At 35.1% G+C, this 57671-nt stretch carries 52 protein-coding genes and 1 tRNA gene (2 of these 53 running past the window's edge); 30 read left to right on the top strand and 23 right to left on the bottom strand.

From position 1 onward, the window contains the following. Positions 1 to 831, top strand: the 3' end of a protein-coding gene (locus DFQ05_RS05880) for a peptidylprolyl isomerase (RefSeq protein WP_132704477.1). The gene continues 1314 nt to the left of window position 1, outside the view; 831 of the gene's 2145 nt are visible here — the last part of the coding sequence; its start codon lies beyond the left edge, outside the window; it ends in the stop codon at positions 829 to 831. Positions 832 to 886: 55 nt separating this feature from the next. Here DFQ05_RS05880 and DFQ05_RS05875 read toward each other — a convergent pair whose 3' ends face one another. Beyond that, the gene (locus DFQ05_RS05875; RefSeq protein ID WP_132704476.1) at positions 887 to 1795 is read right to left on the bottom strand and encodes a GYDIA family GHMP kinase; all 909 of its coding nucleotides are present in this window, start codon (positions 1793 to 1795) and stop codon (positions 887 to 889) included. After that, a complete protein-coding gene (locus DFQ05_RS05870; protein WP_132704475.1) occupies positions 1795 to 3096 on the bottom strand; it encodes a hydroxymethylglutaryl-CoA reductase, degradative in 1302 nt (433 codons plus the stop codon). Before DFQ05_RS05870 ends, DFQ05_RS05875 begins: the two co-directional genes overlap by 1 nt. Positions 3097 to 3242: 146 nt before the next feature. Between DFQ05_RS05870 and DFQ05_RS05865 the strand changes: the two genes are divergently transcribed. The 3 genes from DFQ05_RS05865 (at position 3243) to DFQ05_RS05855 (ending at position 7736) form a co-directional block, all read left to right on the top strand. Beyond that, positions 3243 to 5474 (top strand): S9 family peptidase, encoded by a 2232-nt coding sequence (locus DFQ05_RS05865; protein ID WP_132704474.1) that lies wholly within the window; start codon positions 3243 to 3245, stop codon positions 5472 to 5474. 31 nt (positions 5475 to 5505) lie between these two features. Next, positions 5506 to 7098 carry a peptide MFS transporter gene (locus DFQ05_RS05860; protein ID WP_132704473.1) on the top strand — a complete coding sequence of 531 codons (1593 nt, stop codon included), beginning with the start codon at positions 5506 to 5508 and terminating at the stop codon, positions 7096 to 7098. 86 nt (positions 7099 to 7184) lie between these two features. Then, positions 7185 to 7736: a thioredoxin family protein gene (locus DFQ05_RS05855; RefSeq protein ID WP_199221979.1), complete on the top strand. Its 552-nt coding sequence runs from the start codon at positions 7185 to 7187 to the stop codon at positions 7734 to 7736. Positions 7737 to 7792: 56 nt separating this feature from the next. Here the strand turns inward: DFQ05_RS05855 and DFQ05_RS05850 are convergent, their stop codons facing one another. The 5 genes from DFQ05_RS05850 to surE all read right to left on the bottom strand — a co-directional run bounded on the left by DFQ05_RS05850 (position 7793) and on the right by surE (position 12626). Beyond that, positions 7793 to 9829 (bottom strand): ComEC/Rec2 family competence protein, encoded by a 2037-nt coding sequence (locus tag DFQ05_RS05850; protein ID WP_132704471.1) that lies wholly within the window; start codon positions 9827 to 9829, stop codon positions 7793 to 7795. Between the two features lie 87 nt (positions 9830 to 9916). Next, positions 9917 to 10432 (bottom strand): C40 family peptidase, encoded by a 516-nt coding sequence (locus tag DFQ05_RS05845; RefSeq protein WP_132704470.1) that lies wholly within the window; start codon positions 10430 to 10432, stop codon positions 9917 to 9919. Positions 10433 to 10460: 28 nt separating this feature from the next. Next, on the bottom strand, positions 10461 to 11573 hold the full coding sequence (gene lpxB / locus DFQ05_RS05840) for a lipid-A-disaccharide synthase (protein ID WP_132704469.1): 1113 nt from the start codon (positions 11571 to 11573) through the stop codon (positions 10461 to 10463). Then, positions 11570 to 11860 carry a hypothetical protein gene (locus DFQ05_RS05835; RefSeq protein WP_132704468.1) on the bottom strand — a complete coding sequence of 97 codons (291 nt, stop codon included), beginning with the start codon at positions 11858 to 11860 and terminating at the stop codon, positions 11570 to 11572. Before DFQ05_RS05835 ends, lpxB begins: the two co-directional genes overlap by 4 nt. Further along, complete coding sequence (gene surE / locus DFQ05_RS05830; RefSeq protein ID WP_132704467.1) at positions 11850 to 12626, bottom strand: 5'/3'-nucleotidase SurE; 777 nt, start codon at positions 12624 to 12626, stop codon at positions 11850 to 11852. Before surE ends, DFQ05_RS05835 begins: the two co-directional genes overlap by 11 nt. A gap of 251 nt (positions 12627 to 12877) precedes the next feature. Here surE and DFQ05_RS05825 point away from each other — a divergent pair, with 251 nt between their 5' ends. Together DFQ05_RS05825 and DFQ05_RS05820 are read left to right on the top strand one after the other, a co-directional pair. Continuing rightward, positions 12878 to 15010, top strand: coding sequence for a carboxy terminal-processing peptidase (locus DFQ05_RS05825; protein ID WP_132704466.1), 2133 nt, complete (start codon positions 12878 to 12880; stop codon positions 15008 to 15010). Between the two features lie 63 nt (positions 15011 to 15073). Further along, positions 15074 to 16168, top strand: coding sequence for an ABC transporter permease (locus DFQ05_RS05820; RefSeq protein ID WP_132704465.1), 1095 nt, complete (start codon positions 15074 to 15076; stop codon positions 16166 to 16168). Here the strand turns inward: DFQ05_RS05820 and yihA are convergent. After that, the gene (yihA, locus tag DFQ05_RS05815) at positions 16165 to 16782 is read right to left on the bottom strand and encodes a ribosome biogenesis GTP-binding protein YihA/YsxC (protein WP_132704464.1); all 618 of its coding nucleotides are present in this window, start codon (positions 16780 to 16782) and stop codon (positions 16165 to 16167) included. The genes DFQ05_RS05820 and yihA overlap by 4 nt on opposite strands. Before the next feature lie 35 nt (positions 16783 to 16817). Continuing rightward, the gene (locus tag DFQ05_RS05810) at positions 16818 to 17582 is read right to left on the bottom strand and encodes an alpha/beta fold hydrolase (RefSeq protein WP_132704463.1); all 765 of its coding nucleotides are present in this window, start codon (positions 17580 to 17582) and stop codon (positions 16818 to 16820) included. A gap of 230 nt (positions 17583 to 17812) precedes the next feature. Between DFQ05_RS05810 and mraZ the strand changes: the two genes are divergently transcribed. The 17 genes from mraZ to wecB all read left to right on the top strand — a co-directional run bounded on the left by mraZ (position 17813) and on the right by wecB (position 36319). Beyond that, positions 17813 to 18283, top strand: coding sequence for a division/cell wall cluster transcriptional repressor MraZ (gene mraZ / locus DFQ05_RS05805; protein WP_132704462.1), 471 nt, complete (start codon positions 17813 to 17815; stop codon positions 18281 to 18283). Then, positions 18270 to 19166 carry a 16S rRNA (cytosine(1402)-N(4))-methyltransferase RsmH gene (rsmH, locus tag DFQ05_RS05800; RefSeq protein ID WP_132704461.1) on the top strand — a complete coding sequence of 299 codons (897 nt, stop codon included), beginning with the start codon at positions 18270 to 18272 and terminating at the stop codon, positions 19164 to 19166. Before mraZ ends, rsmH begins: the two co-directional genes overlap by 14 nt. Further along, the gene (locus DFQ05_RS05795; RefSeq protein WP_132704460.1) at positions 19163 to 19480 is read left to right on the top strand and encodes an FtsL-like putative cell division protein; all 318 of its coding nucleotides are present in this window, start codon (positions 19163 to 19165) and stop codon (positions 19478 to 19480) included. Before rsmH ends, DFQ05_RS05795 begins: the two co-directional genes overlap by 4 nt. A gap of 57 nt (positions 19481 to 19537) precedes the next feature. Next, the gene (locus DFQ05_RS05790; protein WP_132705090.1) at positions 19538 to 21496 is read left to right on the top strand and encodes a penicillin-binding protein; all 1959 of its coding nucleotides are present in this window, start codon (positions 19538 to 19540) and stop codon (positions 21494 to 21496) included. Beyond that, positions 21493 to 22956, top strand: coding sequence for a UDP-N-acetylmuramoyl-L-alanyl-D-glutamate--2,6-diaminopimelate ligase (locus DFQ05_RS05785; protein ID WP_132704459.1), 1464 nt, complete (start codon positions 21493 to 21495; stop codon positions 22954 to 22956). Before DFQ05_RS05790 ends, DFQ05_RS05785 begins: the two co-directional genes overlap by 4 nt. A 4-nt stretch (positions 22957 to 22960) precedes the next feature. Beyond that, the gene (gene mraY, locus DFQ05_RS05780; protein ID WP_132704458.1) at positions 22961 to 24202 is read left to right on the top strand and encodes a phospho-N-acetylmuramoyl-pentapeptide-transferase; all 1242 of its coding nucleotides are present in this window, start codon (positions 22961 to 22963) and stop codon (positions 24200 to 24202) included. Next, positions 24203 to 25534, top strand: coding sequence for a UDP-N-acetylmuramoyl-L-alanine--D-glutamate ligase (gene murD, locus DFQ05_RS05775; protein ID WP_132704457.1), 1332 nt, complete (start codon positions 24203 to 24205; stop codon positions 25532 to 25534). An 83-nt stretch (positions 25535 to 25617) separates the two neighbouring features. Continuing rightward, the gene (locus tag DFQ05_RS05770; RefSeq protein WP_132704456.1) at positions 25618 to 26817 is read left to right on the top strand and encodes an FtsW/RodA/SpoVE family cell cycle protein; all 1200 of its coding nucleotides are present in this window, start codon (positions 25618 to 25620) and stop codon (positions 26815 to 26817) included. Between the two features lie 36 nt (positions 26818 to 26853). Continuing rightward, positions 26854 to 27993: an undecaprenyldiphospho-muramoylpentapeptide beta-N-acetylglucosaminyltransferase gene (murG, locus tag DFQ05_RS05765; RefSeq protein WP_132704455.1), complete on the top strand. Its 1140-nt coding sequence runs from the start codon at positions 26854 to 26856 to the stop codon at positions 27991 to 27993. 26 nt (positions 27994 to 28019) lie between these two features. Then, positions 28020 to 29402, top strand: coding sequence for a UDP-N-acetylmuramate--L-alanine ligase (gene murC / locus DFQ05_RS05760; protein WP_277871518.1), 1383 nt, complete (start codon positions 28020 to 28022; stop codon positions 29400 to 29402). Then, on the top strand, positions 29392 to 30111 hold the full coding sequence (locus DFQ05_RS05755) for a cell division protein FtsQ/DivIB (RefSeq protein ID WP_132704453.1): 720 nt from the start codon (positions 29392 to 29394) through the stop codon (positions 30109 to 30111). Before murC ends, DFQ05_RS05755 begins: the two co-directional genes overlap by 11 nt. Before the next feature lie 3 nt (positions 30112 to 30114). Further along, positions 30115 to 31437: a cell division protein FtsA gene (gene ftsA / locus DFQ05_RS05750; protein ID WP_132704452.1), complete on the top strand. Its 1323-nt coding sequence runs from the start codon at positions 30115 to 30117 to the stop codon at positions 31435 to 31437. A gap of 57 nt (positions 31438 to 31494) precedes the next feature. Next, entirely contained in the window at positions 31495 to 33423 is a 1929-nt protein-coding gene (ftsZ, locus tag DFQ05_RS05745) for a cell division protein FtsZ (RefSeq protein WP_132704451.1), read from the top strand. 116 nt (positions 33424 to 33539) lie between these two features. Further along, complete coding sequence (locus tag DFQ05_RS05740; RefSeq protein WP_132704450.1) at positions 33540 to 33989, top strand: GatB/YqeY domain-containing protein; 450 nt, start codon at positions 33540 to 33542, stop codon at positions 33987 to 33989. 50 nt (positions 33990 to 34039) lie between these two features. After that, positions 34040 to 34113 (top strand) — tRNA-Arg (locus tag DFQ05_RS05735). A gap of 194 nt (positions 34114 to 34307) precedes the next feature. Next, on the top strand, positions 34308 to 35153 hold the full coding sequence (locus DFQ05_RS05730) for a zinc-dependent peptidase (RefSeq protein WP_132704449.1): 846 nt from the start codon (positions 34308 to 34310) through the stop codon (positions 35151 to 35153). A 65-nt stretch (positions 35154 to 35218) separates the two neighbouring features. Then, positions 35219 to 36319, top strand: coding sequence for a non-hydrolyzing UDP-N-acetylglucosamine 2-epimerase (gene wecB / locus DFQ05_RS05725; protein ID WP_132704448.1), 1101 nt, complete (start codon positions 35219 to 35221; stop codon positions 36317 to 36319). On the opposite strand, the gene rpe is transcribed toward wecB, so the two are convergent. The 7 genes from rpe to rpsO all read right to left on the bottom strand — a co-directional run bounded on the left by rpe (position 36309) and on the right by rpsO (position 43293). Next, the gene (gene rpe, locus DFQ05_RS05720) at positions 36309 to 36971 is read right to left on the bottom strand and encodes a ribulose-phosphate 3-epimerase (protein WP_132704447.1); all 663 of its coding nucleotides are present in this window, start codon (positions 36969 to 36971) and stop codon (positions 36309 to 36311) included. The two genes, wecB and rpe, sit on opposite strands and share 11 nt — an antisense overlap. 459 nt (positions 36972 to 37430) lie before the next feature. Continuing rightward, positions 37431 to 38294, bottom strand: a complete 864-nt coding sequence (locus tag DFQ05_RS05715) for a sigma-70 family RNA polymerase sigma factor (RefSeq protein WP_008270568.1) — start codon at positions 38292 to 38294, stop codon at positions 37431 to 37433. A 96-nt stretch (positions 38295 to 38390) separates the two neighbouring features. Beyond that, positions 38391 to 38765 (bottom strand): hypothetical protein, encoded by a 375-nt coding sequence (locus tag DFQ05_RS05710; protein WP_132704446.1) that lies wholly within the window; start codon positions 38763 to 38765, stop codon positions 38391 to 38393. Between the two features lie 107 nt (positions 38766 to 38872). Further along, a complete protein-coding gene (locus DFQ05_RS05705) occupies positions 38873 to 39946 on the bottom strand; it encodes a hypothetical protein (protein WP_132704445.1) in 1074 nt (357 codons plus the stop codon). 58 nt (positions 39947 to 40004) lie between these two features. Continuing rightward, positions 40005 to 40418, bottom strand: a complete 414-nt coding sequence (locus tag DFQ05_RS05700; RefSeq protein ID WP_132704444.1) for a hypothetical protein — start codon at positions 40416 to 40418, stop codon at positions 40005 to 40007. Positions 40419 to 40528: 110 nt separating this feature from the next. Then, a complete protein-coding gene (locus DFQ05_RS05695; RefSeq protein WP_132704443.1) occupies positions 40529 to 42790 on the bottom strand; it encodes a polyribonucleotide nucleotidyltransferase in 2262 nt (753 codons plus the stop codon). Between the two features lie 233 nt (positions 42791 to 43023). Next, entirely contained in the window at positions 43024 to 43293 is a 270-nt protein-coding gene (rpsO, locus tag DFQ05_RS05690) for a 30S ribosomal protein S15 (RefSeq protein WP_132704442.1), read from the bottom strand. A 260-nt stretch (positions 43294 to 43553) separates the two neighbouring features. Here rpsO and DFQ05_RS05685 point away from each other — a divergent pair, with 260 nt between their 5' ends. Next, on the top strand, positions 43554 to 44396 hold the full coding sequence (locus DFQ05_RS05685) for a hypothetical protein (RefSeq protein ID WP_132704441.1): 843 nt from the start codon (positions 43554 to 43556) through the stop codon (positions 44394 to 44396). A gap of 67 nt (positions 44397 to 44463) precedes the next feature. Here DFQ05_RS05685 and accD read toward each other — a convergent pair whose 3' ends face one another. The 3 genes from accD to tamL form a co-directional block, all read right to left on the bottom strand. After that, the gene (gene accD, locus DFQ05_RS05680) at positions 44464 to 45321 is read right to left on the bottom strand and encodes an acetyl-CoA carboxylase, carboxyltransferase subunit beta (protein WP_132704440.1); all 858 of its coding nucleotides are present in this window, start codon (positions 45319 to 45321) and stop codon (positions 44464 to 44466) included. A gap of 230 nt (positions 45322 to 45551) precedes the next feature. Continuing rightward, on the bottom strand, positions 45552 to 46619 hold the full coding sequence (gene fbaA, locus DFQ05_RS05675) for a class II fructose-bisphosphate aldolase (protein WP_132704439.1): 1068 nt from the start codon (positions 46617 to 46619) through the stop codon (positions 45552 to 45554). 117 nt (positions 46620 to 46736) lie between these two features. Beyond that, positions 46737 to 49289 (bottom strand): translocation and assembly module lipoprotein TamL, encoded by a 2553-nt coding sequence (tamL, locus tag DFQ05_RS05670; protein WP_241974220.1) that lies wholly within the window; start codon positions 49287 to 49289, stop codon positions 46737 to 46739. Between the two features lie 141 nt (positions 49290 to 49430). Here tamL and DFQ05_RS05665 point away from each other — a divergent pair, with 141 nt between their 5' ends. Next, entirely contained in the window at positions 49431 to 50159 is a 729-nt protein-coding gene (locus DFQ05_RS05665; RefSeq protein ID WP_132704437.1) for a TrmH family RNA methyltransferase, read from the top strand. Here DFQ05_RS05665 and porT read toward each other — a convergent pair. Next, positions 50152 to 50865 (bottom strand): type IX secretion/gliding motility protein PorT/SprT, encoded by a 714-nt coding sequence (gene porT / locus DFQ05_RS05660; RefSeq protein WP_132704436.1) that lies wholly within the window; start codon positions 50863 to 50865, stop codon positions 50152 to 50154. The genes DFQ05_RS05665 and porT overlap by 8 nt on opposite strands. A gap of 2 nt (positions 50866 to 50867) precedes the next feature. After that, a complete protein-coding gene (gene ubiE, locus DFQ05_RS05655; RefSeq protein WP_132704435.1) occupies positions 50868 to 51599 on the bottom strand; it encodes a bifunctional demethylmenaquinone methyltransferase/2-methoxy-6-polyprenyl-1,4-benzoquinol methylase UbiE in 732 nt (243 codons plus the stop codon). A 239-nt stretch (positions 51600 to 51838) separates the two neighbouring features. On the opposite strand from ubiE, the gene trkA reads away from it, so the two are divergent. From trkA to DFQ05_RS05630, 5 genes are all read left to right on the top strand, one after another. Next, positions 51839 to 53188 carry a Trk system potassium transporter TrkA gene (gene trkA, locus DFQ05_RS05650; protein ID WP_132704434.1) on the top strand — a complete coding sequence of 450 codons (1350 nt, stop codon included), beginning with the start codon at positions 51839 to 51841 and terminating at the stop codon, positions 53186 to 53188. A gap of 12 nt (positions 53189 to 53200) precedes the next feature. After that, the gene (locus DFQ05_RS05645) at positions 53201 to 54694 is read left to right on the top strand and encodes a TrkH family potassium uptake protein (RefSeq protein WP_132704433.1); all 1494 of its coding nucleotides are present in this window, start codon (positions 53201 to 53203) and stop codon (positions 54692 to 54694) included. 194 nt (positions 54695 to 54888) lie between these two features. Next, positions 54889 to 55140 (top strand): hypothetical protein, encoded by a 252-nt coding sequence (locus DFQ05_RS05640; RefSeq protein WP_132704432.1) that lies wholly within the window; start codon positions 54889 to 54891, stop codon positions 55138 to 55140. Between the two features lie 91 nt (positions 55141 to 55231). Further along, positions 55232 to 55492, top strand: a complete 261-nt coding sequence (locus tag DFQ05_RS05635) for a hypothetical protein (RefSeq protein ID WP_132704431.1) — start codon at positions 55232 to 55234, stop codon at positions 55490 to 55492. Between the two features lie 14 nt (positions 55493 to 55506). Further along, a complete protein-coding gene (locus tag DFQ05_RS05630; RefSeq protein WP_132704430.1) occupies positions 55507 to 55767 on the top strand; it encodes a hypothetical protein in 261 nt (86 codons plus the stop codon). On the opposite strand, the gene DFQ05_RS05625 is transcribed toward DFQ05_RS05630, so the two are convergent. Continuing rightward, a complete protein-coding gene (locus tag DFQ05_RS05625; protein ID WP_132704429.1) occupies positions 55759 to 56943 on the bottom strand; it encodes a pyridoxal phosphate-dependent aminotransferase in 1185 nt (394 codons plus the stop codon). The two genes, DFQ05_RS05630 and DFQ05_RS05625, sit on opposite strands and share 9 nt — an antisense overlap. A 26-nt stretch (positions 56944 to 56969) precedes the next feature. After that, positions 56970 to 57671, bottom strand: the 3' portion of a protein-coding gene (locus tag DFQ05_RS05620; RefSeq protein ID WP_132704428.1) for a fatty acid desaturase family protein. 402 nt of this gene lie beyond the right edge of the window; only the last 702 of its 1104 coding nucleotides appear in the window; the start codon falls outside the window, past its right edge — the gene reads right to left on this strand; it ends in the stop codon at positions 56970 to 56972.

Raw genomic sequence — 57671 nt, 5'->3', positions numbered from 1 at the left:
AATGAGAAAGGCGATTTAGATGTTGTTGAAACAAGCTTTGGATACCACATTATTGAAATTCTAGACCAATCGGGCTTTAACGAAACTCTAAAACTAGCAACTATTGCCCGTAAGATTGAAGCGTCAGAAAAAACAATCGATGATGTTTTTAATGCAAAACAAAAATTTGAAATAGCAGCTAAAGATGGTGATTTTAGAGCGCTAGCCGAAGAGCGTAATTTAGAGGTAAAGCCAGTTACGTTTAAAGAACTTGATGAAAACATCCCAGGTTTGGGTAGTCAACGACAAGTTGTGCGTTGGGCATTCGAAGACGAAACCGAAGTTGGCGATTACAAGAGTTTCCCAGTTGCTGGTGTTGGTTTTATTATAGCCAAATTGGTAGACATTAATAAAGAAGGCTTAATGAGTGTAGACGATGCTAAAGTTGCAGTAAGTGCTCAGGTACTTAAAGAAAAGAAAGCCGAGATGATTCGTCAAAAGATTTCTGCATCTACATTAGCTGATATTGCTAAAAATCAAGGACAAACTGTTAAAACCGCAAACGGTCTTAAAATGAAAACACCAACTATCGCTGGTGCAGGTTCTGAGCCTAAAGTTGTTGGAGCGGCATTTGGATTGAAGCAAGGTGAAGTATCTAAGCCAATCGAAGGCGAAAGAGGTGTATATGTCATTGAGGTTACTAGAATTAATGAGGCTACACGATTAGATAACTACGCTGCAGTATTGTCTAGATTAAACAATGCAAGAAAAAATGCGGTTCAGAGTAAAGTGTATTCTGCTTTAGAAGCCGCAGCAGAAATAGAGGATAATAGAGCTAAAACGGTTTACTAGTTTTAGACTTTATAAAATATAATTAATAAAAAAGCCTTGCAATTGCAAGGCTTTTTTATGCTTTAATCATATCTAAAAAACTAATTACTGTGTTATAGCCTTTGGAATTAAAATAATCCTTAGGATTTTCATTGGCTGTAACTAAAACAAAATCGCCACCCCAAGCGCCAAGACTTTTTACAGCACCATCAAAATCGTTAAATAGCCGTTGTTTTACGGGTTTTTGATTTATAATTTTTGCAACAATCTCTTCGTGAGTGGTAATTAAATCTTCAAAAGATTTTAGGTCACAGCAAGTAAGTAACGCTTCTGTTAAAGCATTAATGTCTTTTATTGGTTTTAGTAAGTCACCTTTAAAAGCTCGGTAGGTTTTAATACCATCTCTACTATTTTGCTTCTGATTGAGATATACAAAGTAAATGTTGTCTTTAAATGGAGGACTGAATTTGACCTCGGTAACATTAGGCTTGTTTTCTTCTAATTGATAGATAATAGCGCTATCGGATTGTGCGCAGGCAATATCATATCCACTTCCGCCAAAGGTTAGTTCTAACAAATCATAAGCATTGACATTTGCCCAACTCGCTAAATTATTTATTAAGGTTGAAGATGTACCCAAACCCCACGAACGATTAAAATCTTGTGTGGTTTTAATATTATAACCAAAATTAGAGTTTAGAAACTTAGGATTTAATTTTTTAATGCTTTTAAAAATCTGAATTAAGCGTTCGGAAACGTCATTATCTGGGTTAATGGTATTCGAGAAAACCTGAGAAATACTAAATTGCTCCTTAAACCAAATAGCATTTGTTTCATCATAACTTACCCAAGAAATTATAGGCTTTTTTGTTTTATCGACAATCAAACTTTGTCCAAAACGTGTTGGCAGTGCCATTGCTTTAGCTCCATTAAGAACTAAATATTCACCCGTGAGTAGAAGTTTACCGTTGCTTTTAAACTCCATTAATTTCTCAGTTTTTCAATAGCTTCAACAACAGCACTATGGGTTACAGTATTATTTTTAAAGTACTCAACGAGTTGTATACGCTCATTCTCGCTAGCTTCAAATTGGTTTAAGATATTCATTAAGTGCATTTTCATATGTCCTTTTTGAATACCTGTTGTAGTTAAGGATTTTAAAGCAGCAAAATTTTGAGCTAATCCGGCAACGGCAACGATTTCCATTAATTTTTTAGCCGAAGGTTTGCCAAGCAATTCTAAATTAAATTTCACTAACGGATGCAAACTTGTTAAACCGCCAATAGTACCTAAGGCAAGTGGAATCTCCAGCCAAAAACAAAATTCGTCGTTGTCTATACTACAATGCGTAAGACTGGTATAAGTACCGTCTTTAGATGCGTAGGCATGTACGCCAGCTTCTACAGCTCTGAAATCGTTACCTGTAGCAAGTACAACTGCGTCAATACCATTCATTATACCTTTATTATGGGTCACAGCGCGATGCGGTTCTACTTCGGCTATTGCTACAGCTTGTTTAAATTTTTCTGCAAACGCTTCAGGATTAGGAATATCTTTATCTTTTAATTCTGATATTTTACAACGTACCTCTGCTCTAACCAAGCAATTCGGAACATAATTAGACAAAATACTCATAACAACATTCAGCCCTCTGATGTGGTTGGCTTCTGCATGGGATTTAAATGTTTCTGCAAACTGTTCTAAACAGGAGTTGATAAAATTGGCGCCCATGGCATCCAAAGTCTCAAAAGTGGCATGCAACTGGTAATAGTTTTCTAAAACCGCTGTCTTGTCTCTCAATTCAATATCCAAAATACCTCCGCCGCGACGCTCCATGTTTTTGGTTATTGGAGCGGTTTCGGAAATTAGAGCGGGTTTTATTGCTTCAAAATAACGGATTAAATCATCTTTGTTTCCTGAAAACGTGAAATGAACTTGACCAATTTTTACGCTAGAAATGACATTGGCTTTAAAGCCACCACGATCCATCCAAAATTTGGCAGCTTTGCTAGCGGCAGCAACGACCGAGCTTTCTTCAATAGCCATTGGGATAGTGTAGAAAGCGTTGTTAATTATAAAATTTGGTGCTACACCAAGTGGTAAATAGAAATTACTTATAGAATTTTCGATAAATTCATCATGAAGTTTCTGAAGTTTTTCATCTGAATTAAAATATTGTGTGACGGTTTTTCTAGCCGATTCGCTATCACTAAAGTAATTTTCTAATAGCCAATCTATTTTTTGTGCTTTAGTTAATTTTGAAAATCCTGTAATGGGTTTAGCCATGTTTTTCTATTTAAAACACAAAGATACTACGATTGGTACAATATGTGATGAAGGTTTCTTGATATTGCCGATTTACTGTTAATAATTCGGGTTTTTTGCATATTTTTTAGTAAACTTGGCATTGCTTTATCAAATCATAATAATTAATGAAATTATCGCACGCTTTAGGCCTAATTGCCTTATTTGTTACAACTCTCGTAACAGCTCAGAACAAACAAATTAGCTTAGAAGAAATTTGGAATGGTTCTTTTAGAACCGAAGGCATGCAAGCCCTGCATTCTATGAACAACGGGCAACAATATTCCGTTTTAAATTTTGATAGAAGTGCCAGAACATCGTCTATAGATATTTACGATTATAAGACTTTAGAAAAAGTAAATACGCTTGTAAACTCTGCAAATTTAGTCGAGGTACAGGCGTTTTTTGATTATAGCTTCAGTAAAGACGAATCTAAAATTTTGTTGACGACACAGTCTCAACCCGTTTTTAGACGTTCGACGCTAGGCGAATATTACATTTATGATACAAAGACCAAAAGCATATCAAAACTTAGTGATAATTTGGTGCAAGAACCTACATTTTCTCCTGATGGGCAAAAGGTAGCTTACGGTTACGAAAATAACTTGTACGTTAAAGATTTAACTTCTGGAGAGACTAAGCAATTGACGTTTGATGGTAAGAAGAATAGTATCATTAACGGTATTACAGATTGGGTTTACGAAGAAGAGTTTAGTTTTGTGCGTGCCTTTGACTGGAATGCCGATAGCAATAAAATAGCCTTCATAAGATTTGATGAAACAGAAGTTCCAGAATTTTCGATGGATGTTTTTGGGAGTGGATTGTACCAAACACAGCAAGTGTTTAAATATCCTAAAGCTGGAGAGAAAAACTCCAAAGTATCCTTGCACCTTTATGATTTAAAATCTGATGCACTTTCAGAAATCAAAGTTGATAAGTCTTATAACGATTTTTACATTGCAAGATTGAATTGGACCAACGATGCTGATGTGTTAAGCGCACAGTATATGAATCGTCATCAAAACGAATTGGATTTGTGGATGATTGATACAGCTAAGAGTACTTCAAAATTAGTTTTGGCTGAAACCGATAAGGCCTATGTTGATGTGACTTTCAATCTTACGTTTTTAAAAGATAATAGCTTTATTTGGACTAGTGAAAAAGACGGATACAATCATATATATCACTACACTAAAGATGGTGAATTAATTAATCAAGTTACTGATGGTGATTGGGAAGTCACTAATTATTATGGGTTTGACGAAGATTCTAAGACTATTTTTTATCAATCGGTTGAAAACGGCTCAATTAATAGAGATGTCTATTCTGTAAAACTTAACGGAAAAAACAAAAAGCGTTTAACCAAACGAGATGGTACAAATAGTGCTTCTTTTAGCGCAGATTTCACCTATTTCATTAATACACATTCTAGTGCAACTTCGCCGCAAGAGTACACTTTAAACGATTCAAAATCAGGAAAACTGATTAAGAGCATTAAGGATAACGATAGATTAGCGCAAAAAGTTGCAGATTACGTAACTTCTAAGAAAGAATTTAGTACAATTTCTGTTAACGGAAACGAACTAAATATGTGGATGATAAAGCCTGCGGATTTCGACCCAAATAAGAAGTATCCACTCTTTATGTATCAGTATTCAGGCCCAGGTTCACAGCAAGTGGCAAATCGCTGGAATGGTGCTAATGACTATTGGTACCAACACTTAGCTCAAGAAGGTTATATTGTAGCTTGTGTCGATGGAAGAGGAACAGGATATAAGGGTGCGGATTTTAAAAAAGTAACACAAAATGAACTTGGTAAATACGAGGTTGAAGACCAAATTGAAGCTGCAAAAAAACTAGGCGCTTTGCCTTACATAGATGAAAGCAGAATTGGTATTTGGGGATGGAGTTATGGAGGTTTTATGAGTAGTAATGCCTTATTCAAGGGTAATGATGTATTTAAAATGGCTATAGCCGTAGCGCCAGTAACAAGTTGGCGTTTTTACGATACCATTTATACGGAGCGTTACATGACTACACCTCAGGAAAATCCTAGCGGATATGATGAAAACTCACCTATAAACCATGTTGATAAACTTAAAGGTGACTTTTTACTAATTCATGGTTCTGGAGATGATAATGTGCATTTACAGAATACCATGCGAATGGTTGAAGCCTTAGTGCAAGCCAATAAGCAGTTTGAATGGATGGTATATCCAGATAAAAATCATGGTATCTACGGCGGAAATACTAGATTACATTTATACACTAAAATGACGGACTTTATTCATAAAACACTTGGCGATAAACGCGTAAAGAGTGATAATAAAGAAGAAGTGAAGTCAAAGATTAAAGGATAAACTAACTAAATACTAACTAATATAATTATATATGGAATTTAAATTTGGAGGTTCGGAAACAAATCAAAAGACTGTTTTAGGTCACCCATCAGGATTATTTGTGCTCTTTTTTACTGAAATGTGGGAACGTTTTTCTTACTATGGGATGAGAGCGTTACTTGTACTTTTCTTAACTGCAGCTATTCTAGGTGAAGGAGGCTGGGGCTGGGAAAGATCAGAGGCATTAATTCTTTATGGATGGTATACAGGATTAGTTTATATAACCCCGATTATTGGAGGCTTTATAGCTGATAAAATAATGGGATATAGAAAAGCTGTGGTTCTAGGAGCTTTATTGATGACACTAGGGCATGCTTCGATGGCGCTTGAAGTTACTGCTGATATGTTTTTCTACTTAGGTCTTGGACTTTTAATTATTGGTAATGGTCTTTTTAAGCCGAATATTTCTTCAATTGTTGGGCAACTATATAAATCTCAAGGAAAAGAAAAGGATGCTGGTTATACGATTTTTTATATGGGAATTAACGCAGGAGCCTTCTTAGGTATTCTATTGTGTGGCTATATTGGTGAATCGGTTGGGTGGCATTATGGTTTTGGGCTTGCTGGTATTTTTATGTTTTTTGGGATGTTACAATTCTTCTTTGCGCAAAAAATATTTGGGAATATTGGTTTATCACCAAAAGATGCTGAAGATTTAGATGATGCTATCGAAGATTCTATTGAAGATACTAAAGATGCAATAGAGGCTGTAGCTGACCATGCTTCTAAATCAAAAATCACGGCAGATAGATTAAAAGTTATTGGTGTGTTTTCTTTCTTTACAATATTCTTTTGGTGGGCTTTTGAGCAGGCAGGAGGTTCAATGACAATTTTTGCTGCAGATTACACTGATCGTATTTTAACGGGTGATGGCGCTACTACATTTAAGATATTTAATACACTTCTTACGGTGGTGCCTATGTTAATTATTACTTGGGTTTTAATTCTATTATTTAAACAAACATTTGCAAAATATGCATTATCAAATGTTTTACTAGGTACGAGTTTTGTTATTATATGGGGAATCGTAATATGGATGTTGAATAGAGAGTTTAGTGCTGAAGTTGCTGAAGTTAAAGCATCATGGTTCGGAATTCTAAATTCCTTCTTTATTATTGCTTTTGCACCATTATTTTCTAAATTGTGGGAAAGTAAATACAACCCATCAGGTCCAGTGAAGTTTGCAATTGGACTAATGCTACTAGGTCTTGGATTTGGAATTTTAGCTTATGGTTCTATGGGTATTCCTCTAGGAGCTAAAACAGCTTCTGTTAGTATGATATTTTTAGTACTAGCTTACTTATTCCATACATTAGGAGAGTTATGTGTGTCTCCAGTTGGCTTGTCTTACGTTAGTAAATTGGCACCTTTAAAGTTAGTGGGTATGATGTTTGGTATTTGGTTTGTAGCAAACTTTATCGCTAACCTTACTGCTGGATGGACAGGAAGTTATATTGACCCAATTGTTGAGGAATATGGTATGGCGACCTTCTTCTTGATATTTACTGCTATTCCTGTCGGAGCCGGAATAATCATGTTAATACTAAATAAAACATTAATTAAGATGATGCATGGCATTCGCTAGAAAAAAGTTAAAATAAACACTACGCCCCGTAATGGGGCGTTTTTATTTTGTAAGTTTGGTCTAGTAATTGCTACTGAGTAGATATGATGAAAAAGATAATATTTGGAATGTTTGTTGTGTTCTTTACAATAAACATATCAGCACAAGAAATTAATTGGATAACTTTTGAAGAAGCCGTAGCACTTCAAAAAAAGAATCCTAAGAAAATTATGATGGACGTCTATACCAACTGGTGTGGTCCTTGTAAAATGTTAGATAGAAATACCTTTCAGAATAAAGATGTGGTAGAGTATGTCAACGCTAATTTTTACGCTGTAAAATTTAATGCGGAAGGTAACTCAACCATCACGTACAAGGATAATACCTTTTCTAATCCTGGTTATGACGCAAGCAAAGCTAATAGACGAAATAGTCCTCACGAATTTTCTCGATTTCTTCAAATTAGGGCATATCCGACCATTGCTTTTTTTGATGAAGAATTACGACTTATCGCCCCAATTACAGGTTATCAAAATCCTCAACAATTAGAGTTGTACTTAAAATTGTTTAAAAGCGATGAGTACAAATCTATGACATCTCAAGAGGCATTTAACGAGTACTACAAGAACTTTAAACCTAGCTTCGGACAAACAAAGTAATAAGTTTGGTGTGTGACCTTGAGCGTAGTCACAATGGCTTTTTTATCAAATTAATTTTATTTCAATATAAAAGCGCCCTTTTCATAAGTATTATGGAAAGAGATTTTTTTATGCCTACACGTTTGTTTCCATCGCTCAACATAAGATTTATAATTACTAGCATCGGCAATAATTTGCTTAGGTTGTAAAGAGTCAATAAGTCGATTGAGATTAATTTTTGGAGAGTCTTTTAACAGAACATAATCTGGTTTAAAGTTTTTTATATTGTAGACACCTAAACTATCGACGATTAGAATTTTCTCATTTTTAAAACTATAAACTAGTTCAAGACGGTCATAAATTGTGGAATTAACAAAATGACCAACTTTGTAATTTTTTAGAGTCTTTTCATGTAGGATAGCGTTAGAATCTAAATTGTGATAGACGACTAACTGGTGGTCTGCTTTTTTTCCTAAAATTGTAGCTCTGGTTTTATTGTATATCACCAACTCATTTGTACTGTTTTTATGTTTGGTATAAATCAAAACACAAGAAAATAGTAACACACTAAAAAGCGAGTAATGTATTGATTTCACTGACTTTTGTTTGAAGAGATAGAGTCCACTAATAATCATTAGATAGCTTGCTAAAACATGATAGATACTAAATGAGATGTCTCTTAATAGGAAATTTTCAAACTGGGCAATCCAAGCGATAAAGTTATTCAAGGATTCAATAATAAACCCGAAACCTTTAGCAAGGAAGCTAGGCAATATGTTTATTAAAGCTAGTAGAATAACCAAAATGCCTAAGCCTAGTATAACACCTAACACGGGAATGATGACCAAATTTGAAACAAAAAACAGTCCTGGAAATTGATGAAAATAGAACAAGCTAATTGGCGCAACACCTAATTGCGCTGCTATAGTCACTGTAAAAATTTGCCAAAAATAATCTACGACTTTATACTTAGGTGTCCATAATTTATAAAGCATAGGTTGAATGCTTACTATAGCTAATACTGCTAAGTAACTCATCTGAAAACCAACATCGAAAAGATAAATAGGCTTCAAGAGCAATAAAATAAAAGCCGATATGGTAATGGTGTTATAGATATTCGTTGGACGACGTAAAAACTGTGCAAACGTAATAATGCTAAACATGGTAACCGCTCTCGTAACAGAAGGTGATAATCCCGCGACAAAAGCAAACGACCAAAGTACGAGTAGAATTAAAATTGGTTTTAGAATATGCTTCCCATTTTTTAATCGGTGTAAAGGCCTCAATAAATAATTGAGAATGATAAAAATAATCCCAACATGAAGTCCAGAAACCGCAAGTATGTGTATAGTGCCCGCGTTAACGTAGTTATTGTAAATTTCGGGGCTTATATCTTGACGCTGCCCTAATAATAGTGCATTAATAATAGCTAAAGTGTCTGGTTTAAAACCTGCTTTTTCGAGCTTAAAGTTAACTTGAGTTCTAAAAGCGTCGGCATAACTCGCTATAGATTTTGAGTGGCTTACTAGTTTAATCAGTTCATTAGAATCTAAATAGATTTGGTGATGGATGTTGCGTTGCTTTAAATAATTCCTGTAATCAAACTGAAAAGGATTTTTTGGACCTGAGACTTGAGAAAGTTGACTGTTTGTAAAATAGAATTCTCCAATACCCAAATCATAAAGTGTAGAATCTTTTTGGAGATTCAGCAATACTTTTCCACTAGCTTTAATATCATTAAGGCTAATGATTTCTGCAACATATTTTAAGTTGTAATTATCAGGTTTTAGACGCTCTATTATTTTTAATTGGAAGTCTTGATAATTTGAATAATCAATTTTAGAATTAATGTAATGGGACGGTTGAATAGTTTCATCATAAAGCTGAGTTCTTAGAACACCTAACAGAACGAATATTGAAACAACTAGTCCGCCAAACAGATGAGTAAGTTTATTCTTCTTAAAAGCGTAGAGATATGTTGCTGTAAGTCCTAAGCCTAAAATTACAAGTGCATAAAGTGAGTTTTTTATAGAAATTTCAAAATAAAAACCAATACATATGCCAATAATAAGGCAAATGCTGAGCTTTATTATGTTGAAATTAAGCAACTTCATAACAGAAAGTTACTCAAAAAATTGAAATGTAATACACTTAATTTGGTAGCTAAGATTTTTTAAGGTTGGTAGCTGAGGCTCTCGAAGCTACAAATACCGTCTTGCTTGTACGTAAGCCAAGTACCAATACCGCTCCGAGACTTTAGATATCATTACGCCGCGGCTTGTAGATGCGTGAATAAAAGAAATATCACCATTTTTTACTTCGGTTACAATCCCGACGTGATTTACTTTTCGGCTATTTTTCTTAGTAGCAAAAAATACCAAATCACCTTCCTGCACCTTTTTTATATCAACCCAATCTCCAGCAGAAGAGAGCGCTTGGGTTGTACGTGGCATAACAACATCATGAGCGCCAAAAGATGCATAAATTAAGCCAGAACAATCCATCCCTTTTTTAGTTGTACCACCATATTTATAACGAGTTCCTTTAAACGTTTTGGCATAATTGATTATAGATTGTGCTTTGTCGGATATTTGGTTTTTCGATGTTGTTTTTGTGGTAATTACGGTTTTCCGTTTTGAACTTTTAGAGGCTTTTCGGGAAGAACCACAGCTGCTAAGTAATGCAAGTAAAATGAAGAGTAAGTAGGTTTTTCTCATAGTTGTCTTCTGTACAAACGGAAGTCTTTTAATTCTTAATAGCCTCGTAAATTAATTTTGCAGTATTCTCACTTGCGCCTCTACCACCTAACTTTTGTTCCAATTCGTAATAATCTAAAAAGAGTTGCTCGCGTTTTTCAGGATTCAAAATAGTATGCAATTCTTTCTTAAGTTGTTTTGTATTTAAATCGTGCTGAATTAACTCTGTAACAACTTCTTCATCCATAATCAGATTAACCAAAGAAATAAACTTAAGCGTGATAATGCGTTTTGCTATTTGGTAAGATATAGCATTTGCCTTATAACAAACAACTTGCGGTACTTTAAATAAGGCTGTTTCTAAGGTTGCTGTACCAGAGGTGACCAAAGCAGCAAAAGAGATACTCAGTAAATCATGTGTTTTATTATCTACAAAGGCAATAGGTCTGTTTTTTATTATAGACTGATAAAAACTATATTCTTGGCTCGGTGCGCCTGCAATAACAAATTGGTAATCCTCAAAATCTTCAATAACGCTTAGCATCACATCAAGCATTTTTTTAATTTCCTGTTTTCGGCTTCCTGGCAATAAAGCGATAATTGGTTTACTACTAAGTTGATGTTCTTTTCTAAAAAGAGTTTCATCAACAAGTTTTCTATCAGAAATAGCATCAATTAACGGATGCCCTACAAAATGAACGTCGTAACCATACGTTTTATAAAACGCTTTTTCAAAAGGTAAAATCGTATACATAGCGTCTACATCGCGTTTTATTTTCTTAACGCGACCAGCACGTGATGCCCAGACTTGAGGAGAAATGTAGTAGTGTGTTTTATAACCAAGAGCTTTTGCCCATTTGGCTATCCTAAGATTAAATCCAGAGTTATCAATAAAAATAATAACATCTGGTTTGTAAGATTCTATATCCTCTTTACAGAATTTTATAAAACCAAGAATGGTTTTAAGATTCATAATTACTTCGGCAAAACCCATAAAGGAGCGCTCTTTGTAGTGTGTTACTAAAGTGCCACCTACAGCCTGCATTAAATCACCACCCCAAAATCTAATGTCAGCATCTTGGTCCTCTTTTAAGAGGGCTTTCATCAAATTAGAGCCATGTAAATCTCCCGAGGCTTCCCCAGCAATTATATAGTACTTCATAGCTTATTTATTAAAAATAATATCCCAATTAAAATTGTGGCAAGGAGAACACCTTTAGCGTAATTATCTTTTTTTCTATTTAGAAAGAAATAAAAAACAGGGAGATTGATTAAAGCACCTATACTAGCGCGTTTGTCTAATAAAATGGTGCTAAATGACCTGTCGATTATTCGATTAATGGAGCTGCCTTTGTAGAGGCCGACACCTAAATCAAAAATAAAAATACCTATACCAACAGCAATTAGCCCCACAAAAAAACCAATGATAATTTCCTTTTTATGATTCAAAATTCCAAGTGTTTAATTTTTGAATGGCATGATGTGCTGTTAAATCAAATTGAACTGGCACTACAGAAATATAGTTATTAGCAAGCGCCCATTCGTCTGTATCTTCACCTTGGTCCATATTTACAAATTTTCCTGTTAACCAGTAGTAATCGCGACCCATTGGATTGGTTCTTTTATCAAACTCTTCTTCCCAATTTGCTCTTGCCTGACGGCATATTTTTACACCTTTAATTGCGTCTTTTTCAACATTGGGTATATTAACATTAAGTACAACGCCATCTTGTAATCCGTTTTCCAAAACATTAGAAGCAATTGTTTTTACAAATGGCTTACAATGTTTAAAATTGGCACTCCAATTATAGTCTAATAATGAAAACCCAATGGCAGGAATTCCCTCTATCCCAGCTTCTAGTGCTGCACTCATCGTTCCGGAGTATATAACATTTATAGATGAGTTAGAGCCATGATTAATGCCAGAAACGCACAAATCTGGTTTACGTTTTAAGACTTCTCTAACCGCTAATTTTACACAATCTGCGGGTGTGCCAGAACAACTATATTCTGTCTGCGGGCCATCATCAATGGTGACTTTTTCGACATGTAGCGTAGAATTAATTGTTATAGCATGGCCCATAGCGCTTTGCGGGCTGTCTGGAGCTACTACGACAACATCACCGATAGAATTCATAACATGAATTAAGGTGCGTAATCCAGGTGCGGTTATGCCATCGTCGTTAGTTACAAGAATAAGAGGTCTTTTAGCCATTTAAATGATTATTTAGCTATGCTAAAATACTAAAATACCTAGGAAAAGCGATATAATATTGGTTTAACAAAAAATTAGTAGCAGTTTGGTTTTATGGCACGATTTTTTCGTCTATTTTAGACAATTATTGATAATATTATTGCGCACAAATTGAAATTAGAATGAAACATCCATGACTAAATATTAGTCACTCATAAAGATGATTCTGTAGGATGTTCCGTGCGACCATTAAGAACAATAAAAATTAACACATGAAAGGGAGATACAAATTTTTACTACTAGCATTATTAATAGCCGTTGCATCTTGTAGTTTTACAAGTAAAGTTGATGGCGATGGCGATAAAGACAAGTTATTGGTTAGATTAATTACTTATCTATTAGACCAAGGTCACTATGCGCCACAAGATATAAATGACGATTTTTCTGCACGTGTTTACGAGGATTATATTAATCAACTAGATCCTTTTAAGCGCTATTTTTATGAGTCAGATATAAAAGAATTTGAAACTTACAAGAATCAAATTGATGACCAGCTTAAAGCTTACGATTTAAGTTTTTTTGATTTAACACATCAGCGTTTAATTCAAAGAATATCAGAATCTCAAGAGGTATATTCAAAAATATTAGATAAACCTTTTGATTATTCAAAAGAAGAAGAATTTAATTCGGATTACGAAGCGTTAGACTACGTTAAAAATAAAAGAGAGCTCAAAGAACGCTGGAGAAAGCAGTTAAAGTTTTCTACCATTGCAAATTATGATGAAGCTTTGGAAACTAATAGACTATTAGCAGAGGATGACGAAACGGTTGAATTAAAATCTGAAAAAGAAGTCGAAGCCGAAGCTCGTGAAACAACCAAAAAGTCGTTAGAAGAATTATTTACCTACATCCAAGAGCGCGACAGAGAAGATTGGTTTGGTGTGTATATAAACGCAATCGTAAGAGAGTTCGACCCGCATACATTTTATTTTACACCAGAAGACAAAGATCGCTTTGATGTAGATATGTCAGGTAAATTTGAGGGTATAGGCGCCAGATTACAACGTAAACTAGATGTTATTTCAATTAGTGAGCTTATAAGTGGTGGCCCAGCATGGCGTCAAAACGAATTAGAAGCTGGTGATCAAATATTAAAGGTTAGACAAGAGGATGAGGAAAAGGCTGTAAATATTGTAGGAATGCGAATTGAAGACGCAGTAAAATACATAAAAGGACCAAAAGGAACTTCTGTGATTTTAACTGTAAAAAAAGTTGATGGGACCGTAAGGGATATTACAATTGAGCGTGATGAGGTTGTGCTAGAAGAAACCTATGCTAAGTCTTCTACTGTAATAAAAGATGGAAAGAAATACGGTATAATTAATTTACCGAGTTTTTATGATAATTTCGACAGAAACAATAGAATTAGTAGTGCAATAGACGTTAAAAAAGAAATAGAAAGACTTAAGAAAGATGGCATCGAAGGGATTGTTTTAGACCTCCGCGATAATCGTGGTGGTTCACTTGGTGCTGTTGTAGATATGGCAGGATTATTTATTGAAGAAGGTCCGATAGTGCAGGTAAAGAGTACTACGGAAGACAAGCGTGTACTTAGCGATACGGATAAATCTATCGTTTGGGATGGGCCTTTAGTAATTATGGTTAATGAGTTGTCTGCTTCTGCTTCCGAAATATTAGCGGCCGCGATGCAAGATTACAAACGTGCTGTAGTTATTGGTAGTGAACAAACTTTTGGAAAAGGAACAGTGCAAAACGTGGTAGACCTAAATAGGATGGTGCGCAATAATTCTAATGGCGACTTAGGTGCTATTAAATTCACAACAGATAAGTATTACAGAGTTAATGGAGGTTCTACACAGTTAAAAGGGGTAAAGAGTGATATCATAGTTCCAGACCGTTACAAATATATAGGTATAGGAGAGCGCACTCAGGATAATCCGTTGTCTTGGGACAGAATAGATGCCGCAGATTACAAACTATGGGATAACTATTACGATTACGATGCCGCTATCGAGAAAAGTAAGCAACGTATTGCAAATAACGAGCAATTAAGACTTATTGATGAAAACGCAAGATGGATTAACGAAATAAGAGATAACGAAACTTTCTCTCTAAACTATGAGCAATACAAACAACGTTTAGAGTTAAATGAAGAACAGGCTAAGCGCTTTGAGAAAATATCAGACTACAAAACTAATCTGTCGTTTAGTTCTCTCCCTTACGAATTGAAGCTTATCGAAAAAGATTCTATATTAAAAGAAAAGCGTAAGCGTTGGCATGAGAGTTTAAGCAAAGATGTGTATGTAGAAGAGGCGCTTAATGTACTTAATGATTTAAAACTATCATATGCTATTAAAAATAATGTAGCGCAAATGAAAAACTAAATATTATCTTTATCATTTATACACTATTCTGTCACTTCGAGCGGCAGTCGAGAAGTAATTTAAATGTCTAAAAGCAACAACTCATTAACAGGTTTAGCGCTCCAAAAATTCAAACAGAATATTTGGGGCGTTTTCAGTTTTTGGGTTATCGTAGCAATAGGTTTAGTGTCTATCTTCGCTTATGTATTAGTGCCAGACGATTCTAAAAATGCAAACCAGATGCATTTGTCTATTCACTCTAAATCTCCGGGCTTTAAAGTGCTAATGCTGGAAATACCGAATGATATTAAAGACGAATCCACTTGGCTATCAAAACTATTTTTTGGAAAAAACAATGCAACCACAGAAATCCCAATTTCTAATTATAAGATTGAAGGCGAAAGTCTAGTCTATACAGAGTATGCAGATGACGGTTTGGTTGGTCAGCAGAAATCTATAAATATTTCAACTTTTCCAAATGCTGAAGCAGAGTCTTATATCAAAGAAAGAACTTTTGTATTTGGCACAGATAAGTACGGAAGAGATTACTTAAGCCGGATTTTAGTCGGTGCTCGAATATCATTTTTTATTGGTTTTGTAGCAGTTTTTATCTCCTTAATTGTTGGTTTGTTTATGGGTAGTCTAGCGGGTTATTATGGTGGAAAAGTAGACGCCTTTATTATGTGGATTATTAATATCACGTGGTCAATCCCAACGCTATTGTTAGTAATTGCTATAACGCTTGCTTTGGGTAAAGGATTTTGGCAAGTATTTATAGCTGTAGGTTTAACGATGTGGGTTGAGGTGGCAAGAGTAGTTAGAGGACAGATAATTGGTGCAAAACAATTGCAATATGTTACAGCGGCTAAAGCATTAGGTTTTACAGATTTTAGAATTATTACAAAACATATTTTGCCAAATATTATGGCACCTTTGATTGTAATTTCTGCAGCAAATTTTGCAGCAGCCATTTTAATAGAAAGTGGTTTGAGCTTTTTAGGTATTGGTGCACAACCACCAATGGCAAGTTGGGGTGCTATGATAAAAGACCACTACAACTACATTATATTAGGAAAACCTTATCTGGCTTTAATTCCAGGGATTTGTATCATGATTTTAGTAATGGCATTTATGCTTATTGGTAATGCCTTACGTGATGCTTTGGATGTGAAGAGTTAGAGCTGATTTCTTAATTTCTCAATCTCCTCATTCGTGTCACTGATAAAGCCAAGTACTTCATCTTGTCCAATTTTTTTACTAGAAGAAGTTACGAAGTAAGGTGGCAGTTCTTCCCAGAATTGCAAAAGCCGATTGCAATAGTCTTCTACATGTCTTTCAATAGCTTTTGGTTTCAGCTTGTCCGCTTTAGTAAAGATGATAGAAAAAGGTATTTCACGTTCGCCCAGATATTGCATAAAGTCTAAATCTATAGGCTGAGGTTTGTGTCTGATATCTATCAGTACAAAGGCAGAAACCAGTTGCTGGCGTTGTTCAAAATAATTGGTAATAAACTTTTGAAAGGTCTTTTTAGTAGATTTAGAAACTCGCGCATAGCCATAGCCTGGTAAATCTACAAGAAACCAATTATCATTAATAATAAAATGGTTAATGAGTTGTGTTTTTCCTGGGCGTCCAGAGGTTTTTGCTAAGCTTTTTCTGTCCGTAAGCATGTTAATAAGAGAAGACTTTCCCACATTACTACGCCCAATAAAAGCGTATTCTGGCAATGGCTGTTTAGGACATTTAGCCACGTCAGAATTGCTCATTACAAATTCAGCAGACTTTATTTTCATGGTTAGTTCCGTGAAAACGGAAATCTTTTTTAGTATTAAAACTCTCTAGATTGCAACCAGCTATAAAGAATTTTATTAAATTCATCCGGATGTTCCATCATGGCTGCATGCCCACATTTGTCAATCCAAAATAACTCTGAGTCTGGTAACAACTCGTGAAACTCATCCGCCACATCAGGAGGTGTAACAGTGTCATTTTTACCCCAAATAATACAAGTAGGTGTGTGCATTTTTGGTAAATCCTTTGCCATATTATGTCGGATGGCACTTTTAGCAATTGCTAAGGTTTTTATGAGTTTGTTTCTATCGTTTACTGTCTCGTAAACTTCATCTACAATTTCTTTAGTCGCAACTTTTGGGTCATAAAACACATCTTGCGCTTTTTTCTTGATAACCTCATAGTCGCTGCGTTTCGTATATCCGCTACCCATAGCACTCTCGTATAGGCCAGAACTACCTGTAATTATAAGGCCTTTTACTTTTTCAGGATATAGTTTGGTGTGGTAGAGACCGATATGTCCTCCTAAAGAATTGCCAAGAAGAAGTACTTTTTTAAAGCCTTTAAATTCTATAAAGTCATGTAAATATTTAGCAAAAGTCTTTACGTTGGTTTTTAATAAAGACATCGTGTAAATAGGTAGTTCTGGGATAAGAACTTTGTAGCCTTTAGCGCTAAAAAAATCAGTTACGCCGTCAAAATTACTCAAACCACCCATAAGCCCATGTAGAACAATTATAGGGGTGCCTTCTCCAACTTCGATATATCTAAAATCCTTTTCTTCCTTTAAAAGGTGTGCCATGCATTAGTTAGTATAGTTAAAAACAAATATAGTTAAATACTTGGGATAAAAGGAGCATTAAGCTGCTGGTTTTTTACCAATCCAGATAGACTTTAATCATCTCGTATTTTTTGTTTTTTATCGAAAAAAGGAAAACTTATCAACAAAAGTGGTAAAATGTGGTAAAATGTGGGTATTTTTTCAATATATTTGATTTTATAATTGTTTGAAACCTTTTTTGACCCAATCGTTTGAATGCATTAATAGGAACATACGAAGTAAAAGCCGATGCTAAAGGCAGGCTAATGTTGCCAGCTGTTTTAAAGAAACAGCTGGCGCCTGTTGTGCAATCTGGTTTTGTATTAAAGCGTGCTGTTTTTCAGCCTTGCTTAGAGTTATATCCTATGCCAGAATGGGAAAAATTAATGCAAAAAGTAAATAAGCTTAACCGTTTTAATAAAAAGAATGATGCTTTTATACGTCGCTTTACAGCAGGTGTAAAAGTGGTCGAAGTGGATACTACGGGTCGCTTACTAATTCCAAAAGATTTGTTGTCTTTTTCAGGAATTACCAAGCAAACCGTGTTAGCGTCAGCAGTAAATATTGTTGAAATCTGGGATAAAGAAAAGTACGAAAAAGCAATAGATGATGCGGCTCTCGATTTTGCAGATTTGGCAGAAGAGGTTATGGGACAAGACGATGTAGCAGATGGATTATCATAATGCGGTACTATTAAAAGAAACGGTCGATGGTTTAGATATAAAACCAAATGGTGTTTATGTCGATGTCACTTTTGGTGGCGGTGGGCATAGCCGAGAAATTTTAAAAAGGCTCGGTCCAGACGGAAAGCTTTTTGCATTTGATCAAGATACGGATGCTTTAGCTAATGTAATAGATGACGACAGGTTTACATTAATCAATGAAAACTTTAGGTACATCAAACGTTTTTTAAAATTCTATGGCGTAAAAGAGGTTGATGGCATTTTAGCTGATTTTGGCGTATCGTCGCATCAGTTTGATGTTCCAGAAAGAGGTTTTTCTACGCGTTTTGAAGCTGATTTAGATATGCGGATGAATCAAGACAGTGAGCTTTCCGCTTACCAAGTGGTTAATGATTACGACGAGGAAGATTTACGACGTGTTTTTGCTATGTATGGCGAATTAAGACAAGCACCAGCTATGGCTAGAGTGATGTGTGAAGAAAGAGAAATAAAAGAAATAAAAACCAGTGAAGAACTTAAAACGGTTTTAAACCGGTTTTTAAATCATAGGAAAGAAAATAAAGTGTTGGCTCAGATTTATCAAGCTATTAGAATAGAGGTAAATCAAGAAATAGAAGCACTAAAAGAATTATTAATCCAAACGCCAGAGATTTTGAAAAAAGGAGGGCGTTTAAGTTTTATCTCGTATCACTCTTTAGAGGATAGATTGGTAAAGCGATTTATTAGAAACGGCATGTTTGAAGGTGAACCGGAACGAGATATGTTTGGGAATTTCGAAGTTCCGTTAAAGAAGATAGGAGGTTTAATTGTGCCAACACAAGAAGAAATAAAAGCAAATAACAGAGCACGCAGTGCAAAACTAAGAGTCGCAGAGAAATTGTGAAAAAAAGTATCTACAGCATATTAAGAGGTACATTTCTAATCAGTGATGATTCGTTTAAAAATTGGCGGGTCATTCTTTTTATTTCAGGGCTAGCCATAATCATGATTGCAAGCGCGCATAGTGCCGATAAAAAGGTCTATGAAATTTCACGATTAACTAACGAAGCAAAAGAATTGCGTTCGGCATTTATGGATGGTCGCTCCAAATTAATGCGATTAAAAATGGAATCTACCATAGAAAAAAAGGTAGCGGAAAAAGGACTTGAAATTTCTGAAGTTCCTCCGAAAAAAATCAGAATTAAAAGACAAGAGTAAGCTTTGGCAACATCAGAAACTAACATATTAAACAGATTGTACTTCGTAGCAGGCTGTATGTTTGTCTTTGCTTTGGCCGTAGTCTTTAAGCTTTGCTCGATACAATTTATTCATGGGGACAAGTACCGTGCTATGGCGCAAAAGCGTACCATCAAAGCATTCGAAATTCCTGCTAATCGTGGTAATATCTACTCTGCCGATGGTAGCCTTTTAGCTATGTCTATTCCCAAATATGATATTGCCATAGACGCTGTGACGTCTTCAGAAAAAAACTTCAAAAAGTACATAAAACCACTTTGCGATTCTTTGGCGGCTTTTACTGGGAAATCTTCAAACAGTTTCGAACAGAAAATTAAAAAAGCGCGGAAAACAAAAAATCAGTATTTGTTGTTATTGCGAAATCTTTCCTATTCAGATTTTATTAGAGTAAGAAATTTTCCATTGTTCAAATTAGGAGCTGTTCGCGGTGGCTTTGTATATAATCAAACCACAAAACGAGAGCATCCAATGGGTGGTATTGCAGAACGCTCTATTGGTTACGAGCGTATTGACGAAAACAATTATGCAACACGAGTTGGAATTGATGGCGCTTTTGGGAAGGATTATTTAAGAGGCGAAAACGGAAAAAGGCTTAAACAAAAAATCGGAAATGGTGAGTGGAAGCCGTTACGAGATGCCAACGAAATTGAGGCAAAAGATGGTTATGATATTTATACGACCATCGATGTTAATATCCAAGATATAGCACATCATTCATTATTGGGGCAGCTAGAAAAATATGAAGCAGACCACGGTTGCGTGGTGGTTATGGATGTAAAAACAGGAGAGATTAAAGCCATATCTAACCTTGGTAGAGGTAAAAGTGGTAAATATTACGAGCGTCTTAACTACGCTGTAGGCGAGAGTCACGAGCCTGGGTCAACTTTTAAAGTGATGGCAATGATGGCAGCTTTAGAAGATAAGGTTATTGATACTTCTACTGTGGTCGACACCAAAAATGGTCGAAAAATGTTTTATGGGCGTCCTATAAACGACTCAGGAGAAGGACATGGTAAAATTTCTGCAGCACGGGCATTAGAAGTGTCTTCAAATATTGGATTGGCAACAATCGTAGACGACAATTATTCAAAAACCCCAGAGAAATTCTTAAAAAGACTACGAGATTGGAAGCTGGACCAGAAGTTAGGTGTCGCAATTATTGGCGAGGGTCAACCAGTTATACCAAAACCTGGAGACAAAATTTGGAGTAGAAACGCATTACCTTCTATGGCATATGGTTATAACATGCAATTAACGCCGCTTCAGACATTAGCTTTTTACAACGCCATTGCAAACAACGGTCAGCTTATAAAACCAAGATTTTTAAGAGCTGTAAAAGAATTTGATAGACCTATAGAGATTTTTGAAAAAGAAGTATTGGTAGATAAACTATGCTCTAACCAAACGCTCTCTAAAATAAAAGAAATCCTAAAAAACATTGTTGTTCGTGGTACAGGTAAGAAGTTGTATTCCGAAACCTTTTCTATGGCTGGTAAAACAGGCACAGCTCGAACAGATTATGCCAATTACGAAGAGTGGCGCAAAGACCCAAAGTATGTGTCCTCTTTTGCGGGTTATTTTCCTGCCGAAAATCCTAAATATTCATGTATTGTAGTAATTCACAAACCAAGTACAGAAGTCGGTTTTTATGGTGCAGATGTGTCGGGTCCAGTATTTAAGCGCATAGCTCAAAAAATTTATACAGACACACCTCTTGTAGAAGAAATACAGACTGTTGAGTTTAAAAACCCAAAGGTTGTTCAGGATTTCGAAAAATTTAACTCAGTATCAAATACCTATAAAACCATAATGCCAGATTTGGTAGGTATGCCGGCCATGGACGCCGTAGCCTTTTTAGAGAATATGGAGGTCGATGTTAAGGTGAAATTAAATGGAAGCGGTGTTGTTACAGCACAATCTATTTCAAAAAATATAAAACTTAAACCTAATCAAACTATCGTACTAGACGCATCGTGAAACTTTTAAAAGACATATTATACAAGGTTAAGATTAATGCTGTTGTGGGTAGTACTAGTATTACTATTAATAAAATTGAATTCGATTCGCGTAAAATTGAATCAAATGATGTTTTTGTGGCATTAGTAGGAACACTGTCAGACGGACATGACTATATATCCAAGTCAATTAAGGATGGTGCGGTTGCCGTGGTTTGTCAAAATTTACCCGAAGAATTAGTTGATAATGTTACCTATATAGAGGTAGAGAATTCTAATGAAGCTCTAGCTTTTATGGCGGCAAACTATTACGAAAATCCTTCGGAAAACTTGAAGTTAGTCGGTACAACAGGGACTAATGGTAAGACTACTGTTAGTTCCTTGCTTTACCAATTATTCAAAAAAGCAGGTTATAAGGTTGGGTTGTTATCTACTGTAAAGATAATGGTGGATAATGTGGAATATAAAGCAACACATACAACTCCAGATTCGCTTACTATAAACAAGTATTTACAGTTAATGAACGAGCAAGGTGTGGAGTTTTGCTTCATGGAAGTGAGTTCTCACGGTATACACCAGTGTAGGACGCAAGGGTTGCATTTTGCAGGCGGAATTTTCACCAACTTATCGCATGACCATTTAGACTATCACAACACATTTGCAGAGTATCGCGATGTAAAAAAAGCGTTTTTCGATGATTTACCAAAAACAGGCTTTTGTCTAGTAAATACAGACGATAAAAATGGCTTGGTAATGATGCAAAATACCAATGCAAAAAAATACACCTACGCTCTTAAAACTTATGCCGATTACAAAGCGCAAATTTTAGAAAATCAGTTCGGAGGTTTGCTTTTAAAGTTAAATGACAATGAGGTTTGGACAAGACTAATAGGCAATTTTAACGCTTATAATCTTTTAGCAATATACGCAGCCTCAGAATTATTAGGTCTAGAAAATGAAGAAAGCCTTAGGTATATAAGTGAATTAGAAAGTGTTAGCGGACGTTTTGAATATTTTGTGTCAGACGAAAAAATCACGGCTATTGTCGATTACGCACACACGCCAGATGCTTTAAAAAATGTTCTTGAAACCATCAATTCTATCAGAACAAAAAACGAACAATTAATAACTGTTGTTGGCTGTGGCGGTGATAGAGATGCAGCTAAAAGACCAAAAATGGGGCATATCGCTTCAGCATTGAGTACAAAAGTCATTTTTACTAGCGATAATCCTAGAACAGAAGACCCACAGACCATTATTAATGATATAGAAGATGGTGTAGAACCTCAGAATTTTAAGAAGGTACTCTCAATTTTAGATAGAAAACAAGCGATAAAAACAGCATGTCAATTAGCGCAGCCTAATGATATTATTCTTATCGCAGGTAAAGGTCATGAGACCTATCAAGAAATCAATGGAGAGCGTACGGATTTTGACGATTACCAGATTGTGAGTCAACTATTAAAACAATTGCAAAAGTAAACCTATGTTATACTACCTATTCGATTATTTAGAAAAGCAGTTTCAGTTTCCTGGAGCTTCACTCTTTGGGTTTCTAACGTTTAGGGCTGCTATTGCGATGATTCTTTCTCTGTTAATTTCAATTGTATACGGTAAACGTATTATTCGCTATTTACAGCGTCAGCAAGTGGGCGAAACTATAAGAGATTTAGGTCTCGAAGGTCAAGCTGAAAAAGCGGGTACACCAACTATGGGTGGCATCATAATTATTCTCGCCACTTTAATTCCCGTACTTCTGTTAGCTAAGTTGGCTAATATATATATTATATTATTGATAGTCACCACGGTTTGGATGGGTGCTATAGGATTCATAGATGACTATATCAAGAAATTCAAGAATGATAAAGATGGTTTAAAAGGGAAATTCAAAGTTTTAGGTCAAGTTGGTTTAGGCATTATCATAGGGGCGACACTTTACTTTCATCAAGATGTAACGATGAAAGAGAAGTTACCGATTGAACAACAAAAAGTCTTATTGGCAGAAAATCCTGATATCGAACCTTCTAAACTATTTGAAGCCGAAGAAAAATCAACCAAAACCACAATTCCTTTTGTAAAGAATAATGAATTCGATTATGCCGATTTAGTGACTTGGATAAGTCCAAGTCTTGAAAAATACGCATGGATTATCTTCATATTAGCAGCTATATTTATTATCACAGCAGTTTCTAACGGCGCAAATCTTACAGATGGTATTGATGGTTTAGCTGCCGGCACATCAGCCATAATTGTACTCACGTTAGGCATATTTGCATGGGTCTCAGGTAATATTATTTTCTCAGAATATCTCAACATTATGTACATACCACGTGTAGAGGAAATCACTATCTACATTGCGGCATTTGTAGGAGCGCTAATCGGGTTTTTATGGTATAACACGTATCCAGCTCAAGTATTTATGGGTGATACAGGAAGTTTAACTATAGGAGGAATTATTGCTGTGATTGCAATTGCTGTTCGTAAAGAATGGTTAATACCAATTCTTTGCGGCATCTTTTTAGCTGAGAATTTATCTGTGGTTATGCAGGTAAGCTATTTCAAATACACAAGAAAAAAATATGGCGAAGGAAGGCGAATTTTTAAGATGTCGCCTTTGCATCATCATTATCAAAAATCAGGATATCACGAAAGTAAAATTGTTACCAGATTCTGGATTATCGGAATACTGCTGGCGATACTTACCATAGTGACATTGAAAATTAGATAAATGAAAAGGCTTGTAATTCTTGGAGGAGGCGAAAGTGGTGTTGGTACAGCGCTATTAGGAAAAGCAAAAGGTTATGAGGTCTTTGTTTCGGATAAAGGTGAAATAAAAAAGAAGTACAAGGACGTTCTTTTACATAATGAGATTGAATGGGAAGAAAAACAACATTCCGAACATAAAATTCTGAATGCTGATATCGTAATGAAAAGCCCAGGGATTCCAGATAAAGTGAATTTGGTAAAACAGATTAGAGAAGCAGATATACCTATAGTTTCGGAGATTGAATTTGCTTCAAATTATACAAATGCAACTTTGGTAGCAATAACTGGAAGTAATGGTAAAACAACAACAGCGAGTTTGACGCATCATATACTAAAGCAAGAATTAAACATCGGTTTAGCAGGTAATATAGGTGATAGTTTTGCAAAGCAAATCTTGGAAGAGGATTATGAAAATTACGTGCTTGAGGTTAGTAGTTTTCAATTAGATGATATTAAAGATTTTAAACCCAAAATTGCTATTCTAACGAACATCACTCCGGATCATCTAGATCGCTACGATTACAAGTTCGAAAACTATATCGCTTCAAAATTCAGAATTATAGAAAACCAGACTGAAGACGATTTTTTCATTTACGATGCGGATGACCCAGTGATAGAAAGTTGGATGAAATCTAATCCTATAAAATCTCAAAAGTTACCATTTTCATTAACGAAAAATTTTGAAAATGGTGCATTTATAAAGGATAAAAATATAATAATAACTATTGATAATAATCAAATAACTATGCCAATTAAAAAACTAGCATTAGACGGAAAACACAACGTTAAAAATGCCATGGCTGCATCGACAGCCGCTCACTTGCTTAAGATTAGGAAGCAAACAATTAGAGAGAGTTTAGAAAACTTTCAGGGCGTTGAGCACAGACTAGAAAATGTGCTTAGAATTAATAAAGTTCAATACATCAACGACTCTAAAGCAACAAACGTCAACGCAACTTATTTTGCCTTAGAGAGTATGCAAGCCCCTACAATTTGGATTGTTGGTGGTGAGGATAAAGGAAACGACTACAAAGAATTATTTCCTTTTGTAAACGAAAAGGTAAAAGCAATCATTTGCCTAGGCGTAGATAATGCCAAACTCATGGAAACTTTTGGGAACATGGTGGACGTCATTATCGAAACTCAGTTTATGAGTGAAGCTGTAAAAATTGCTTACAAAATTGCAAGCGCGGGTGATAATGTGTTGCTGTCTCCGGCATGTGCAAGTTTTGATTTGTTTGAAAATTACGAAGACAGAGGTCGCCAATTTAAAGAAGCAGTAAGAAAATTATAATTATGGTGGTTGAGGTTCTCGAAACCACAAAAAAGAACTTTTATGGATGTCTTCGAGAGGCTCAGTCATCATAAACTATTAAAATGCAAGGTGTTTTTAGAAATATAAAAGGAGATAGGCTTATTTGGGCAATAGCAACTTTATTGGCTATTTTCTCATTTTTACCTGTTTACTCGGCAGCTAGTAATTTGGCATATACTGGCGGTTCAGGGAATACATTTTCTTATTTATTAAAACATTTCATGCATTTGTTTTTAGGCTTTACCATTATGTACGCTGTACATAAAATTCCTTACAGGTATTTTAGGGGGCTTTCAATGGTAATGATACCTGTGGTTATTGTTTTGCTAGTTGTCACTGTACTTCAAGGAACAACCATCGATGGCGCTAATGCAAGCAGATGGATAAAAATTCCATTTATTAATATGTCTTTTCAGACGTCTAATCTAGCGTCGGTTGTTTTAATGGTTTACGTTGCAAGATATCTGTCCAAAATAAAGGATAAAAGAATAACATTTAAAGAGACAATTCTGCCTTTATGGATACCCGTTTTTATAGTGCTGATGTTAATATTGCCTGCAAATTTCTCGACAACAGCAATTATATTCTCTATGGTTGTTTTATTGACATTCTTAGGTGGTTATCCTATTCGCTATTTGCTAGTAATTATTGGCTCTGGAATTATGGCTCTAGTATTTTTTGTGCTTGTTGCAAAATCGTTTCCAGATGTTATGCCTAATCGTGTTGATACATGGATTAGTCGTATTGAAAACTTTGCAAATGGTGAAGATACCGAAGAAGATTATCAAATCGAAAATGCGAAAATAGCTATCGCATCTGGCGGAATTAACGGTTTAGGTCCGGGAAAAAGCAAACAAAAAAATATTTTACCGCAGTCGTCTTCGGATTTTATTTTTGCGATTATAGTCGAAGAGTACGGCTTGTTTGGCGGGCTATTTTTATTGGTAATGTATTCTTGGTTATTATTTAGGATAGTTATTGTATCACAAAAATCAGATACCATCTTCGGGAAACTTCTTGTACTGGGCGTTGGTTTACCTATTGTATTTCAAGCATTAATTAATATGGCTGTAGCTGTAGAATTATTTCCTGTCACGGGACAAACTTTACCACTAATTAGTAGTGGTGGAACATCAATTTGGATGACTTGTATGGCTATTGGTATTATATTAAGTGTCAGTGCAAAGCGCGAAGAAATAAAAGCAAAAGAAGACGAAATTAGGGAAGACAACCCTCTCGATATTTTGTCAGAAACTATATAAGAGAATGTTTCCTCGAGCGCAGTCGAGAGGTCAATAATGAAAGAGAGAAAATCAAAATATAAGTTCATATTATCAGGCGGTGGAACAGGCGGACATATCTATCCTGCAATCGCTATTGCTAACGAATTAAAATCGCGTTATCCCAACGCAGAGTTTTTATTCGTTGGGGCAAAAGACCGCATGGAAATGGAAAAAGTGCCTCAAGCAGGTTATAAGATTAAGGGACTTTGGATTTCTGGTATTCAGCGAAAGCTGACATTGAAGAACTTAATGTTTCCGATTAAGTTAATATCTAGTTTGTTTAAATCGAGACAAATCATAAGACAATTTAAACCAGATGTGGTCATAGGAACAGGAGGTTTCGCAAGTGGTCCATTGTTACAGATGGCAAATTCAAAAGGCATTCCGACATTGATACAAGAACAAAATTCTTATCCAGGAATCACAAATAAGCTTTTAAGTAAAAAGGCAAATTGTATCTGTGTAGCCTACGAAGGTTTAGAGCGATTTTTTCCGAAAGATAAAATTGTTTTAACTGGAAATCCGATTCGTAAAGAATTGATGGAGATAAATGGTAAAACTGAAATTGCAGAAAAAGAGTTTCAATTAGATGAAAATAAACTCACACTCTTGGTTTTAGGAGGAAGTTTAGGAGCGAGACGTATTAACGAACTTATTGAGTCTAAACTAAAATTCCTTAAAAACCACAACGTTCAACTTATTTGGCAGTGCGGAAAGCTATATATCGATAAATATCGCAAATTCAATAACCAAGAAAACGTTCAGGTACACGCCTTTTTAAATCAAATGGATTTAGCATATGCTGCGGCAAATATTATAATCTCTAGAGCTGGAGCAAGCTCAGTTTCAGAATTATGTGTTGTTGGTAAACCGGTAATTTTTATACCGTCTCCCAATGTTGCGGAGGACCACCAAACCAAAAATGCGCAAGCGATTGTAGATAAAAATGCAGCAGTTTTGTTAAAAGAGTCTCTGCTCGACACCAATTTTGAAGATACTTTTCATCAACTAATAGATTCTGAAGAAAATAGAAATCAATTAGGAAAGAATATTAAAAAACTAGCATTAATTAATGCAACAAAAGATATTGCAAACGAAGTAGAAAAGCTTTTAGAAGCCCATCTTCCGTCTTCCCAAAGGGAAGAAACTAATTAGTTATAGTGAGTAAGGAGAATAAAAATATTGACAACAGTGAGCAAGTCCTTTCCTTTGGAAAGGATTTAGGAAAGGCTAATGTTTACTTTATAGGCATTGGCGGTATCGGCATGAGTGCTCTGGCGCGCTATTTTGTGGCAAACGGAAACCAAGTGGCTGGGTACGACAAAACACCATCAGATATTACGCGAGCTTTAGAAGATTTAGGCGTTGCCATTCATTTTGAAGATGATTTTGATTTAATTCCGGAGCAATTTAAAAACCGTTCAGAAACATTGGTGGTTTACACGCCAGCAATACCAAATTCGCATTCGGAATTAAACTTTTTCAAATCGAATGATTTCGAGGTTAAAAAGCGTTCAGAAGTTCTCGGTGAAATTACAAAAAAAACGTTTTGTTTTGCAGTAGCAGGGACGCACGGTAAAACAACCACAACAAGCATTTTAGGACATTTGCTTAACGAATGCAACGTAAATATGACTGCTTTTTTAGGTGGAATAAGTGAGAATTACAATTCAAATTTAATTTTAAATGGTACTGAAGTTACAGTGGTAGAAGCAGATGAGTTTGATCGTTCGTTCTTAACCTTGTCACCAGATTATGCATGTATTACGTCTATGGATGCAGACCATTTGGATATCTATGGCGATGCTTCAGAATTAACTAAATCCTTCAAGGACTTCACAAAAAAAATTAAGCCAAAGGGCAAGTTGTTTGTTAAGAAAGGCTTACCAATTAGCGGTATTACTTACGGTATAGAAGATAATTCAGACTATACCGCACAAAATATTAGAATAGAAGATGGGAGTTATGTTTTTGATGTAAAAACGCCTAAAACTATTTTTAAAGATTTCAAATTTAACCTACCAGGTAGACATAACTTGTCTAATGCATTAATCGCCTTGGCAATGTCTGTAGAATATGGCATCCCTCAGCCGCAGCTTGCCAAGGCTTTAGCAACATACATGGGTGTTAAACGAAGATTCACCTATCAAATTAAAACCGAAAATTTAGTTTTTATAGATGATTATGCGCATCATCCGCAAGAAATAAATGCTGTACATCAAGCAATAAGGGAGATGTATCCAGACGATAAAGTCTTGGCAATATTTCAACCACATTTATTTTCAAGAACTAAAGATTTTGCAGACGAGTTTGCTATGGCATTAGGACAATTCGACGAGGTTTTGCTCCTAGATATTTATCCAGCTAGAGAACTGCCAATATCAGGTGTAAGTTCTGGATGGTTATTAGATAAAATTAGTAATCCAAGAAAAAAATTAGTTGCAAAAGATAGTTTAGTAGAGGCAATAAAAGAAACTTCGGCGAGGATAATACTAACTATCGGTGCAGGTGATATAGGAGAAGAGGTAAAAACAATTAAAAAAGCATTAGAGGTTGCGAGTTAATTACGGATATATAAAACTATTGGTTCTAATTGTATTAGTAGGGGTTTTGTATGCCTTTACAAACACTAGGAATAAGACACGTGTTATCACCAAACCAAGGATAGAATTTACCAGTTCTGACAATCTTTTCTTAACACATGATAATGTTAGTAAATTGTTAATACAAAATCCGAAAGGCCTTAATAATAAGAACAAAGAAATTATAGATTTGAATGAATTAGAATCTGCCCTAAATTCTAATCCAATGGTCAAAAATGCCGAAGTGTATATGTCTGTAAATGGGCAACTTTCGGCACAAATTGAGCAAAAAAGACCTATAGCTAGAGTGCATACAAACGCTTCATATTATATAGATGATGAAGGGTCATATATGCCTCTGTCGGCTAATTATTCAGCCAGAGTGCCTCTTGTTACAGGTACAGTTTATAAAACTAAGCTTGATAAAGTATATCAAATTGCTAAAGTTATAGATGAAGATCAATTTCTAAAACAGCATGTTATAGAAATTCGTCAAGACAAAAATGAAGAGATAAGTCTAAGATTACGGCAGTTTGACTTTGAGGTGAATGTCGGAGATTTAAGAAAACTCGAAAAGAAGATAAATAATTTTAAAGCTTTCTATAAAAAAGCAATAAAAGACAAAACAATAAACACGTATAGCAGTGTAAACTTAAGGTTTGATAACCAAGTGATATGCACCAAAAAATAGATTATGGAAAAGCATAATATTTCGGTAGGATTAGACATAGGAACCACAAAGATTGTGGCTATGATTGGTCGCAAAAATGAATACGGAAAGGTAGAAATTTTAGGTGTTGGTAAATCTAAGAGTTTAGGTGTGCACCGAGGTGTCGTAAATAATATTACACAAACCATACAATCGATACAGCAAGCTGTGCAAGAAGCAGAAGCAGCTGCATCAGAAAAGATTTCTGAAGTTACAGTTGGTATAGCAGGACAACATATCCGTAGCCTACAACATAGCGATTATATCACAAGAGCAAATTCAGAATTAGTAATAGATGAGACGGATATCGACCGTTTAATCAATCAAGTTCATAAGTTAGTAATGCTTCCTGGAGAGGAAATTATACATGTATTGCCACAGGAATTTAAAGTTGATGGCCAGGCTGAAATTAAGGAGCCAATCGGTATGTATGGTGGGCGATTAGAGGCTAATTTTCATGTGGTCGTTGGTCAAGTATCCTCAATCAGAAATATTGGACGCTGTGTTAAAAGTTCGGATTTAGAGTTAGAAGGTATAACACTTGAGCCTCTAGCATCAGCAAATGCTGTGCTAAGTCAAGAAGAAAAAGAAGCTGGTGTAGCATTAATAGACATAGGTGGTGGAACAACAGATTTAGCAGTGTTTAAAGACGGAATCATTCGTCACACAGCGGTAATTCCTTTTGGAGGAAATGTTATTACTGAAGACATCAAAGAAGGTTGTTCCATTATAGAAAAGCAGGCCGAATTATTAAAAATGAAATTTGGTTCAGCTTGGCCAGGAGAAAATAAAGACAACGAAATTGTTTCAATACCTGGTTTGCGTGGTCGTGACCCAAAAGAAATCACATTAAAAAATCTGTCTAAAATAATTCATGCGCGAGTTGTAGAAATTATTGAACAGGTTTATGTAGAAATAAAAAACTACGGACACGAAGAGCAGAAGAAGAAACTTATTGCAGGAATTGTCTTAACAGGTGGTGGAAGCCAGTTAAAGCACTTAAAGCAATTGGTAGAATATATTACAGGTATGGATACCAGAATAGGCTATCCAAACGAGCATTTAGCAGGTGGCAGTGACGAGGAAATTGCGAGCCCATTATTTGCTACAGCTGTAGGTTTAGTTATGGATGGTCTAAAAAGACAAGACAGAAAAATGGCTGAGAATGCAATAGAAGAAACTCATGAAGAGACTGAAGTTACCGCAGAAGAAACTATAGAAGCAGTTAAAGAAGTGCAAAAAGAACGTCGTTCGTTTTTAGATAAACTAACCGAGCGCGTTAAAGACTTTTTAGACAACGCAGAGTAGACAAACAAATAAGAATTAATTAATCAATACATATATAAAACCCATAATTAAGTTAATATGAGCAACAGCAACGAATTTGGGAATATTGCTTTCGACTTACCAAAAAATCAATCCAATGTTATTAAAGTTATTGGTGTTGGTGGTGGCGGAAGTAATGCAATCAATCACATGTTTCAACAAGGCATCAAAGGCGTAGATTTTGTAATCTGCAACACGGATGCGCAAGCCCTCCAAAACAGTGGTGTGCCAAATAAAATTCAGTTAGGTGTTAATCTAACAGAAGGCCTTGGTGCAGGCGCTAATCCAGATGTTGGTGAACAATCGGCAGTCGAGAGTTTAGAGGACATCCGACGCATGCTAGATACCAATACCAAAATGGTTTTTATCACCGCAGGAATGGGCGGTGGAACTGGTACAGGTGCCGCACCGATTATAGCAAAGATGGCCCGTGAGTTAGATATACTTACTGTTGGTATCGTAACAATGCCATTTCAGTTCGAAGGAAAAATGCGTAACGAGCAAGCCCAACGTGGTGTTGAGCGTTTACGTGAGCATGTAGACTCATTAATAGTAATCAACAATAATAAACTTCGTGAAGTTTATGGAAATCTCGGGTTTAAAGCAGGTTTCTCCAAAGCAGATGAAGTCTTATCAACAGCGTCAAGAGGAATTGCAGAAGTTATAACACATCACTACACACAAAATATCGATTTACGTGATGCTAAGACAGTGCTAAGCAATAGTGGTACGGCGATTATGGGTTCTGCAACAGCGTCTGGTCAGACTAGAGCGCAAGAAGCTATCATGAAAGCTTTAGATTCTCCATTACTTAATGATAATAAAATCACAGGAGCCAAAAACGTATTGTTGCTTATCGTTTCTGGTACTCAAGAAATTACAATTGACGAAATCGGAGAAATAAATGACCACATTCAGACAGAAGCTGGTCATGGTGCAAACATCATTATGGGTGTTGGCGAGGATGAGGCATTACAAGAATCTATTTCGGTAACAATAATTGCTACAGGGTTTAATATCGATCAGCAAAACGAAATCTCTAATACCGAGGCAAAGAAAGTGATTCACGCTTTAGAAGAAGATGATTTTAAGGATGATATAGAAGTTCAAGGAACTGATCCGGCAATTATATCTCCTGATATTGTTTTGGAGAAAGACAAGACCGAAGCTCCAATAATTCATACACTTACGGAAGAAGATTTTGAAGAAGCGCCATCTGTAATTGAAAACGAATTAATTAAAACAACAGATGCCATTAAAAACATTAACGTTATCTACGACGAGGTGCTTGATGCCAAGCCAGTTACAGACGAAGATTTTATAATTACACCAATTCAGAAGACTGAAATCGAACCAGTTGAAGAAAAGGAAGAAGAACAGATAACATTAACTTTTGACTTGCCATTATCTCAATTTGATGGTGAAAAAATTGAAGAGCCAGAAACAGGTGACGAAAAAATGCTTTTCCAACTAGAAGAAGAGGTTAAGGAAATTGATGTAACTGATCCTATCGAGTTAATTTCGGTGACGGAGGTTAATGAAGAAGGCGAAAAGCGTTATGCTCTAGATGATTTCACTTCTTCAGATTCAGACACATCGACTCAAGCAAAAACAGAAAAGGAAGTTAAGGAAGAAATAGTATTCGAAAAGAAAATTTTACCTACTGAAGAAACAGAAGATGCAGCGTCTTTAGATGAAATTGACCCAATGAATAGTCCGATTTCTGAAATATTAAAAGCAAGAGCTAATGAGCGTCGTCAGAAAATGAAGGACTTTAATTATAAGTTTAATAATGCAAAGATTGACGAAATAGAAAAAGAACCCGCATACAAACGTCAAGGTGTAAATTTAGAAGATACGCAACATTCTTCCGAGACTAATGCCTCACGAATGTCAGTAGGTACAGACGATAACGATGATATTCAATTAAGAAGTAATAATTCTTTTTTACACGATAATGTCGATTAATAATTAATCTATTGAAGTACGAGCTAAGTACGGAGATTAACCCGAGAAGTCCCTTAACTTTTCGGGTTTTGTTTTAATAGTTTAGTATCTTCGCAGACGAATAAAATTAAAAAGATATGAGCTTACAATCAGACATAATGACCGCAATGAAAGCGGCAATGAAAGATAAAGACCAAACGGCATTAGCGGCTTTAAGAGCTGTAAAATCCGAAATTTTATTGGCTCAAACATCTGGAGCAGAAGGAGAGTTAACAAAGGATGATGAGATTAAAATCTTATCTAAACTTGTAAAGCAAAGAAAAGATAGTGCAGCTATTTTTACAGAGCAAAATAGAGCTGATTTGGCAGAACCAGAGTTGGCACAAGCAGAAGTGATAAGTCAGTTTTTACCAGAGCAACTCGATGAAGCTGCAATTACAGTGGCTGTAGAAAAAGCTATCGCAGATACTGGCGCTCAAGGAATGAAGGACATGGGTAAAGTTATGGGAATTGTAAATAAACAGTTAGCAGGCCAAGCCGATGGTAAAACAATTTCAACTATTGTTAAGTCTAAATTAATGTCTTAATATATATTTTTGAGATGTCACCTTGAGCGCAGTCGCTAGATTTCTCAATAGGCCACGTAGCTCAGCTGAATAGAGCACTGGATTTCGGCTCCAGCGGTCGTAGGTTTGAATCCTACCGTGGTCACGAATAAATAGAATAGTCGTAAAAATGCTTAAACAGGTTTAGACATTTTTACGACTATTCTATTTTCAAAGCGGAACGTTTTGGGATATGTAATCCCTTCGAGGTCACAAATAAATAGTTCAATAAGAAAAAACGCTCAAGCTCGCTTGAGCATTTTTTATATGCATTAAAATAGTAAAAGTTTATATTTACATATGTTTTTGCCCCAATTTCTCGAAACCAGTTTTGGTTTAATACCAAATATTGTCTTATTCTCTTTTTTAGGGCTATTTGTTTTAAAGCATACTTATCGGTATGTCGAACAAACCTACGCAGAAGCTAACAAAAAACCATTGTTCTTAAATTTTGTTTTAATTCCTAAGAAATTGACTAACGAGCAAATACTTGTTTTAGAGAAACGATTTCAGTTTTACAATCAGCTCAATTCCAAGGAGCAGGACATATTTAAGCACCGATTAGCTACTTTTATATCAGACAAAAGTTTTTATGGTCGTGAGGATTTAGTGGTCACTGAGGAGATGAAAGTTTTGGTGTCCGCGACGGCAATCATGCTTACATTTGGATTTAAGAATTATACACTACCTATAATTAAAACGATACTCATTTATCCAAGACCTTTTTATTCAAAAATAAACGAGCAGCTCCACAAAGGCGAGGTAAACCCTATGTTAGGTGTTATCGCCTTTTCTTGGGAAGATTTTAAACATGGTTATGATATTAAAAATGATAATCTTAACCTTGGGATACACGAATTTGGACACGCGTTGCATCTTAATAGCTATAAAAGTAATGACGTAAGTGCTCTTATCTTCGGAGAAACTTTTAAAGATTTAAAGCGCTATTTAAAGGCTAATGATTACAAAAGAGAACAGTTAATAAACACAAAATATTTTAGAGCTTATGCCTATACAAACGAGTTTGAGTTCGTGGCAGTATTGGTTGAATGTTTTTTTGAAACCCCTAATGAGTTTAAATCTACCTTTCCAAATATTTATGATAAGGTAAAGGAGATGCTAAACTTTAATTTTGCAGGGTATTAATAGTTTGTATAAATAATTGCTAAAAGTGTAAATTTGAAAGAACTAAAATTCAGCTAAAATCCGAGATGTATAAAATTACAATAGTAGCAGGAGCACGCCCAAACTTTATGAAGATTGCGCCAATTATAAGTGCATTAAATAAAGCCAAAGATACTGGAGAAGATTTAGGTTATCGATTGGTGCATACAGGACAGCATTACGATAAAAATATGTCTCAAAGCTTTTTTGAGCAATTGGCAATACCAGAACCAAATACTAATCTTGAGTGTTCTGGCGGAACACAAGCTGAGCAAACAGCGAGTATTTTATTAGCTTTTGAAAAAGAGTTGAATAGCTTTCCTGCTGATTTAGTTTTAGTTGTTGGCGATGTAACATCCACCATGGCATGTACACTTGTGGCTAAAAAACTAGATATTAAAGTAGCTCATGTTGAAGGTGGAATCCGTTCTGGTGATATGACGATGCCAGAGGAAGTGAATAGGATTGTGACAGATAGTATTGCCGATTACTTTTTTACAACGTCGGAACTAGCAAATAAAAATTTATTAGAAGAAGGTAAGACAGAAAATCAGTTGTTCTTAGTAGGAAACACCATGATAGATACACTTTTGAATAATAAAAGCAGATTTTATAAACCTTCAATTTGGGACGCTCTAAAACTTGAAGCCCAAAACTATATGGTCTTAACAATGCATCGTCCTGCAAATGTAGACGAAGAGCGTAATCTCGAAGCAATGCTGAACGAAATTCTCAACCAAACAAGGGATTTGCCAATTGTATTTCCAGCACATCCACGAACGCAGAAAATATTATCACAGCTAGATGTAAATACTAAGCGTCTTTGTGTGGTTGAGCCTTTGAGTTATTTAGAATTTAATTATTTGGTACAACACGCCAAAGCCGTAATTACGGATTCTGGAGGAATTACTGAGGAAGCTTCTGTCATGAATGTACCTTGTCTAACACTTAGAGATAATACAGAACGCCCAGAAACTATCGAGTTAGGTACAAACGAATTAGTAGGCACAAATCCTCAGAATCTTAAATCTCATTTAGATAGACTCTTTAACAATCAATGGAAACAGACACAATCTATTCCGTTATGGGACGGGAAAACTGCTGAGCGTATTGTTGAGGTAATTACACAAAAGCTAATTAAGAATTAGCTAAACGCTTCAAATTAGCAATCGTTTCTGGCTGATTGTCACTTTTAAAAACGTGACTTCCAGCAACAAAAACATTCGCGCCAGCATCAGCCAGTTTTTTTATGTTTTGGTCCGTTACACCACCATCAATTTCAATAAGTGTATCTAAGCCTTGCTCGTCAATCATTTTACGAAGCTTCTTTACACGATTATAAGTAATGTCTTCGAATTTTTGCCCGCCAAAACCAGGATTTATGGACATAAGTAATACCATATAACATTCTGGTAAAATGTCTTCTAAAGCCGAAACAGGTGTTGTTAAGTTTAAAACAATTCCTGCTTTACAACCAGCCGCTTTTATTTGTCTTAGTGTACGGTGAAGATGCACAGTACTTTCGTGATGTACGGTGATAATATCAGCGCCAACTTTTGCAAATTCTTCAATATAGCGTTCTGGCTTTTCTATCATTAGATGCACGTCTAATGGTTTAGTAGCATGCTTTTTTATAGCGGCTATCACTGGCATTCCATAAGAAATATTTGGGACGAAATGCCCATCCATAACATCGATATGAAACCAATCGGCATCACTGTTGTTAACCATTTCTGTATCACGTTGGAGATTGCCGAAATCGGCAGCTAGCATTGAAGGCGCTATTAAGTTCGAAGCCATTTTTGTTGTGTTGTTGTTTGTGCAAAAGTAGGTAAAAAATGAAAGTTTGACTTATCAAAAGTTGACTAAAAAAACTTTTAATTGTTTTGCAAATATTTTTCGAATAAGGTTTTGAGTTTATCAAATAAACATATCTCGACTGTCGCTCGATATTGAAATAGCAACTTCAAAAAGTGATTCAAAATTCTTTTTATGAAACAGTGACAGTTTCTTTCAAAAAAAGAAGTAAATCTATTTGAAGAATATTTTAAGATACAACCTGCACAACAGTGGAAGTTCCTCTCCTTGGGAAGACAGAAGATGGGCTTCTAAAAAAAGTGAACCCACGGTAATCAGCCGTGGGTTCTTTCATCAATCAAAAAACGAACAGTTATGTTTTGTAACTGTTGTTACCGTAATTTAGTCGTAAATCGTATCGTAATCTAACAAAATTAATTAAAAATTAAAATAACGATATTACTATCCTAAATAAGTCTTTAATATTTTGCTTCGTGAGGTGTGTTTTAACCTACGAATTGCTTTTTCTTTTATCTGTCTTACACGCTCACGAGTCAAATCAAACGTTTCTCCAATTTCTTCTAAAGTCATTGGGTGTTGGTTACCTAAACCAAAATATAAACGAATCACATCTGCTTCACGAGGAGTTAATGTTTCAAGCGCACGCTCAATCTCTGTTCTAAGCGATTCGTGTAATAAATCTCTATCAGGGTTTGGAGACTCACCACTACGTAATACGTCGTAAAGGTTAGAATCTTCACCTTCAACAAGTGGTGCATCCATAGATACGTGACGCCCAGAATTTTTCATAGACTCTTTAACATCGTTAATAGTCATGTCTAATTCCTTAGCAATTTCTTCCGCAGATGGCGGACGCTCATGGCTTTGCTCTAAAAAGGCAAAGGTTTTATTGATTTTGTTAATAGAACCAATCTTATTAAGCGGTAAACGCACAATACGAGATTGCTCTGCTAATGCTTGTAAAATAGATTGCCTAATCCACCAAACGGCGTATGATATAAATTTAAAACCACGAGTTTCATCAAAACGTTGTGCAGCTTTAATCAAACCTAAATTACCTTCGTTAATTAAATCTGGTAATGTTAATCCTTGGTTTTGATATTGCTTTGCTACAGATACAACGAAACGTAAATTTGCCTTTGTTAACTTCTCTAAAGCGATTTGGTCACCAGCTTTAATACGCTGTGCCAATTCTACTTCTTCGTCTGCAGTAATAAGGTCTACTTTACCAATTTCTTGTAAATACTTGTCTAATGAAGCGGTTTCTCTGTTAGTAACCTGCTTGGTAATTTTAAGTTGTCTCATGTAAAATTATGTGTGCAATTTTTTCGGTGCAACACGATGTTGCGCTATAGTAATACGTACAGAATGTATGTTTTGTTACAAAAAAATAAAAATAATTTACAATTTGATGATTCGCACTGTATCTAAGTTAATTGCACTTGTGATTTCGTCGGAGAATTTATAATGCCCACGTTTAGTTATTAATCTAAATCTGTAGGACTTAATTTGGCTAAGCGTATTAAGGAATAGCCACTTGGATTTTAATAGCTTTGGCTTTACGCTCTTTAGGCTTAAATCAAATAAATATTTCCTACCTTCCTTTTCGGCTACAATATCAGGCGTAATTACAATATTACTTCCTTTCTTTAAAAAAGATTTCGGACTTTCAAAACCCTCAATATCGGCTTTGATATTTTGATAGCCTAAATTTTCTAAATAATTAATGGAATGTTCTAATTCTTCTTTGTAATTGTCTTTGTCTTGTTGTATCATAGTTTATAATATAATAAAATCAAGGAGAATTGCAAGTCTATAAATTAAAAGCCCAACAGTAATGTTGGGCTTTATAATTTGTGTTTGTTTTAAATGAGGTTGAAAAATTAGCAACCTACAGAAACGAGTATGATTTCTACAATGTATTCAGACATATTGTCTTCATCTACAATTTTTACAAAAATACTTTGATTATTCTCAGTGTTATTATAAATATCATCTGCGGTAATTGCATTTAAGTTGTTTTCTGCATCCTCAAGTGTTTCATGAAAACTAATTTCAGAATTTTCATTAATATCAAGGATGTCAATGATACATACTTCGTAATCACTTAAAACAAAATCAGAGATTTCTGAATTTGGCTCATTTTCGCAAACTTCGTATAGTAAACTCGCACATAAATCAAAATCTATATCGCATTTTTTATGCAATATTATCTCTCGGTCTTGATTTGTGAGTTTTATAGAATTATCGTCTAAATATTCTACAATCCAATCATAATTAAAAAACTCGGTGATGTCTTCGTTAGCTTCAACGAGATTAATATTTATATGTAGTTCACTTTCTATACTTAGAGCTGTCCATGACCCAATATAGTCTTCGCCTTCAAATGTAAAAGTGGTTAAGCCACTGGATTCTTCAAAAATGCCACCCAAATATGTGTTTTCGCCATCAAAACTATAGCCAACTCTAAATTTACAATCTTCAAGAAAAGCATTGCATTCTCCAACTCTTTCGATATCTAAACAATTATCAATCGATTGTCTAAGCTCTTCTTTATTAGTTATGGTAAATGCTTCTCCACTTTCCAGAGTTGCTGAAATAGGAAAGCTTATGCTTATAGAAAAGTTGTCATCTAAGTTTCCTAATAAGTCACTAAAATCATCATCATCTGTGACCGCATTTAAGGATACAAATTCATTGTTTTCGTCAAAAATGAATACGGATAGGGTGTAGTTAAAGTTAATACAGGTAATACTTTCATTTGGATTTTCGTTATCCGAAGAGATTTCTAATAAGTATCTAAATAAGTCTGAATCTTGAGTTATTTCTTCTAATGGTGAAAGCTGTATTTTTTCATTCTTATTACTTAAACTTTGGTTAATTGTATCATCATTGTCTTTGCTACATGATAACAGTGTAAGTATTAATGCCGAGTAAAATATAATTGTCTTTTTCATTTTGCAGTTTTTTGTTTATTGCTTTATTGACCTAACTAAGTGTATAGGAGAGTTTTTACTAGTTAGTTACTTCTATAATAAAATCTGAAATTTCAGCAAAGTTGTTGCTGTTTTCGGAGTTAGCAACAACTTTTATGCTTCCTCCTGTAAAATCAGAGTTGAATTGTATTGTTGCTAATGATTTTGGTAAATCTCCGTCAAAACTATTTTCAACAGCAATAATTTCCATATTGCCAGACTGAATTTCCCAGATAATTTCAGAAAAATTGGAAGAAGATTTACTAGCGTAAATTAAGGTTTCATTTGCATTAGCTAATGTTGATCCATTTATGCATATACCGATAAAATCTGGGTCAGAATCAAGTTGACAGTCAAATGCATTATTAATATTATTATCAATTGAATCTTTGGAACAAGAGATAAATAATACTAAAATGATTAGCTTTAGAGTAATAGTGAAATATTTTTTCATAAGCGATTTATTTTTTAATAGATGTAAGATTTTGTAAAAGGTTGCGTGTATAATAAAACAAAAAGCCCAACAGTAATGTTGGGCTTTTAAATATAAAGAGTTAAAAGAAATTAATCTTCCTTATTATCTTCTCTTGGTTTTCTGTCGTCTCTGCGGTTGTCTCTGTTACGATTATCGCGTCCACGGTTGTCTCTACCTCTGTTATCACGTCCGCCAGAGCGGTTATTGTCTCTTTTAGGACGTTCTACATAACCTTCTGGTTTTGGTAAAATAGCTTTCCGAGATACTTTCTCTTTCTTTGTTCTAGGGTCAATACCAAAATATTTTACATCAAAAACATCACCCATGTTTACAACATCAGAAACGTTTTCTGTACGTTCCCAAGCGAGTTCGCTTACGTGCAATAAAACTTCATTTCCTGGAGCTTCAGTATATTCTACAACAGCACCAAAATCAAGCATTTTTATAACTTTTACTTCGTAAACGCTACCAACTTCTGGCTTGAATAATAAAGAATCAATCTTTGCCATTACAGCATCAATACCTTTACTACCAACACCAAGAACTTCTACAATACCTTCTTCTGTTACTGGGTCTTCGTTAATAACGATTGTGGTGTCTGTTTCTTTTTGTAATTCTTGAATTACTTTTCCACCAGGACCGATTAAAGCACCAATAAATTCGTTAGGGATACGACGTGTTACCATTGTTGGCGCATGGTCTTTCACCTCAGGGTTTGGCTGTGCTATGGTATCAGTTAATTTTTCAAGAATATGTAAACGACCATCTCGTGCTTGTTTTAATGCATTTACTAAAATCTCGTAGGATAAGCCTTTTACTTTAATATCCATTTGGCAAGCCGTAATACCATCTGCAGTACCTGTTACTTTAAAGTCCATGTCACCTAAATGATCCTCATCACCTAAGATATCAGACAAAACAGCATATTTATCACCTTCAGAAATTAATCCCATTGCAATACCAGAAACAGGTTTCTTTAACTGTACGCCTGCATCCATTAATGCCATTGTACCAGAACATACTGTTGCCATAGAAGACGAGCCGTTAGATTCTAATACTTCTGATACAACACGTACTGTGTATGGACAATCATCTGGTACCATACCTTTAAGCGCACGCTGTGCTAAGTTACCGTGACCTACTTCGCGACGTGATGTTCCACGAATTGGTCGTGCTTCACCAGTTGAAAAAGGAGGGAAGTTATAGTGTAAATAGAAACGTTCTTCACCCTCAAAAGATGGCATATCTATTTGGTTTGCTTCTCTAGATGTTCCTAAAGTTACAGTGGCTAATGCTTGAGTTTCTCCACGTGTAAAGATGGCAGAACCATGAGTAGATGGTAAATAATCTACTTCACACCATATAGGTCTAATATCTGTAGTTTTACGACCGTCTAAACGTAAACCTTCATTTAGGGTTAAATCTCTAATCGCTGTTTTTTGAGCTTTAGCTACATACTTGTGAATCAGTTTTCCTAAATCTGCTTGTTCTTCTTCAGAAAATGAATTGAATACTTCTTCTTTAATTTCAGAAAAAGCAGCACCTCTTTCGTGTTTAGAAGAACCTGCTTTAGCTATAGCATATGTTTTATCATATACCATATCATGAATTTTTTTCGCTAGGTCTTCGTCTTCACGCTCTGGCTCGTACTCTCGAGTTTCTTTTTTGCCAACCGCTTCTGCTAATTTTACTTGTGCAGCACATTGAACTTTAATAGCCTCGTGAGCTACTTTAATGGCTTCTGTCATTTCTTCTTCAGAAATCTCATCCATTTCACCTTCTACCATCATTACAGAATCGGCAGATGCACCAACCATCATATCTATATCACATTCTAATAATTGGTCTTGTGTTGGGTTGATAATAAATTCGCCATTAATACGTCCAACTCTAACCTCTGATATCGGTGTTTCAAAAGGAATATCTGATAATTGAATAGCGGCTGAAGCGGCCAATCCTGCCATAGCATCCGGCATAACTTCTGGGTCATGAGACATTAATTGAATCATCACTTGAGTTTCTGCATGGTAATCCTTTGGGAATAATGGACGTAATACACGGTCCACTAAACGCATTGTTAATACTTCACCATCACTTGGTCTTGCCTCTCTTTTAAAGAAACCACCAGGATAGCGTCCTGCAGCAGCAAATTTTTCTCTATAGTCTACTGTTAAGGGTAGGAAATCTACATCAGCAGAATGATAATTGGAAACTACTGTACATAATAACATACATTTTCCTGATTGTACAACAACAGAACCATGTGCCTGTTTTGCTAATTTTCCGGTTTCGATAGAAATTTCTCTACCGTCGCCAAGGTCTATGACCTCTTTGTAAGTTTTTGGAATCATAAATTTTTATTCTTGCTTCTTATCTTTATTAGGCTTAAAAAACCTCTAATAAAAAGCATTGTTAAACAATGGTCGTTGTGTTGTTGTTGTGTAGTTGTTTGCCTTGTTAAGAGGACAGGTTGTTTGACCAATGAAAAACTGTATTTAGCTTCTTCAACTCGAATGTTATACGCTTTCGATTGCGTTATATTTATAAAAAAACCACGCTCAGAGGCGTGGTCTTTGTATTTCGATTACTTTCTTAATCCTAATTCTTTAACTATTGCACGATATCTTAAGATATCTTTCTTAGTTAAGTAGTCTAGTAAAGCACGACGCTTTCCTACTAATTTTACCAAAGAACGCTCTGTATTATAATCTTTACGATTATTCTTTAAGTGTTCTGTTAAGTGATTAATTCTTGCTGTAAATAATGCAATTTGTCCTTCGGCAGAACCTGTATCGTTTGCACTTTTACCATGTTTAGCGAAGATTTCAGCCTTCTTTTCTTTTGTAATGTACATGCTAATATTTATGTAAATGATTGTTATGTATCCTGAAAGTCTTTCTTTCAGGCGGCAAATATAGGAAAAATTAAAGATTAACAAGCTTATAATTCAATAATTTAAAGTTTTCGATAAACGGTTTTAAACCTTTTTAAAATATCAAGGTCTTAAAATCATGTTAACACCATAAATTCGAAATACTTTATAAAAAAAGTCTTTTATGCGCAGAAGATAACGAAGTATTTAAAGTAATTATTAATAACTTAAATAAATTGATTATGAAATATTTTAAAAGAATTATTAAAAGCATTTTAGCTTTATTAGTCATCGGAATGTCATTTAGCTCTTGTACGGACAACGACGAGCCTTTACAGATTGATAATACTTCTCAAGACACTTTAGAATTAGCAAGAGCTTCTGAGGTGGATGCAGCAAGCTCCTCTCTTGAAGATATGGTTGTCGAAGTTTTTGAATTTGACCTTGCTAATCCAAATGGAAGGGTTGCACCTCCTGCCTTACCCGATTGTGTAACGATTACTGTTGTTGCAGAACAAGGATTTAGAGAAGTCACTGTAGATTTCGGAAATGAAGGCTGTTTAGTAAGAGGGCATGTGTTAAAAGGACAAATCGTTTTCTCATACACGCGAGATGTTGAAGCTCAAGAAATACTTATTACATATAATCTTATTGATTTTTATTTTGATAATAAGAATGTCCTAGGTAGCCGAACAATATTAAGAGAAAAAGAAAACGATAATGGTAATCCGCAGTTTACACATACCTTAGATTTAACAGTGATTTGGCCAAATGGGTTACAGGCATCCAGAAATGGAACAAAAGTTAGAGAATGGGTAGAAGGTTTTGGAAGCGGTATTTTTAGTGATAATGTATTTGAAGTATCAGGAAACTGGACAACTACATTTGTAAACGGAAACTCACATACTTATGAAGTGCTAACACCACTGAGAAGAGAAGTTATATGCACTTATTTCGTAAGCGGAACTATAGATATACAACGTACAAACTTTGGGGGAATATTTGATTACGGTACTGGTGATTGTGATAACGAAGCCTTGTTTACCTTTAATAATGGCACAGAAATCATAATTACTTTAAATTAGTTTTGGTTGAGTTTAAATGAAAAAGCGAGCTGTTCACTGAGGTTACTCGAAGTGTTGCTCGCTTTTTTTATGCTCTCAAAGGCTGATTCTTTATTAAATCTATATAAAGATTAATCTTATCTTTTAAATCTTTACGATGACTAATAAAGTCTAAAAAGCCATGTTCTAACAAAAATTCTGAGGTCTGAAATCCTTCTGGCAATTCCTTTCCTGTAGTATCTCTAACTACACGAGGACCAGCAAAACCAATTAAGGCTCCAGGTTCTGCGATATTAATGTCTCCCAGCATAGCAAAAGAGGCTGTTGTTCCACCTGTTGTTGGGTCTGTACATAACGATATGTATGGAATACCAGCGTCTGCCAATTGCGCTAATTTTACAGATGTTTTTGCCAATTGCATAAGTGATAAGGCAGCTTCCATCATACGCGCACCACCAGACTTACTAATAATCATAAACGGCAATTTCTTTTTTAATGCGTAATCTGCAGCACGTGCTATTTTTTCTCCGACAACACTGCCCATTGAGCCACCAATAAAGGCAAAATCCATACAGGCAATGACTAAATCTTGCCCTTTAGATTTACCCACTGCTGTGCGTACTGCGTCTTTTAGTTTTGTTTTTTCTTGTGCAGCTTTTAGTCGGTCTGGATATTTTTTTGTGTCTTCGAATTTTAATGGATCTTTGGATGATAAGCCAGCATCTAATTCTTTAAACTTGTTGTCATCAAATAATATTTCAAAATATTCTTTACTGCCAATTCTAACGTGATATCCATCTTCCGGGCTTACGTAGAAGTTCTTTTCAAGTTCTTTGGTGTCTATTATTTTCCCAGTAGGGGATTTGTACCAAAGCCCTTTAGGAGTGTCTTTTTTTTCTTCGGTAGAGGTCTGTATTCCTTTATCTTTTCTTTTAAACCAAGCCATATGTCGATTTATGTTTTTGACCCTTCGACTAAGCTCAGGGCAAGTTAGCGATTTTAGATTGACTCTAAACTATTATCAGTTAGTCTGAAATAAATTCAGCATACAAAATTAGGCATTTTATAATAACTGTTCAACATTTAGAGTATTATGCTTAAGGTAGTGATTGTAAATTGAAAAACCCTGTTTCAAATTACTGTGAAACAGGGTTTTAATTGTATTAAAAAATAGTACTATAAAGTATTTACGTTATTTAAGTCTTCAAAAGCTTTTTTGAGTCTTGCTACAAATGCATCTTCTCCTTTGCGCAACCACACGCGCGGATCGTAGTATTTTTTGTTTGGAGAATCAGGGCCATCTGGGCTACCAATTTGGGTTTTAAGATAAGCCTCTTTTTCGCTCATATAATCTCTTACGCCAGACATAAATGCATATTGCATGTCTGTATCGATATTCATTTTAATAACGCCATAACCAATCGCTTCTCTAATTTCTTCTAAAGTAGAACCTGAGCCGCCATGGAATACAAAATCTATATGGTTATGTGATACACCATACTTTTTTGTAATATATTCTTGAGAATTTTTTAGAATCTTTGGAGTTAACTTTACATTACCTGGTTTGTAAACACCGTGAACATTTCCAAATGCTGCTGCAATGGTAAATTGGTCGCTTATTTTGCTTAATTCTTCATAGGCATATGCGACTTCTTCTGGTTGCGTATACAATTTAGATTCGTCGACATCACTATTATCTACACCATCTTCTTCACCACCAGTAATTCCAAGTTCTATTTCTAAAGTCATGCCCATTTTGCTCATGCGCTTTAGATATGTCTTGCATATTTCGATATTTTCTTCAAGAGGTTCCTCGCTTAAATCTATCATATGAGAACTGTAAAGCGATTTTCCTGTTTCTGCAAAGTGTTTTTCGCTAGCATCTAACAAACCATCAATCCAAGGCAGTAATTTTTTAGCACAGTGATCGGTATGTAATATAACAGGGACACCATAAGCTTCTGCCATTAAGTGCACATGTTTGGCGCCAGCAATACTACCTGCAATTGCTGCTTTTTGATTTTCGTTACTTAATCCTTTGCCAGCGTTAAATTGTGCGCCACCATTAGAGAATTGAATAATTACAGGTGCATTTAGCGCTTTGGCAGTTTCTAATACGCCATTAATTGTATTAGAACCGATAACGTTCACTGCTGGTAATGCAAATCCTTTTTCTTTAGCAAGCTTAAATATTTCTTGTACTTCACGACCAGTAGCAACGCCTGGTTTTATAGAATGACTCATGATGATTTAATTGTATGTTATTAACTTCAAAAATAATGAAAATACGCGGTTATCATCACTTTAGAGATGCTTATTTAACTAAATATGTACGAAAACGATGTCGTTTAAATTCTTTTCCTAGAATGGATAATTTATGCCAATATTATAAGTCGCATTGCCAAAATTGTAATTGGTAAACCAACGATTACCCGTTGGAAGTGATGGGTCGTAAGTCTTAAAACCGATATCTCCTCTAAGGACAAAAAAAGTGAAATCGTAACGAAGGCCAAAACCACTTCCCATAGCTATATCTATTAAAGATTTTAGGTTTGTAAATGTCGAATTTGGGTCGTCCTCTACATTACCAAATGCATTCCAGATATTACCAGCATCAACAAATAGAGCGCCATCAAAATTGCCAAATAAATTGAACCGTTGCTCTAAACTTAAATGTAGTTTTAAGTTAGCTTCGTTAAATTCATTTGTGTTTTGAGAGCTTCCAGGTCCAAGATTAAAAGCGGTCCATGCACGGTTATCATTAGGTCCACCAGCAAAAAAACTCTCGACAAATGGAATGTTGTTAGAATTCCCAAAAGGAATGGCCAATCCAAGATAACTTCTAAAAGCAAGTACATTTTTTCTACCTCTAAGACCAAAATACTTCACATAGTCTAACTCGGTTTTAAAGTATTGCGAAAAAGGAACATTTAGTATTTCGTATCTATCATTAGCGTTCTTATCTGTTCCTGTAAGACTAGAAATGCCGCTCATTAAATTCCCAGCCGTTTCTACATGAAATTTGAATGTCGAAAAACTATTGTCTGATAAATCCGAACGTGTATCACGCTTGTAGTCGAAACTCGAAGAAATAATTAAGTTATCCTCCGTTAATCGGTCTTGTCTTTGGCTAATATTACTTACATCTATAAAGGCATCATCTGTACCAGTTAGACTTGTATTACCACTTAAAACATCGTTAATAAATACATCTGCAGGACTAAAGTCTGCAGGCGCGTTAACCAAGGTTTCTGTGTCATTAATATATCCTATATTTCGTGCTATTTCGTTAAGTCGGTTAAAAGAATTAACGTAAACACCAAAATAATTTTCTGGATTTAAGTTTCTTACATACTGAATATTAAAAAGCTCTAGATTGTTTGTAACCTTCTCGGAAGGAAACCAATTGTACGCAAAAATACCCGACAGTGTTTGTCTATCTAGACCAATATTTTGCTGGCTGGTTGCAGATAGATTTATTCGGGTGCTTGGAGACATAGTCTTAGGAATTATTTTTTCGGTATTAAACGGGAAAAATAATCGTGGTATGGTTAACCCTATAGAACCTCCAAACTCATTAATATTAAAAAATGTGTTGTCACTGTCACTAACATCTTCCGAAGCTCCAATAGAACCCAAAGCAGAAATATCTAGCGTTTCTGCACCTCTAAATACATTTCTAATTTTTAGGCCTGTACTAAAAGCAAATCCTATAGTCTGGATGTTGCTTTGAGATACATCAAAAGAAAATCCTAGTTCGTATTTCTTTCTTGGCGATAGAAATATGTTGGCAGTAAGTGTAGAGTCTGCTTCGTTGGGCACAAAATCTACGCCAGGATATCTAAACATTTGCAATTGGTTAAGGTATCTGGATGTTCTTGTGCGGTCAATATCTCTGTAGATTTCTCCTCTTTTTATAAATACGGCATCTGTTAAGGCCTTAGGCTTAAACCGTAATTTGTCAAAACTATAAATATTATATCCATTATAATTTGTACTGTCGCTTATCTGATTACCTTCTATTCGGTTTTCGTTGGAAGCATCAGTAAATATATTAACGTCTTTTATAGTGTAAATTTTAAATGGTTTTGTGTTTGTCGAATCATCATAGCGTATTGTGCGATTTCCGATTATAAGTTCTGAGTTGTAAGTATTTCGAGATTTAAAGGTGTCAATCTCAAAACGCACATAGTCTTCACCGAAAAAATAGACTCCAGAATTTCGCATTAAATTATTAATTCTAGAGCGTTCTTTGGTAAAATTATCTTCTTCGTATTGTTCACCTTTCTTTAGAAATGATTCATTTTTATTTGCCTGGTAAATAGAATCGACAATGGGCGTGCTTATAGTAGTCTTTAGCGTGTCAAGAACACTTGGTTGATTTTTAGTAACTATATATTTTACTTTTGCCGTTTTATTAGAATCACGTTTTATTTCGTAGTCTACTTCATTATACAACCAACCACGCTTAAAGTAGTAAGCACGCAGCCTATTTTTTGTTTTCTCGGTTTTATCTTCGTTAAGGATTGTTGGTGCTTCACCTATTCGTTTTAGCCAAGAGTTAAAGTTTCGTCGTGCTTGTAACTCGCGTCGAAGTTGCTTTTTAGATAGAAGTTTTATTTTTCGTTTTACTTTAGACGAATCGTCATATATTTTGGCTTGTAAAATAGAGTCTATATTGGGTCTTGCCAAATTGTAGATATGTAGCTTAAACGGAATGCCTAAAAATGGAATTTCTGTATTTGGTTTCTGTAGCGGAATATTTGTAACACGTTCTTTGTTTGTTATTTTTCCGTCGACTTCAATTTTATTTTCTGTAAGTAAATATTGGTTGTCCTTAACTCGCTTAACCGTATTGCAAGACGCTAATAAAATTAGAATAAGAAGGTAAAAAGAAACTTGTTTTGTTTTCAATTGTAAGGTTACCAATTTATGCGTTTTACGATTCAATTATTCGGGTAAATTTTCTGATAATGATAAGAGCTCTCAAATATTAGTCCAAAAAAGTATTAATTTGCCAAGACTTATGCTACTAACAAATGTAAATACATTTTAATGTTATCAAAGAATCAGATAAAATTAATTAAAAGTTTAGCTCAAAAAAAATATCGAAGCCAACACGGTTTATTTACGGTAGAAGGTCTAAAAGGGATTTCGGAGTTTTTAGATTCGCCATACAAACTCTATCAAATCTATAGTACCGATGCGGTTTTTGATGTTAGTGAGAAAGACTATACCTTAATTTCGCCTGAGGATTTAAAACGAATATCCCAACTGAAGAATCCGAACGTAGCTTTAGCTGTTTTTGAAATACCAAAACCTAAACCTGTGGACAGCTCAAAACTTATAGTGGCTTTAGACGATTTGCGTGACCCTGGTAATTTGGGTACAATAATTAGACTGTGTGATTGGTTTGGCGTAGAAGATTTGGTTTGTAGTAACGCTACTGTAGATTGCTATAACTCTAAAGTAGTGCAAGCAACAATGGGCTCTTTGGCTAGAGTTAATCTGTCCTATGTAGATTTAAAAAAGTTCCTTTCGGAAATAGAATATGACGTTTTTGGAACATTTATGGACGGCGATACTATTTATAACACAACGCTGCCAGAAAGAGGTGTCTTAGTTATGGGTAACGAAGCCAACGGAATTTCTGGGAGCATTGAAGCTCTAGTTTCTAAAAAATTGGCCATTCCAAGATTTGGAAATTTAAAAGCTACAGAAAGTCTAAATGTTGCTACTGCAACGGCTATATGCTTAAGTGAGTTTAAAAGAGGTTCTATCTAAAAGTAAAGTTGATAAAAATACCTCTTGTACGCATTTTTGTAATATTACCTGTCCAAGGGCTGTTTGGGTCTAAATCTCTTATAACTTCATCGTTAATTGCAAAAATGCCTCGTATCGAAGGCGTAAATTTAAAATACAGCAAGTAAAGATCTATGCCAAAGCCAACCTCGTAAAAATAGTTGTTTGTGGTCATTCTAAACTGGCCGCCACTATTATCGCTAGGATTTTTTTCGTTGCTGGCTAAGTTTATAGCCGTAGAAACACCACCAACTATAAACGGTCTAATATTGTTGATTCTGTTAGTAGAAAATTTTACTAAAAGTGGCAAATGAATATATGTAGATTTAACCTCTCTTAGTAAATCTGAAGGGTTAAAGTCCTGCCCATCAAAATAACTTTCATTGTATTGTAGATTTCGTGTGGTAAAATACACACCAGGCTCGAAACGTAAATTAAAATGGTCGTTTAGTCGTAAATCACCCGTTAACCCAACTTGAAATCCTGCGGAATTATCTACCAAAATATCATCTAAATCACGCTCATATTCAAACTTAAAGTCGTAGCTATTAAATCCCAAAAAATAACCCCAAGACAAGATTTTTTTGTCCATAGTTTCGAGATTTAAAATCTTCTTTTTGGTAAAAAGTTGTGCAAAACTAGCGTTACAGCTTAGTAAAACAGCTAAAACAATAATTATTTTCTTCATATTTAGGCCTTTGACGCAGTATATATGGTTGCAACACCAAATGTTTGTGGTTTGTCTTCGACATTTATAAACCCAGTTTCCCTTAAAATATTGTTTAGTTCTTCTCCAAAAGGAAAAACAGAAGCAGATTCGCTTAAATATTTATAGGCGCTTCGGTCTTTAGAAAACACTTTACCAATAGTAGGTAAAATAAATTTAGAATACAATTTATAACCTTGTTTGTATGGTGTTTTTGTGGGTACAGAAGTTTCTAATATCACAAAGATGCCGTTTGGTTTCAATACACGTAGAATTTCTGATAAGCCTTTTTTTAGATTCATAAAATTTCTTACGCCGAAGGCAACGGTAATCGCATCAAACGTGTTATCCTTAAAAGGTAAATCTTCAGAGTCGCCTATAACCATTTGGATGATTTCGTCTAAGTTTTTCGACTTTATTTTTTTACGACCAACTTCTAGCATACCATCACTAATGTCTAAACCAATAATTTCCTTTGCAGAAGTTTCGGTTAAGCTAATTGCTAAATCGCCTGTTCCCGTGGCGATATCTAAAATATTTTCAGGTTTAGTGTCAGCAACAAGTTTAACAACTTTATTACGCCATTTTATGTCTATTCCAAAAGAAATCACTCTATTTAGTCCATCATACTCTTTGGAAATGGTATCGAACATTTTGGTGACTTGCTCTTTTTTATCAAGCTCGCTGTCTTTGTAAGGTTTTACGTTTTCTGACATTCTGAAAATTTTTTGCTAATATACGTATTAGTTAGCGGGAAGTTTATAAACTTTAATCGGTTAATTAAAAAGTGCTTTATAAGGATTGAGCCTTGTAATTCTTATTATATTTGTATGCTATTTTCAAATGCTTTTAAATGAAACCGACATGGTTAAAATACTGTTTAAACATTCAGCAGAATAATTATTTTAATCGTCAAAGGTTCCATGTGACCGTTTAAAAATAATAAAATAAACACATGAAAATTATTATTGCTGGAGCCGGTGAGGTTGGTTTCCATTTGGCAAAACTTTTGTCTTTCGAATCTCAAGAGATTACGCTGATAGATAACAAAAAAGATAGTCTCGTCTATGCAGGAGAGAATTTAGATATAAAAACGATTAAAGGCGATGCTACTTCTATAGCTACCTTAAGAGAAGGTCGTATTGAGGATTCTGAATTGTTTATTGCGGTTACATCTTCCGAAACTACAAATATTACGGCATGTGTATTGGCTAAACAATTAGGTGCTAAAAGAACAATAGCACGTATCTCTAATACCGAATTTATTGAGAATAAAGAAGATTTAGGGTTTTCGAAATTTGGAATAGACGAATTGATTTCTCCAGAATCTTTAGCGGCTTCAGAAATTGAGCTGTTGCTTAACCAATATGGTTTTAATGACACCTATGAGTTTGAAGAAGGTAAACTTACCATGTTAGGTTTACGTCTATCACGCACAGCAACATTTATAGGAAAAACCGTAAAAGAAGCGGCAGAGCTGTATTCCGAATTACATTTTATCCCAATTGCTATTCAGCGCTATGGTACGCAATACACTATAATACCAAGAGGCGATACAATTTTTAAAGAAGGTGATAAGGTCGTTTTTATTACCTCTAAAGGTGGTGACGAAGAATTATTTGATTTATCAGGAAAGGTAAAGGTTGAAATAAAAGACGTTATGATTCTTGGTGGAAGCCAAATAGGCTTAAAAACCGCACAAGACTTATGTAAGAGTAAGTTTAATGTAAAGCTAGTCGAAAACCGCAAAGCGATAGCAGAAGATTTAGCGGACGAATTACCAAACGCTCTAGTTATCTGTGGTGATGGGCGTAATGTTGATATTTTAGAGGAAGAAAATATTTCTCAGATGGATGCTTTTATTTCTGTAACTGGTAATTCCGAAACTAATATAATGTCGTGTCTTTTGGCAAAATCAAAAGGTGTAAAAAAGACGATTGCTTTAGTAGAAAATATGGATTACTATCAGTTGTCACAGTCCATTGGTATTGATACGCTAATCAATAAAAAGCTCTTAGCAGCCAATACCATTTTTAGATACATTCGTAAAGGCGAAGTTGTAGCAATGACCAAGCTTACGAATATGAATGCAGAGTTGCTTGAATTTGTAGTTAAGCCCAATTCTAAAATCACAAACAAAAAAATTAAGGACTTAGATTTTCCTAGGTCAGCAATTTTTGGTGGTGTTATTAGAAATAGCGAAGGCATAATTCCTTTAGGAGATTTTATAATAGAAGCTGGTGATAGAGTTGTTGTTTGTTGTTTGCCTCGCTCAATAGCCGAAGTCGAAAAGTTTTTTGCATAGCTTATGGCAAGGATGACACTTAACTATAAAATTATTTTCCATTTTTTGGGATTATTGCTTCTGTTTAACGGTGGCTTTATCCTTATCGCAACCCTAATTAGTTTTATCTACAGAGATGGCGTGACCTTGGAGTTATTGCTGTCTGGATTTACAATACTACTTATAGGTGCTTTTGTAATGTTTAATACCCGAAATCATCGGAAAGAATTAAACAAGCGTGAAGGTTATATCGTTGTGGCTTTTGGTTGGATAGTTATGTCGTTATCAGGAACACTACCTTATATGATAACGGAAGCGATTCCATCGTTTACCGACGCTTTTTTCGAGACGATGTCTGGATACACCACAACTGGTGCTAGTATCTTAAATGATATTGAAGTTGTTCCTAAAGGTGTGTTGTTCTGGAGAAGTATGACGCATTGGATTGGAGGTATGGGAATTATTGTTTTAGCCATAGCTATTTTACCGCTTTTAGGTATCGGTGGAATGCAGTTATTCGCAGCGGAAGCTCCTGGACCTGGTGGCGATAAATTGCATCCTAGAATTACGGATACCGCAAAACGTTTATGGCTAATTTATTTTGGTTACACTGCAGCAGAGACCATTTTGCTTCAAGTTGCCGGGATGTCTTTTTTCGATGCTATAAATCATGCATTAAGTACGTTATCTACAGGTGGTTTTTCTACTAAAAATGCAAGTGTGGCGTATTGGAATGATAATCCTGCCGTGCAATATATTATTATTGCGTTTATGTTTTTGGCCGGAACTAATTTTGTTTTAAGTTATTTTGCTTTTAAAGGAAGAGTTCAGAAAATTATTAAAGACGATGAGTTTAAACTATACTTTCGTTTCATTTTTGTTTTTACTATCGTGGCTGCATTAATTATCTATTTTAGGGCAGATGTTTCTCAATCTTCAATTGACCATCCGATGGTTTTAGGAGAGTTCGAAAGTGCTTTGCGTCATGGATTATTTCAAGTATTAGCTATAGTAACAACTACTGGCTTTGTTACTGCAGATTATACGATGTGGACACCATTTTTAACCGTTTTTTTCTTTGGGTTAATGTTTCTAGGAGGTTCTGCCGGCAGTACATCTGGAGGAATTAAAGTTGTAAGACATTTATTGTTAATCAAGAATGGCTTTTTAGAGTTTAAACGTGCGTTGCATCCAAACGCCATATTGCCTGTTCGTTATAACCAAAAGTCTGTGTCCAAGGATATTGTTTTTAATATCCTAGGTTTCTTTATTACGTATATGTTGCTATTTATTTTTGGAGCGCTGATTTTTTCTATGTTTCAAATAGATTTTACATCTGCCATTGGACTTTCTGCTTCCAGTTTGGGTAATGTAGGACCAGCACTTGGAGATTTTGGACCAGTTAATAATTATGCAGCATTACCACCACTAGGAAAATGGTGGGCGTCTTTTTTAATGCTTTTAGGTCGATTAGAATTATTTACTGTGCTTATTTTATTAACGCCTTTCTTTTGGCGAAATAGATAATTTTCAAGATTTTTTTGATATTTTTTTTGATGAAACTGAAATATTTTCAAAATATTTTAATGTTTAGCTAGCCTATATTTTTACTGATAATTCCCAATATTAAGGTTTGGTTTAGAAGTGTTTAGCGAGATATTCTGTGTAACATTTTTAAAACAGTCTCGTCATATAAGCATAACCAACAATTTTTATCAATCATGGAATTAGTAGTAAACACTTTTGAAACAGAACCATTACCCGAACCCAGAGAGACGTTTGTTTATATAAACGAACCTTTGTTAAACTCTAACTACAAAGCTGCAGTGCAACAGAACTTTATCAATTCTGATAAACCTTCAGTATTTGGAATGAGACAGCGACTAAAATTCAAACAATTTAATAGCGTGAATGCTATTGGAGTAGTCTTAAAATTATCAGTATTTGTAATTGCATTAACTATGATGTTTTAGACAATTCAACATAACAACAATCATTTTGAAAGTGCTTCTCATTTAAAAATGAGGAGCATTTTTTATTTAACCAACCTAAAATATTTAAGCTATGCATGGAAATTCAATGAATGTTAGCGTTCAAAATAATCTCAAGTTACTTCAAAATAGAAATAGAGATAAGTTTAAAAATGTGCTAGGTGGCTATAAGAGTAGCAAAAAAACAGAGTATAACTTACCTAAAGCTTCAGCGAAGCAATTACGTGATATTAGAAAGCGTATGCAAGCGGAAAGAAAGATATGGTGGTTAAAGGCTGTAGCCTTAACTATAATAGCTTCATCAATATTAGTTGTAATGATGTTTGTAATTTAATATAATAGAAAATTATGCCACTAGGAGAATCAATGTTAAGTACTATTAGAAGTAACAAGAGTGTAAGGCTGGATAAATCTAAGCACTTTAAGAAAACTAAAAATGTGCACAATAAAAGCTCTAAGGAAATCTATAATTTTCCTGAAGCTTCGCCTGAATTAAATCAAGAAATTAGAGCCCGAATGAGAGAAGAAAACAAAAAAACCAGAACAAAAACGGTTGTTATTTCCTTTGTTCTGGTTGCAATTATTTTAATACTTCTTTTTCTAATTTAAAGCAGCTTTAATACGTTTTATAGCTTCTATAATTTGTTCTTGTGAAGCCGCATAAGAAATACGAATACAGTTTGGATTACCAAAAGCCTCACCAGTTACAGTAGCTACATTGGCGTATTCTAATAAATACATTGCAAAATCTGACGCATTATTTATAGTCTGTCCGTTCAGTGTTTTTCCGAAATATACCGAGATATCTGGAAAAACATAAAAAGCGCCTTCTGGCTCGTTACAAGAAAAACCGTCAACTTCACTAAGCAATCCTAATATTAACTGACGTCTTTCTTTAAATTCATCAACCATGTATTGTACTTTGTCGGGACTTGCCTCTAAAGCAGCAATTACAGCACGCTGAGCGATACAATTAGCGCCACTAGTTACTTGACCTTGTATTTTATTACAAGCTCTTGCTATTTCAGTTGGAGCGCCAATATAGCCAATACGCCATCCAGTCATTGCAAAAGCTTTAGAAACACCGTTAACAGTAATAGTTCTTTCAAACATATCACTAAACTGAGCCATGCTAAAATGATCACCTATAAAGTTAATATGTTCGTAGATTTCATCAGATACAACGTAAATATTGGGATATTTTTGAAGGACATCTGCCAAACCTCTAAGTTCTTCTTTGCTGTAAACAGAACCGCTTGGATTACATGGCGAGCTGTACCAAATCATTTTAGTTTTTGGGGTAATAGCCGCTTCGAGTTGTGCTGGCGTCATTTTAAAATCATCATCTATGGATGTTTTTACTTCAACAGGAACACCGCCATTTAGCTTTACAATATCGCTATAACTTACCCAATATGGACAAGGCAAAATAACTTCGTCTCCGTCGTTTAGCATCACCGATGCGATATTGTATAACGCTTGTTTGGCTCCTGTAGAAACTACAATTTGCTGACGGTTATAATCTAGATTATTATCTCGTTTAAACTTTGTGATGATTGCATCTTTAAGTTCGGCGTAGCCATCTACTGGTGTGTAGCTATTGTAGTTATCGTTAATGGCTTGTATTGCAGCATCTTTTACAAATTCAGGCGTATTAAAATCTGGTTCACCTAAGCTTAAGCCAATAATATCTTTTCCTTCTTCTCTTAATTCTCTTGCTTTAGCAGCCATTGCTAAAGTAGCCGAGGTCGATAGATTATTAATTCTATCAGAAAGTTGGTTCATGTGTTGTGTTAGTTATGAAAGTTTGATTATGCGTGCATGGCAGGTTTCATTCCCATTTCTTTTAAGAATCTAAAATGCGCTGCTATTGCTTTTCTAGTTGTTTTGTACTCTTTATAAGGTAAATTAAATTCCTTAGCAGTTTCTTTCACAATTTGTGCAATTTTCCCGTAATGTATATGACTAATGTTAGGAAAAATATGATGCTCTACTTGATGGTTTAACCCACCAGTATACCAATTTATTAGCCAGTTTTTAGCACCGAAATTTACGGTTGTTTTTAGCTGATGAATAGCCCACGTATTTTTCATAGTGCCATCTTTTTCTGGCATTGGCATTTCTGCTTCGTCCATTACATGCGCTAGTTGAAATACAACACTTAAAATAAGCCCTGCGACATAGTGCATAATTAAAAAGCCAATAAGCACTTTGTACCAAGCTAAATCTGTAAGTACTATAGGAATGACAATCCACATCGCAACATAAATTAGTTTAGATATTACTAACTTACTCCAATTTGCAACTGGGTTAGGGAATTTTCCATAAGAGAGTTTACGCTTCATGTAACGATACATCTGCTGAAAATCTGTAGTAATGGCCCAGTTAATCGTTAAAAGTCCATAAAGAAATATTGAGTAATAATGCTGAAATCTATGATGTTTACGCCACTCGGCATGCTCTGAAAAACGTAAAATACGTCCGGCTTCTAAATCTTCATCATGACCATGGAT

Source organism: Winogradskyella wandonensis (assembly GCF_004346845.1).
Taxonomy (GTDB): domain Bacteria; phylum Bacteroidota; class Bacteroidia; order Flavobacteriales; family Flavobacteriaceae; genus Winogradskyella; species Winogradskyella wandonensis.
The sequence above is the reverse complement of the archived record's forward strand: the minus strand, read 5'-3'. Positions and strand labels throughout refer to the sequence as shown.

Excerpts from the sequence above, each read along its gene's own strand:
- DFQ05_RS05685 (WP_132704441.1), top strand. The coding sequence starts at position 43,554 with ATGAAATATTTTAAAAGAATTATTAAAAGCATTTTAGCTTTATTAGTC.
- lpxB (WP_132704469.1), bottom strand. The coding sequence starts at position 11,573 with ATGAAGTACTATATAATTGCTGGGGAAGCCTCGGGAGATTTACATGGC.
- fbaA (WP_132704439.1), bottom strand. The coding sequence starts at position 46,619 with ATGAGTCATTCTATAAAACCAGGCGTTGCTACTGGTCGTGAAGTACAA.
- DFQ05_RS05810 (WP_132704463.1), bottom strand. The coding sequence starts at position 17,582 with ATGGCACACCTTTTAAAGGAAGAAAAGGATTTTAGATATATCGAAGTT.
- DFQ05_RS05715 (WP_008270568.1), bottom strand. The coding sequence starts at position 38,294 with ATGAGACAACTTAAAATTACCAAGCAGGTTACTAACAGAGAAACCGCT.
- DFQ05_RS05640 (WP_132704432.1), top strand. The coding sequence starts at position 54,889 with ATGGAATTAGTAGTAAACACTTTTGAAACAGAACCATTACCCGAACCC.
- DFQ05_RS05740 (WP_132704450.1), top strand. The coding sequence starts at position 33,540 with ATGAGCTTACAATCAGACATAATGACCGCAATGAAAGCGGCAATGAAA.
- DFQ05_RS05820 (WP_132704465.1), top strand. The coding sequence starts at position 15,074 with ATGTCTAAAAGCAACAACTCATTAACAGGTTTAGCGCTCCAAAAATTC.
- ftsZ (WP_132704451.1), top strand. The coding sequence starts at position 31,495 with ATGAGCAACAGCAACGAATTTGGGAATATTGCTTTCGACTTACCAAAA.
- DFQ05_RS05700 (WP_132704444.1), bottom strand. The coding sequence starts at position 40,418 with ATGAAAAAATATTTCACTATTACTCTAAAGCTAATCATTTTAGTATTA.
- DFQ05_RS05705 (WP_132704445.1), bottom strand. The coding sequence starts at position 39,946 with ATGAAAAAGACAATTATATTTTACTCGGCATTAATACTTACACTGTTA.
- DFQ05_RS05850 (WP_132704471.1), bottom strand. The coding sequence starts at position 9,829 with ATGAAGTTGCTTAATTTCAACATAATAAAGCTCAGCATTTGCCTTATT.
- yihA (WP_132704464.1), bottom strand. The coding sequence starts at position 16,782 with ATGAAAATAAAGTCTGCTGAATTTGTAATGAGCAATTCTGACGTGGCT.
- murD (WP_132704457.1), top strand. The coding sequence starts at position 24,203 with ATGAAAAGGCTTGTAATTCTTGGAGGAGGCGAAAGTGGTGTTGGTACA.
- DFQ05_RS05865 (WP_132704474.1), top strand. The coding sequence starts at position 3,243 with ATGAAATTATCGCACGCTTTAGGCCTAATTGCCTTATTTGTTACAACT.
- rpsO (WP_132704442.1), bottom strand. The coding sequence starts at position 43,293 with ATGTACATTACAAAAGAAAAGAAGGCTGAAATCTTCGCTAAACATGGT.
- DFQ05_RS05770 (WP_132704456.1), top strand. The coding sequence starts at position 25,618 with ATGCAAGGTGTTTTTAGAAATATAAAAGGAGATAGGCTTATTTGGGCA.
- DFQ05_RS05845 (WP_132704470.1), bottom strand. The coding sequence starts at position 10,432 with ATGAGAAAAACCTACTTACTCTTCATTTTACTTGCATTACTTAGCAGC.
- DFQ05_RS05630 (WP_132704430.1), top strand. The coding sequence starts at position 55,507 with ATGCCACTAGGAGAATCAATGTTAAGTACTATTAGAAGTAACAAGAGT.
- porT (WP_132704436.1), bottom strand. The coding sequence starts at position 50,865 with ATGAAGAAAATAATTATTGTTTTAGCTGTTTTACTAAGCTGTAACGCT.
- DFQ05_RS05790 (WP_132705090.1), top strand. The coding sequence starts at position 19,538 with ATGTTTGTCTTTGCTTTGGCCGTAGTCTTTAAGCTTTGCTCGATACAA.
- rpe (WP_132704447.1), bottom strand. The coding sequence starts at position 36,971 with ATGGCTTCGAACTTAATAGCGCCTTCAATGCTAGCTGCCGATTTCGGC.
- DFQ05_RS05730 (WP_132704449.1), top strand. The coding sequence starts at position 34,308 with ATGTTTTTGCCCCAATTTCTCGAAACCAGTTTTGGTTTAATACCAAAT.
- DFQ05_RS05710 (WP_132704446.1), bottom strand. The coding sequence starts at position 38,765 with ATGATACAACAAGACAAAGACAATTACAAAGAAGAATTAGAACATTCC.
- DFQ05_RS05665 (WP_132704437.1), top strand. The coding sequence starts at position 49,431 with ATGTTATCAAAGAATCAGATAAAATTAATTAAAAGTTTAGCTCAAAAA.
- DFQ05_RS05635 (WP_132704431.1), top strand. The coding sequence starts at position 55,232 with ATGCATGGAAATTCAATGAATGTTAGCGTTCAAAATAATCTCAAGTTA.
- murG (WP_132704455.1), top strand. The coding sequence starts at position 26,854 with ATGAAAGAGAGAAAATCAAAATATAAGTTCATATTATCAGGCGGTGGA.
- DFQ05_RS05855 (WP_199221979.1), top strand. The coding sequence starts at position 7,185 with ATGAAAAAGATAATATTTGGAATGTTTGTTGTGTTCTTTACAATAAAC.
- surE (WP_132704467.1), bottom strand. The coding sequence starts at position 12,626 with ATGGCTAAAAGACCTCTTATTCTTGTAACTAACGACGATGGCATAACC.
- DFQ05_RS05860 (WP_132704473.1), top strand. The coding sequence starts at position 5,506 with ATGGAATTTAAATTTGGAGGTTCGGAAACAAATCAAAAGACTGTTTTA.
- DFQ05_RS05625 (WP_132704429.1), bottom strand. The coding sequence starts at position 56,943 with ATGAACCAACTTTCTGATAGAATTAATAATCTATCGACCTCGGCTACT.
- DFQ05_RS05825 (WP_132704466.1), top strand. The coding sequence starts at position 12,878 with ATGAAAGGGAGATACAAATTTTTACTACTAGCATTATTAATAGCCGTT.
- mraY (WP_132704458.1), top strand. The coding sequence starts at position 22,961 with ATGTTATACTACCTATTCGATTATTTAGAAAAGCAGTTTCAGTTTCCT.
- rsmH (WP_132704461.1), top strand. The coding sequence starts at position 18,270 with ATGGATTATCATAATGCGGTACTATTAAAAGAAACGGTCGATGGTTTA.
- DFQ05_RS05645 (WP_132704433.1), top strand. The coding sequence starts at position 53,201 with ATGACACTTAACTATAAAATTATTTTCCATTTTTTGGGATTATTGCTT.
- accD (WP_132704440.1), bottom strand. The coding sequence starts at position 45,321 with ATGGCTTGGTTTAAAAGAAAAGATAAAGGAATACAGACCTCTACCGAA.
- trkA (WP_132704434.1), top strand. The coding sequence starts at position 51,839 with ATGAAAATTATTATTGCTGGAGCCGGTGAGGTTGGTTTCCATTTGGCA.
- DFQ05_RS05875 (WP_132704476.1), bottom strand. The coding sequence starts at position 1,795 with ATGGAGTTTAAAAGCAACGGTAAACTTCTACTCACGGGTGAATATTTA.
- DFQ05_RS05870 (WP_132704475.1), bottom strand. The coding sequence starts at position 3,096 with ATGGCTAAACCCATTACAGGATTTTCAAAATTAACTAAAGCACAAAAA.
- wecB (WP_132704448.1), top strand. The coding sequence starts at position 35,219 with ATGTATAAAATTACAATAGTAGCAGGAGCACGCCCAAACTTTATGAAG.
- ftsA (WP_132704452.1), top strand. The coding sequence starts at position 30,115 with ATGGAAAAGCATAATATTTCGGTAGGATTAGACATAGGAACCACAAAG.
- DFQ05_RS05695 (WP_132704443.1), bottom strand. The coding sequence starts at position 42,790 with ATGATTCCAAAAACTTACAAAGAGGTCATAGACCTTGGCGACGGTAGA.
- ubiE (WP_132704435.1), bottom strand. The coding sequence starts at position 51,599 with ATGTCAGAAAACGTAAAACCTTACAAAGACAGCGAGCTTGATAAAAAA.